Raw genomic sequence first — 56,266 nt, forward strand, 5'->3', positions numbered from 1 at the left:
CCGCAACTTCAAGTGAGGCGAAAAGCGGCGTGAGATTCCTGAAACGCCGCCCCCTTCCCCTTGCCCTTTCCCGCTATATGTTGCACCACGATCAGCGCGCCCATTCGGGGCGCGTTTTTACATGCTGAAGGACAATTCGAGATGGCGGACGGCGCGATGGACATCAATGCAAAACCAACCGAGGACATCTCGGTCCGCGAAGTGTTCGGCATCGACACGGACATGGTGGTCAAAGGCTTTGCTGATCGGTCCGACCGCGTGCCCGAGTTGGACAGCACCTACAAATTCGACCCCGACACGACGCTGGCGATTTTGGCGGGGTTCTCCCACAACCGCCGTGTGATGATCCAGGGCTACCACGGGACGGGCAAGTCGACCCACATCGAACAGGTCGCGTCACGCCTGAATTGGCCTGCGGTGCGTGTGAACCTTGACAGCCACATCTCGCGGATCGACCTGATCGGCAAGGACGCGATCAAGTTGAAGGACGGCAAGCAAGTCACTGATTTCCAAGAGGGTATCCTACCCTGGGCCTTGCGTAACCCGACCGCAATCGTCTTCGACGAATACGATGCCGGCCGCGCCGACGTGATGTTCGTGATCCAGCGTGTGCTTGAGGTCGACGGCAAGCTGACGCTGCTGGACCAGAACCAGGTCATCAACCCGCACCCCTATTTCCGCATCTTTGCGACGGCCAACACGGTTGGTCTGGGCGACACGACGGGGCTGTATCACGGGACGCAGCAGATCAACCAGGGCCAGATGGACCGGTGGAGCCTCGTGGCGACGCTAAACTATCTGTCGATTGATGCCGAGACAGCGATCGTGCTGGCGAAGAACCCGCATTACAACACGGCCGAGGGTCGCAAAACCGTCAAGCAGATGGTAACGGTGGCGGACCTGACCCGCACGGCCTTTATGAACGGTGACCTGTCGACCGTCATGTCGCCGCGGACGGTGATTGCCTGGGCGCAAAATGCCGAGATTTTCCGCAACGTGGGCTATGCCTTCCGCCTGTCCTTCCTGAATAAGTGTGACGAGTTGGAGCGGCAGACGGTGGCCGAGTTCTATCAGCGCTTGTTCGACGAAGAACTGCCCGAGAGTGCGGCGAGTGTGAGCCTGGGGTGAGCCAGCGTTTTCAAACCAATCCGCAACGCTGTGAAATTACAAAATTTGGTTGTCGACTCACTACTATCCGTTAGAGTGGAGACAATTCGTAATTTGTGAGATCAGACAATGCTTCGCTCCTGTTTAATAACATGCCTTCTTACGTTGGCTTTTCCGCATATGCTAATTGCACAACAGGGTAAATCTGTTGCGGATTGTGGCGCTTTGCTGACGGCCGAGTTTGATTATATGGACAAAACGACTGGCCATTACGCTTTGGATCCGAACATGGTTCGGAAATATGAAGAGCGCATGACCATTTTGAAATCATATGCGGCAGAACACGGTATGACTCCCGCAGCTTTTGATGCTCATCTGAAAAAACGTCGGCTCAAATTCACCGAGCTCGTCTGGAATGCCAGAAGCTACAGCACGACGTTCGAGCGGCATTTGCGGGTTACCAGGCGCAAGTGTGACCAAGTTAGAAAACAGCTTTCCCTCCAAGAACTTAGATTCTGACGGCGGATCACTTTTCCCAAATAGGAAACTGGTAGCAACAAAGGCAAATCAAATGAAGTTGGTTAACATCGCCGCAGCTATCGCCGTCGCCCTAAGTCTTTCAACAGGGCAAGTCGAGGCAAAGCGCGCATCAGACGCAGCCAAGTGTGCCACCTATTCCTATGCCAACCTTGACTATGAACGAAATCGCGCCGGGATTCGGCAAATTGATCCGGGGCGTATTCAGGCTTGGGAAAATCAAGCAAACGCATTCATAAATCTTGCTGTTGCGCGCGGCATGTCTCAATCAGAGGTGATAGCATTTATTGCTAAGTACCGCAGCAAGTATGAGACGTATGTTCACGAATTCAAGAACGACGGTCATTACGATTTGAAGGCTAGCCAAAGGCTGTTTTCTTCCTGTCGACAGCTGGCGCGGCGCACGGAAAGCGTTCCGGAAGTGAAGTAACCTACCTCAAAGCGCCTTCATCCCCCGCAAATCGATGAAAGCGTCTGATACTTGCGGGTGACGAAATATTCGTTGAACACCCGGTTTCAGCAATACACGGGTCTGACCACGTATCGGCGCTGGCAACTTCTTTGCAAAGGCCCTAATTTGACTGCGAAAAATGCATGACAGGTCCATCCATGGCACAGCAAAACGACAACCCTGCTGACCCGTTCAAAAAGGCCCTCGCTGAGGCCACCAAGGTCATGGCGAATGATCCTGAGTTGAACGTCTCTTACTCCGTCGATCCGGCGGGTGTGTCGGGCGACTCTATGCGGTTGCCGCAGGTGTCCCGACGTATGACGCGCGAAGAGGTATTGCTGGCCCGTGGCACCGCCGATGCGCTGGCCCTTCATCGTCGCTATCACAATGGGCAGACCCATGCGCGCTACTCTCCCCAGGGCGAGATGGCGCGGGACCTTTACGAAGCGATGGAAACGGCCCGCTGCGAGGCGATGGGTGCGCGGGACATGCCTGGCACGGCTGGCAACATCGACGCCAAGATCGCCAATGAGGCGATGCGCAAGGGCTATGACCAGTGCAAACAAGCCTCGGACGTGCCGCTGGCGGCGGCCGCCGGGTACCTGGTGCGGCATCTGGCAACGGGGCGTGATCTGCCATCTGGCGCTGAAAACGCCATGGAGTTATGGCGGGGCTTTATTGAAGATCAGGCGGGTGGGACACTCGAAAACCTGGATGATATTCTGGATGATCAGGCGGCCTTTGCAAAATTCGCCCGGCAGGTGATTACCGATCTCGGCTATGGCGATCAGTTGGGCGACGACCCCGACCAACTGGACGAAGACATGGAAGACGAAGCCGAGGAAGGCCAGGAAGAGGATCAGGAACCCGACAGCACCGGACAGGACGATCAGGACGAAGAAAACGCCGAAGGCACGCCGGAATCGTCGCAGGACGAGACGCAGGATGCGTCCGAGGCCCAGGTGTCCATGGATGACATGGCCGATCAGGAATTGGGTGAAGAGGCGGAAATGCCCGAAGGCGAGGCGCCGCTGGAACCGCCTGCCCCGCAACCTGTGTCCGAAGCAGATCCGGACTATCAGGTCTATCTGGACGCCCATGACGAGGAAATCGGCGCCGAGGATCTGGCCGAACCGGTCGAACTGGAGCGGCTGCGCGCCTATCTGGATCAGCAGTTGGAGCCCTTGAAAGGCGCCGTGTCGCGACTGGCCAACAAGTTGCAGCGCCGGTTGCAGGCACAGCAGAACCGGTCATGGGAGTTTGACCGCGAAGAGGGCATGCTGGATGCCGGGCGCCTGGCCCGCGTGGTGGCCAATCCAACGACGCCGCTGTCGTTCAAGGTTGAAAAGGATACCGAGTTTCGTGACACGGTTGTGACCTTGCTGCTGGACAATTCCGGGTCCATGCGGGGCCGTCCGATTTCCATCGCTGCCATTTGCGCCGATGTTCTGGCCCGCACGCTGGAACGCTGCAACGTGAAGGTCGAGATCCTTGGCTTTACCACCCGCGCCTGGAAAGGGGGGCTGGCCCGCGAGGCGTGGCTGAACGATGGCCGCCCGAGCCAACCGGGGCGCCTGAACGATCTGCGCCACATCATCTACAAATCCGCCGATGCACCCTGGCGTCGGACACGGTCCAATCTGGGGCTGATGATGAAAGAGGGCCTGCTGAAGGAAAACATCGACGGTGAGGCGCTTGAGTGGGCCCACCGCCGCATGGTGGGCCGGCCGGAGGCGCGCAAGATCCTGATGGTCATCTCGGATGGGGCTCCCGTTGATGACAGCACGCTGTCGGTGAATCCTGCCAATTACCTGGAAAAGCACCTGCGTGACGTCATCGCCATGGTCGAGCGTAAACGCGCCGTGGAATTGCTGGCCATCGGGATCGGACACGATGTGACGCGCTATTATGACCGTGCCGTGACAATTACGGATGTCGAACAATTGGCGGGGGCGATGACCGAACAGTTGGCAGCCCTGTTTGACAGCGATCCAAGAGCGAGGGCGCGCATCATGGGGTTGAAGCGCGCGAGTTGAGAACGGCCCTTCGGGGAGAGTTTTTTTGGCAAAGTGAAGGTGGATCATGTTCCAGAGCTTTGAGGTCACCGCCCGTCCCGAGCAAGGTCCACCGCGATTGGCAGCGTTGCGCGCGGAGTTGAAGGCCGAAGGGTTGGACGGCTTTCTTGTACCGCGCGCGGATGCGCATCAGGGGGAATATGTGTCGGCGCGCGACGAGCGGTTGGCATGGTTGACTGGTTTCACCGGATCCGCAGGGTTCTGTGCCGTGCTGCGGGAAGTCGCAGGTGTGTTCGTCGATGGGCGGTATCGTACGCAGGTCAAGGCACAGGTGGCGTCCGACTATACGCCGGTGCCCTGGCCCGAGACCTCGCTGGCGGACTGGCTGACGGAACAGTTGCCCCAGGGCGGCAGGATTGGATTTGACCCCTGGCTGCACACGCCGGGACAGATCGCACAGGCCGAGGACGGTCTGGCAGGCAGTGGTATCGCGTTGGTGCAGTGTGACAATCTGGTAGATCGGGTGTGGAACGACCAACCCGGGCCGGCGGCAGCGCCTGCCAAGGTTCATCCGCTGGAGTTTGCCGGCGAGACCCATGCCGACAAGCGTGCGCGTCTTGCAGAAGCGCTGAGGACAGCCGGGGCGACATCTTCGGTCATCACGCTACCCGATTCTCTATGCTGGCTTTTGAATATCCGTGGGTCGGACATTCCGCGCAATCCTATTGCCCAGGGGTTTGCCGTGTTGCACGCCACTGGGGCGGTTGACCTGTTCATGGATCCCGCGAAGCTGCGGGAGGTGGGCAATCATCTTGGCGATGCGGTGACCTGTCATTCACCAAACGCTTTTCTCGACGCGTTGGACGGGTTGGAAGGCCCCGTGCGCCTCGACAAATCCTCGGTCCCGGTGCGTGTTGCCGATGCGATCGGAGACCGGGTTCAATGGGGCGACGACCCCTGCGCCCTGCCCAAGGCCTGCAAGAATCCCGCCGAGATCGCGGGCAGCGCAGAAGCGCATTTGCGCGACGGGGCGGCTGTGGTTGAACTGTTGGCATGGCTGGATCGCCAAGCGCCGGGCAGCCTGCGCGAGACGCAGGCGGTCACGCAGTTGGAACAGTACCGTCGGCGCGACAATGCATTGCAGGATATCAGTTTCGAGACGATCGCGGGCACGGGGCCCAATGGCGCCATCATGCATTACCGCGTCACGGAAGAGACCGACAGCACCCTCGAAGACGGGCACCTGATTGTCCTGGACAGCGGTGGGCAGTATCTGGACGGCACTACCGACATCACACGCACCATTCCCATTGGCACGCCGCCGGAAGATGCGCGGGCTGCGTTCACGCGTGTACTTCTGGGTATGATCGCAATGTCGCGCCTGATCTGGCCAAAAGGCTTGGCCGGTCGCGATATCGAGGCCATTGGCCGCGCGCCGCTTTGGTATGCGCACCAGGATTTTGACCATGGCCTGGGCCATGGCGTGGGGGCGTATCTGTCGGTTCACGAAGGCCCGCAGCGCCTGAGCCGCGTCAGCACGGTGCCGTTCCAGCCTGGCATGATCCTGTCGAATGAGCCCGGTTACTACCGCGAAGGTGGGTTTGGTATTCGGATCGAGAACCTGATCGTTGCAGAAAAGGCCGAATGCCCTCCCGGCGGCGATGCGCATCGCGAGATGCTGTGCTGGCGCACGTTGACCTTTGCGCCCATTGATCGGCGCCTGATCGTTTTGGACATGCTGGATGCGCCGTCGCGTGCGTGGCTTAATGCCTATCACACTGAAACGCTTGAAAAAATCGGGCCACGCGTCTCGGATGACGCGCGGGCATGGCTTGAAGCGGCCTGCGCGCCGCTCTAGCTCTGGTTCAGGTGTCATTCATCTGTTACACCTGCCCTTCACACGCAAGCGAAGACGCAAGACAGGAGGCTCAGCCATGGCTGATCACATCACGATCCGCAAAGCACCCGGCACGTGGACGGTGCGCGCAGGTGGAGCCGTTCTGGGCGAAAGCAACAACGCGTTGGAGTTGAGCGAAGGTGACTATCCCTTTGTCATCTACTTCCCACGCGACGACATCGCGATGGCGTTTCTGGATCGCACTGACAAGACGACGCATTGTCCGCACAAGGGCGACGCAAACTACTATTCAGTGGTGACAAAGTCGCAGACGCTGGCCAATGCGGTATGGACCTACGAGAGCCCGAAAGACGGAGTTGCACGGATCAAGGACCATCTCGCCTTCTATGCCGGTGACGGGATCACGGTCGAACAGATCTAGCTGTGCTCTTCGGCTGCGGTAGCGGCCAATGCGCGGTTATATGCTTTCAGAGCATCAACATGGAACAAGGCCCCCTGCAATTCAGGGGCTGCATTTTCGCCCGTCAGCGTGACCACCGGGATAAAGGGAACCATCGTGCGATCAAAGATAGGAAGGGCGGCTTCCAGCGTCGCACTCTGATCGACATAGATGCCATCGCCGATCATCTCCCAACAACGGTCCGGGTCCGCCGCGCGCGGGTCATCCAGCTTGCGCATGACGGAACTGACCCGGAACATGGCAAGCAGATAGGCCTGCGGTCCGGCAGCCAGATGTACGCCGCGCCGTTCCAGTTGGGTCAAGAAGAAGGATCTGTCCACCAGGCGCGACGACAGTGCGGTCGACATGGACACGGCCACCATCACTGCAAGACCCGTTTGCCAATCGCCCGTCAGTTCAAACACGATCAGCGTCGTCGATATCGGCGCCCCCAGCACGGCAGCCGCGACCGCCCCCATCCCGGCAAGTGCATAAAGCGTGACAGATCCAGACACATCCGGGAATATGCTTGTGGCCACAAGGCCAAACCCCAACCCCGTCAGCGCCCCGATCATCAGCGATGGGGAAAACACCCCGCCCCCCATGCGCCCGGCCATGGTGATCGCGACGGCAGCAGTTTTCATGACGATGAACACCATCACCTCGTTCAGGGCCAGTTGGCCGGTCAGTGCCATGGAGGTGGTTTCGTAGCCGACCCCGATGATATGGGGATAAAAGATTGCCATTCCGCCCAAGAGCGCGCCCGCAACCGCCGGGCGCAGCCACCGGGGCATGCCGGTACGTCGCTGAAAGCTGGAGCCGATATCATCTGTCCAGAAGATCGCGCGCATCAACACAACAGCCACCAACCCGCACATCAGCCCCAAAAGAAGAAACGCAGGCAGTTCCTGATAGAACACCAGCTCGTTCGTTTCAGGGGCCATGAATTCGGTCACATCCCCAAATTCAAGCCTGTTGATGACCGTGCCCGCGACCGACGCGATGACGATGGGCGCAAAGGCGTGCACCGCAAAATGGCGCAACACCACTTCGAGGGCAAAAAGCGCCCCCGCAATGGGCGCGTTGAAACTGGCCGACACCGCGGCGGCGACTGCACATCCCAGCAGGTCGCGCCCCGTGACCCCATCTGCCTTTATGAACCGACACACCTTGGTAGAGATGACGGCGGCAATGTGAACGACCGGCCCTTCCCGTCCGGTTGAGCCGCCCGTGGACAGGGTGATGAAGCTGGCAAAGGCCGACGCGACGCCCGCGCGCGTACCAACCCGCCCGTCCCGCAGTGCTGCGCCTTCAATCACATCCGCGACGCTGCGTGCGACACCGTCCTTGGTGAAGTGGTGCAGGATCAACCCGGTGCACAGCCCGCCCACGATGGGGATGACAAGGATGTAGTACCATGGCAGCGACGACGCGAAGCTATGCAGGTATTGTACGTCCTCTGTGCCATACAACCACGCCTGCAACGCCTCGATCCCCTTGCGGAAAAACAGGGCGGCAAAGCCGGCGGCGATCCCGATGGCAAGGGCAATGAACCAGAATTGCAGTTGGTTCGGCCCCCGGTGCCGAAGCACATGCCAGCCGTCCTTGCACGCGGTGACCGCGAGGTCGAGTTGCTGGGTCAGGATCGATCGATCGGAGGCGGACATGGGGGCCGGGCTGCAAAAAAATGTGGCCCGTCAATGGGTACGCCCTTTGCTGCGGACGCGAAAGCCCCCGTGTTGTCACAGGCGTGCGACTGTGACCCTAACCGCTCAGAAGCGCGCGCGCAGCACCGCGCGCTTCGTCCGTGATGGTATCACCGGCCAGCATACGGGCAATTTCGTCCACACGGTCGGGCATATCCAGAGGCACCACCTCGGAAGTGGTCATGCCCTTGCTCACTTGCTTTTGCACCCGCCAGTGATGCGCGCCCAAGGCCGCCACCTGTGGCGAGTGTGTGACAACCAGCACTTGGCCCGTCTCTGCAATCTGGCTGAGCCTGCGCCCGACAGCATCGGCTGTCGCCCCGCCGACGCCGCGGTCAATCTCGTCAAAGATCATAGTCAGGCCGGTCTGCTCACGCGTCAGACACACCTTGAGGGCCAGCAGGAACCGGCTGAGTTCACCGCCTGACGCAATCTTGTTCAGCGGCCCTGCTGGCGCGCCGGGGTTTGTCGCAACGGTAAAGGCCACCGCGTCGCGCCCGTCGGGCCCGGGATGATCATCAGTGATCCGGGTTTCAAACACCGCTCGCTCCATCTTGAGAGGGGCAAGTTCGGTCATCACCGCCTTGTCGAGCGCCTTGGCAGACTTTCGACGGGCCGCGCCCAGCTTCTCCGCTGCGCTGTCATAGGCGGTCTCGGCCTCGCTGACCGCAGCGCGCAACCGGCCCAGGTCGGCGTCGCCTGCATCAAGGGCGGACAGTTTGGAACGCAACCCCTCAGCAAAGGAGGTAAGGTCGTCCGGGATGACACCATGTTTGCGCGCCAATCCGCGAATGGCAAAAAGTCGCTCTTCCGTATCTTCCAACTCAGATGGATTGAAGGTCAGGGTATCGAGGGCCGCAACAATGCCATCCGTCGCCTCGTCCAGTTCGACCATGGCACGAGCAAGCGCAGCGAGCGGGACATCCAAGGTCCCTTCGGCGCTTTCTGCCACGCCATCCAACCATCGAATGGCATCGCTCATCGCCCCTTCAGCCCCGTCGTGGCCCAAAATCTGGTGCGCACGCTGTACGTCTTCGCGGATGCGTTCGGCCCCCTGCATCAGCCTGCGCCTGGTATCAAGCTCGGCCTCTTCGCCCGGTTGGGGGTCGAGCGCATCAAGTTCGGCCACCGCATGGCGCAAGAACTCTTCTTCCTCGCGAATGGCAGCCATCGCGGCCTCGGCTTCGGCCAACGCCTTGCGGGCCTGCCCCATGGCCCGCCACGCTTTGCGGGTCTTGTCGCGTGCGCCGTCAAGCCCGGCAAACTCGTCAAGAATGGCGCGATGACCGCGCGGGTTCAAAAGACCCCGATCATCGTGCTGCCCGTGCAGTTCGATCAACGTATCCGACAGGGCACGCAGTACTTCACCCGAACAGCGGCGGTCATTGACCCATGCCGTCTTGCGCCCGTCGGCAGAGTTGACGCGGCGCAGTATCAATTCATCATCGGCGGGCAGACCCGCCTCCTCTAGCACGGCACGGGCCGGATGACCCGCAGGCAAATCGAACCAGGCTGTGACCTCACCCTGTGCCGCGCCCTGTCGGACCAGATCGGCCCGCCCGCGCCAACCCAGCACGAAGCCAAGACTGTCCAGAAGGATGGATTTTCCTGCGCCCGTTTCGCCCGTCAGTACGTTCAGCCCCGGCTGGAAATGCAATTCCAACCGGTCGATGATCAGCATGTCGGAAATGTCCAACCCACGCAGCATCAGCGGCCCCTCGAAAAACGCAACGCGCGCAGCGCCGTGGCGATCAGAGCCACCGGCCCTTGATCATCTGGCGATAGATTTGCGCCAGCCAGTTGTTGCCACGGGCGTTCGGTTGCAGTCCCTGCCCGGTCAGCAAATTGAAACTGTCCTGATACCATTCGGTGGACTGGTAATTGAAACCCAGGATCGCACCGGCAGTCTGTGCTTCGTCCGTCAGTCCCAGGGACAAGTACGCTTCGACAAGACGGTGCAGCGCCTCGGGCGTGTGGCTTGTGGTCTGGAAGTCCTCGACCACGACACGGAACCGGTTTATGGCAGCGCTGAAATTGTCCCGGCGCAGATAGAAGCGCCCGATTTCCATTTCCTTGCCCGCCAGATGGTCAAAGGCGAGGTCGAATTTCAGAATCGCGGACTTGGCATATTCGCTGTCGGGATAGCGCTCGATCACTTGGCGCAACGATTGCAGTGCCTGGAAGGTCAGCCCCTGATCCCGGCCCACTTCGTCAATCTGGTCGTAGTAGCTAAGCGCCAGCAGATACTGCGCATAGGCCGCATCATCATCATCTGGGTAGAAGTCGATGAACCGTTGCGCCGCGGAGCGGCTGTTGGGATAGTCCTTGTCGCGATGATGGGCAAAGGCCTGCATGATCAGCGCCCGGCGGGCCCAGTCGGAATATGGGTAAAGACGCTCGATTTCCGAGAAGTAAAAAGCCGCTTCGGGCAGATCGCCCTGTTCCAATTCGAATTCACCGCGCTCAAAGATCTGCTGGGCCGTAAAGTTCTCAAGCGGCACTTCCTGACGATTGAAGAAACCGCCCGTAGTCGGACGCCCGTTCCCGTTGCCGCAGGCTGCAAGCAACGCCGTGATCGTGACCACGGCCGTCAGTCGCACGATGGATTTTCCGCGGATCATCCCTTGCCACCCCCAAGATGCTTTGGCACCGCCCATTTTGGGCTGTTTGCCCGTCTCTAGCACAAAGTTTTGGCGGGGTGAAATGACGATTTGCCCGGTTCTCGCAGTTCAGGCGACCTGGGGGATTTCATCCCAGACCAGGCCCGCGCCCGGCAGGCGTTCTGCCATGTCTGTATCGCATGTGACCATGCGAACCGCATCGGGTGTCGCAAAGAGCGCGCGCAGCAATTGGTTGGTCAACGTGTGCCCTGCCCGGACGCCGGTATAGTGACCAAAAACAGGCGCGCCAGCCAGCGCCAGATCACCCAGCGCATCCAGCATCTTGTGGCGCACCGGTTCATCTGCGTGGCGCAGGCCGCCCGGGCTGGATACCTTGTCGCCGTCAAACACAACCGCGTTCACACCGGGGGCACCGCCCAGCGCCAGACCATTGGCCTGCATGTTTGTCACGTCATCTTGACGGCAGAACGTGCGACTGTCGCTCAGCTCGCGCGCGAAGCTGCCGTTGGACATGTTCAGGGACTTGGACTGACGACCAATGGCTGCGTCCGCAAAGTCGATGTGGAAATCGATCCGCATCACGTCAGATGGTGCGATGGTTGCGGTCGCGTCCCCTTGGGTGACAGTGACCGACTTGAGCACTTCGAATGCGCGTACACGCGCCGGCAAGCGCCGCAGGCCACGTTGCATGATGCCGCGAACAAACGGCAGGGCCGATCCGTCCACGATCGGCACTTCCGGGCCGTCAATCTCGATCAGCGCATTGTGCACGCCACAACCCGCAACGGCCGCCATGATGTGTTCGACGGTGCCAACGGATACGCCCGCGTCATTCACAAGCGTCGTGCACAGCGGCGATTGACGCACCGCATCAAAGCGGGCGGGGATCAACGCATCGCGGTCGGTGATGTCTGTACGGCGGAACCAGATACCGTGTTCAGCCATGGCAGGGCGAATTGTCAGTCGGGCAGGCTTGCCGGAATGCAGGCCGCATCCGGTAAACACCACAGGTCCTTTGACAGTTGCTTGCACGGGCCCCACCCATCACAGTTTTGTAACATCTTGAGAGCTAAGGGGCTGGGGCCAAACACTCAACTCACTCTTTGCAACGGTCTGAAACATGGTTGTAACAGGTGCGCGGCAAAGCGCCCACACATTGGTAAGATTATGAAAAACAACACAAAAAGGGGCCGCCCCATGGCAGCCCCTGCATTTGTTTGTGACCGAAATTTAGTTCGCTTGACGGCGCAGGAAGGCCGGAATTTCGATCCGTTCCTGGTCCGGATCAGCTGCTTCCGCCGGACGCGGCGCCGGTGCCGGCGCTGGCGCAGCGCCGCGACCTTGCACCGGAGGCTGCTGGCGTGCGGGCCGGTCCGCAGCTGGCGCGCCCTCGGCCGTGCCCGTCATGCGGTTGATCAGCGAATTGATCCCAAAGCGCGGCTTGTCCGCCGGTGTGGCATCTGTGGCCGTGGGCTGCTGCTGCGCTGCGGCGGCGGGTGCTGCCTTTTGTGTCGCGGCGCGCAGGCGGGCCAACGCTTCGGGCGACGGCGTGCCGGGCGCAGGCGCGCGGGGTGCAACGAACTCTTCGGCGGCGGGTTCCGGCGTCGGCTCGAATGCGGCAACCTGTGGCTGGTATGCAGGCGGCGGCAGATCATCCTGCGCGGCGGCCGGTGTGTCGTCCGCAAAAATGTCTTCTGCCATGTCCGCGGCTGCTGCCCGTTCCACATCCAGACCCTGGAACAGCGATGGCTCTTCGGCGGCAGCGGCCACCGGGGCCGGTGCAGGCTCGGGCATTTGTGCAGGGGCCGGAGGGGTTTCGTCCATCGCGACCGGCGGCGTCAACGGTGCCGCCATCGACCGGCGCGGCACCGGGATTTCGGAATTTACGTCGCTTGCGTCTATGCCAGTCGCCACAACGCTCACACGCATCATGCCTTCCATCGCCGTGTCGAGGGTCGAACCCACAATGATGTTGGCGTCCGGGTCCACCTCTTCGCGGATTCGGTTGGCCGCTTCGTCCAGTTCGAACAGGGTCAGGTCGTGGGCGCCGGTGATGTTGATCAGAACACCTTTGGCACCGCGCAGCGAAATCTCGTCCAGCAGCGGGTTGGCGATGGCTTTTTCTGCGGCCTGGATGGCGCGATCTTCGCCATCGGCCTCGCCCGTGCCCATCATCGCCTTGCCCATTTCGTCCATCACGGCACGCACGTCCGCGAAATCGAGGTTGATCAGGCCGGGACGCACCATCAGGTCAGTCACGCCCTTCACGCCCTGATACAGGACATCGTCAGCCATACTGAACGCTTCGGTAAAGGTCGTCTTTTCATTGGCCAGGCGGAACAGGTTCTGGTTCGGGATGATGATCAGCGTGTCGACCATCTTTTGCAGCGCATCCACGCCGTCCTCGGCCTGGCGCATACGCTTTGCGCCTTCGAACTGGAAGGGCTTGGTCACGACACCGACGGTCAAAACCCCCAGCTCGCGTGCGGCTTGCGCGATGATCGGCGCAGCGCCTGTGCCCGTTCCGCCGCCCATACCAGCGGTGATAAAGCACATGTGGGCACCTGCAAGGTGGTCCACGATCTGTTCAATTGATTCTTCGGCAGCGGCGGCGCCGACTGAGGCGCGTGCCCCGGCCCCCAAACCTTCGGTGACCTTGATCCCCAGCTGGACCCGATTTGTCGCAGCGGACTGTTGCAGCGCCTGCGCGTCGGTGTTGGCGACAACGAAATCAACGCCATCCAGTTGTTTTTCAATCATGTTGTTGACGGCGTTGCCACCTGCGCCACCGACACCGAATACGGTGATGCGCGGTTTCAGCTCGTCATGGCCGGGCATGGAGAGGTTCAGGGTCATGGGTCAGGTCCGCCTGTCTGGTTTGCCGCATTCGCGGGTGTTTTTGTGCCTAAATCCCCGCAATCTTAGCGTTTCAACGCCCCAACGTCACCCACAAATCGCAGATTTACCGCAAAATATGGCCATATTTGGTCGGCCAGTCGCAAAATTTCGCCGAAGTGCGGACATCTTGGGGGTCAGCGCCACGATGACACAAGCAAGCGCAATGTGCCCGCAGCAAGCGCGAGCGAAACAAATGGTCTGGTGCAAACTGCTCGGTCTGCCATGTGATGCGGTCTGCCTTGTGCCGCGCGCCTCTTTCGGGCGTTGGTCGCAGCATGATCAATAACGCCCTGACAATCAAGCGATTCTCTAGCTCAATGGCACCTCGGGACAGCCCAAATCCTGGCCATCGAACTGCGCAACAAGCACCGATCCGAAGATGCGCCCGACCCCAAGTGACATAAGCGTGCCATCCAGATCGAACACGGACCAGCAAACCGGTTCTGACTGATCAAGGCCCCGGTACAAAAAGCATAGCAAACCGTCAGGTGTCGTGATTTCCCCGTATACGCATTTGTTTTCCGGGCCGCGCCATACGGACAAGCGCGGCGACAAAAACTGCTCGACCCCGACAAGTTCCCCTGTCGTCTGCCTGTAAAAGGACACGGTCTTCCCATTGACCCTTTCCAGAAAGTCTTCAGGCGTGATGCGATCTTGCGCCGCGCAGGGCAGTGCACATGCCAGCCAGCAGGCACTTATTTTCAGGAACCGCTTCACCAGTTGTCGCGGAACCACTTGACCGCGCGGCGCAGGCTTCGCGCGGGATAGCGATCCGCCGGGATGTCGAAATCCCACCACTCATCCTGCGGATGTGCCGCAAACAGGGCCAGCCCCACCGCAGAGGCAAAACCTGGCCCGGTCGCCGCCTGCGGCAGCCCGTGCACGCGCAGCGGACGCCCCAGGCGCACCTGCTGCCCCAGAATTTTGGAGGCCAGCCCATCAAGGCCCGGAATCTGGCTGCCCCCGCCCGTCAGCACGATCTGTTGACTGGGCAAATGGTCAAAGCCTGCGGCATCCAGACGGGCGCGTACTTCTTCCAGTATTTCCTCCACACGGGGGCGCATGATACCGATCAGTTCCGCGCGGCTGGCCGTGCGGCGGTCATGCTCGTAATCGCCCGTATCACCGCCAATCTCGATCATCTCGCGGTCGTCCATGCCGGTCGCGTGCACGCCTCCGTAAAACGTCTTGATCCGCTCGGCGTTGGTGGTCGGCACCTGCAGGCCCATGGAAATGTCGCTGGTGACATGATCGCCGCCCATACGCACCGCATCACCGTAAATCATGTGCTTTTTGATGAAGATCGATACGCCGGTCGATCCACCTCCCAAGTCGATGCAAGCGGCGCCCAGTTCCTGTTCATCCTCGACAAGGGCCGCAATACCCGACGCATAGGCAGACGACGCGATACCCGCTAGTTCCAGGTCACAGCGCTTGATGCAATGCGCCAGGTGCTGCACGGCAGACGCCTCGACCGTCAGCATATGCAGGTCCACGGCCAATTCGTTGCCCAATTGGCCGCGCGGATCCGACAGGCCCGACCGGTGATCAAGCGCAAAATTCACAGGCTGCGCGTGTAGCACCTCGCGCCCGTCACCATAATCCGGCACATCACAGCGCGACAGCACACGCGCCACATCCTGTTCGGTGACCACGTCGCCATCCAGGTCAAGGCGGGCGTCCAGCCCATAGCTGCGCGGTTCGGCCCCGGCAAAACACGCGATGACGTGATCCACGCGGATGCCGGCCATTTTCTGTGCGGCCTGCAGCGCCGTGCGAATGGCGCGTTCGGTTTCCTGCATGGCGCAAATCTCGCCAAAGCGGACACCGCGCGACCGCGTGGTTGCGGCCCCGATAACGCGAAACCCCGACTGACCGGCCAGCGATCCGATCTCGCCCTCTTCACCCAATTTGGTAGTGCCGTCAAAACGCAGGACAAGGCAGGCGATCTTGGAACTGCCAACGTCAAGAATGGCGACCACCCCACGTTGCATCGCGATCTTGCGCATGTTCCGCATGCTGCGCTGGCTGGCGTAAAGGTCAGTCATAATTGTCACTCGGTCCCGGAATTCAACTGTCTGATGCGCCACCATTCTTCGGTGGAGTGGTCTGTCATGCGTACGGTGGGGCGGTCAGGCAGACGCAGGTCGATGCGCGCAATGTCGCGTTTCAACACCTCGTCCACACCATCAAGGGCGATCACCCGGTCCAGCGCCTGCACGGCATTTTCGGTGGGCAGCATGATGCGCTGGCTGCGATCCAGCACCACATCCCAACGCCGGTCACCCAGACGGACGAGGCCACGCAGACGCTTGCCCAATGGCGCACCGGCGGCAATAAGGTCCAACGCCTCGCCCACATGGCTGGCGGCCCCTTCCCCGGCGATTACCGGTAGATCAGGACGCAGGCTGCGCCGTGCAATCGTGCGCACATGGGCACCCTCGGCATCAATCAGGGTCAGACCATCGGGGCGGCGCCAAATCGCGACGGGGATCCGCGGCGTGATATCGACCTGCAACACACCACCCGGACGGATACGTACGGACACCTCTTTGACCGGAGGCATTTCCAGCACCGTGGCCCGGATCGCCGCCGGGTCCAGATCAAAAGATGAAATCGGAAAATCAAGCGGGACGGCCACGCGCACCGCTTCGGACAGTTCAGTGTCCGCGCCGTCTATCGCCATCAGGTTAACCATGAATTCCGGGCGCTGTTCGATGCTGGCGCGGGCCTCGGCCACGGTGGCCTGGATTGCGGCCTGCGTGTCGGGATCCGACAACCACCAGCTCGCCCCGCCAAAGCAAAGGGCAAAGGGGATACCAGCCCGCAGCATCAGCCGGATGCCCGGTGTCAGCATCATGCGCTGCAAGCGCCATGACCAGCGCGACGGTGCGGGATCGGAACGCTTCACCGCTGGCATGATGCGTCCTCAACCATCCAGGCGCACAATTCGCCAAAGGAGACACCCGCCGCCTGCGCCTGTTCCGGCGTCAGCGACGTCGCCGTCATGCCCGGCTGGGTATTTGTCTCCAGCAGGATCAAACCGTCGGCACCCTTGGTTTCGTCCCAGCGAAAGTCGGTCCGACTGACACCCCGGCACCCCAGCGCATTATGGGCCCGTATGGCATAGTCGAGGCACAGCTCAGTGATTTCGGTTGGCACATCGGCTGGGATCACGTGGCGCGAGCCGCCCGGCTTGTACTTGGCGTCGTAATCATACCAGCCATCGGTGATGATGTCCGTCACCCCCAAGGCCTGGTTCCCCATCACGGTCGTGGTCAATTCGCGGCCATGAGCGAAGGCTTCGACCATGACGAAGTCGGGCATATCCGCATCCAGCACGGGCGGGCTGTTGGCGCCCTCATCCACAAGATAGACACCGACACTCGACCCTTCGTTGTTCGGCTTCACGACATAGGGCGGTAGCATCGCATGGGCTTGCATCACCTCGGCCTTGGACCGGATCACGCTGTCGACCACCGGCAACCCGGCCGCCCGGTACACGTCCTTGGTACGCTGCTTGTCCATCGCCAGCGCCGAGGACAGCACGCCAGAGTGCGAATAGGGAATGCGTAGCCACTCCAGAATGCCCTGCACACAACCATCTTCGCCCCAGCGGCCATGCAGGCAATTGAGAACGGCGTCCGGCGCGATGTCCTGAAGAACAGCACTCAGGTCGGGGCCCGCGTCGACCTCGATCACCTCGTACCCCATATCCCTCAGCGCGGCTGCGCAGGCCTGTCCTGTTGACAACGACACCTCGCGCTCAGCCGAGGGGCCACCCAATAACACCGCAACTTTGGAACGTCTGCCCGACTGTTCCGCCATGTGCCTCTAAGTCCCGGAGCCCTTTTCCGGGCCCTCGAATTATCGCCGATTTTCGGCCTGTTCCGCGGCGCGTTCCCTAATCCGGTTCGCCGATCCGCATAATTTCCCATTCTAGCGTGATGCCGCTGGAATCGTAAACCTTTTTTCGCACCTCTTCGCCCAACCCTTCAAGGTCAGCGGCAGTTGCGTCCCCGGTATTGATCAAAAAGTTCGAGTGCTTCTCGCTCATTTGTGCGCCGCCGCGGCGGGCACCGCGCAGACCAGCATCGTCAATGACCTTCCAGGCCTTCAGGTCATGCACGTCATCCGCCTTACCGGTAGACGAGAACCCCGCCGGATTGCGGAACGTGGACCCCGCGCTCCGGTCCTTGGTGGGTTGCGTCGCATCCCGCTTGGCCAGCTGGTCGGTCATCCGCGCGTGCAGCGCCTCGGGGTCGCCCTTGGGCCCGCGCAGGGTCACATGGGTCAGCACCGCGCCTTCGGGCACATCGCTTTGGCGGTAGCGGAAATTCAGATCGTCTGCCTTTAACGTCGCAGGCGTGCCATCACGCAGGATGACATGCGCCGCAACGAACACATCTGCTGTGTAACTGCCGTAGCAGCCCGCATTCATTCGAACTGCGCCGCCGACCGCACCGGGAATGGTCCGCAAAAAGGTCAGGTCCACACCTGCATCGGCCGCCTTGCGCGCCACATGCGCGTCCAGCGCCGCAGCGCCTGCGGTCACGGTATCGCCGTCAATCTCGATCGCATTGAACCCGCGCCCCAGTCGGATGACAACCGCGCGCAGCCCCCCATCCCGGACAATCAGGTTGCTGCCCACGCCCATGGGAAAGACCGGCACGGCCGCATCAAGGGCGGACAGAAACGCGCTCAGATCGTCCACATCCGCAGGCTGGAACAGCCAATCCGCCGGACCGCCCACACGCAGCCAGGTCAGGGCAGACAGGTCCTTGTTCGCGGTCAGGGTTCCGCGCACGGGGGGCAGGTCAAAGCTCATGACGTCGCAATGCCGCCCTGTGCGGCAGAGGTCAAGCCGCGGTGTCGCGTTTGCGGAACAGCCATCGCAAGACAGCGCCGCCCAAAAGCCCCGACGCCATCGGCACGGCGACCAGATAGGTCGCCACGATGGTCGCAAAGCCGTCGCCGGGCAACATGTCTGGTGCCAATCCCACCCAGATCACTGCGGCCACAAGCACAAGGAAAAGGCCCACAAGGCTGCGCAGCATAAAGCGCGACGCCAACGACCAACCCGCAACAATGCCCAAGCCCAATGCGGTCAGTGCGATCACATACATCATCGGATCATCCTCCCCTTGATCCAGCGGCTCAGGTAGATCACCGGCCAGCGCAGAACGCTCATACCTGCCACCATGACCAGAATGCCGGCCCACGGCCCGTGTTGCCAGGTGACATAGCCGATGATCGGAATGCCAATGGCGATCAGGATGTAAGCATTTGTCCAGTGGCTGTCTTTGCTGGGCATCATCGCCAGCACGTTCGCCACAATGCCCCAAAGGCAGGCAAGGATAAGGGACGGGCTCATGAGCGCAGCTCCGGTGGAAGTTGTGGGTTCTGGCCACGGGCCTTGGCCCACAGGTAACGCAGCGGGTTGCGGAACATCGACACGAAGGCGGCCAGGGCCAAAAGGCCCGCCCACCACGCGACGCTGATCCCGACCCAAAGGATCAGAAGCGGGGCTGCAATCAGCAGCGCGATGCCCGGAAAATATTGTTGCCGCATGGGCAACATCGCAACGATGGTTGCAGCAAAAACCCAGGCGATACAGGCCCAAAGCAACATCATCCGCGCCCTCCGACCCATTTGCCGGCGGTCCAGCCCAGCATAAGCGCAAGCGCCATGGGCCCTGCAAAGAACAGCGGTGATCCCGGGCTGCCTGCAAAAAGGTTGTACAGGCTGAGAACAACGCAGATCAGTACCAGCACACCCAGCACCATCGAAAGGTTGCGCATCCGCAGGATGATACCCAACGGCAGCATCAACAGGATGAAGATGATGACAAGTGTGGTCATGCGGCCCCCTTGTGCAACCGCGCGGGCAACCCATTGGCCCAGGCGCTGATCGACCCGGCCCCAAGGCAGACAACCATATCGCCGGGACGTGCCTGTTCGCGCACCAGACGCTCCAGATCGTTCTCGTCCACCACCGCGCGAGCGTGACGGTGGCCATGACGGATCAGGCCCGCCACCAGATCATCGCGGCTGGCGCCTTCGATCGGGTCCTCTCCGGCGGCAAAGACATCGCCAATACCCACGACATCCGCGTCGTTGAAACATGAACAAAAGTCTTCAAAATGATGATGCAGTCGCGTGTAGCGGTGCGGCTGGTGGACGGCGATAACGCGGCCTGACGTGGCTTGGCGCGCAGCTTTCAACACGGCGGCAATCTCGGTTGGATGGTGGCCGTAGTCGTCGATGATCGTAATACCCTCAACCTCGCCCACACGGGTAAACCTGCGGTTAACGCCGCCGAAATTGGCCAGAGCGGTGCGGATCTCATCCGCCTTCATCCCCAGATGACGCGCCACAGCGACCGCGCTCAGCGCGTTCGACACATTGTGGTCCCCGGGCATCGGCAGGCTGCAGTCCTCGATCACCTGATCTTCGGCCTGTAGCGCGATGTCGAAATGTGCCACACCGTTTTCATAGGTCAGGTTCATGGCGCGCACATCGGCCTGGGCGTTGAATCCATAGGTCGTTACGCGCCGGTCGGTGATCTTGCCCACCAACGCCTGCACATCCGGATCATCGGTGCAGCACACGGCCAGACCGTAGAACGGGATGTTCGACACAAAGTCATAAAACCCCTGATGCAGTGCCTCCTCAGTCCCCCAATGCTCCATATGCTCCGGGTCGATATTGGTGACGATGGCAATGGTCGCGGGCAGCCGATTGAAGGTGCCGTCGCTCTCGTCCGCCTCAACCACCATCCACTCGCCGTCACCCTTGCGCGCGTTGGAGCCATAGGCATGGATGATGCCACCATTCACGACCGTCGGGTCGAACTTGCCCTCATCCAGCAGGGCGGCAACCATGGTGGTTGTCGTTGTCTTCCCGTGTGTCCCCGCCACGGCAATGTTTGACCGCAGGCGCATCAGCTCGGCCAACATCTCGGCCCGGCGCACGATGGGCAGGCCCCGCGCGCGGGCGGCGTCCAGTTCGGCGTTGCCCGGCTTGATCGCGGAGGAAATCACGACAACCTCTGCGCCTTCCACGTTCTTGGCGTTCTGGCCCACGAAAATATGTGCGCCCAACTCCTGCAACCGGTCCGTTATGGCCGTGCGCTTCAGGTCAGACCCCTGCACAACATAGCCGTGGTTCAACAATACCTCGGCAATACCGGACATCCCGATCCCGCCGATACCGACGAAATGAATGGGGCCCACGTCTCCGGGCAGTTTGGTTGCAGCATTCATGGGGCAGTCCCTTTCTGTGCGAGGGTTTCGACCATATGGACAAGGTGTTCGGTGGCGTCTGGCTTGCCGACGCTCAGCGCGGCCTGCGCCATCTGCAATGCGCCATCCGGATTGTCCAGCACAGCGTTGATCTGGGCCGTGACGTTTTCCGGCGTCATCTGGCTTTCCGGGATCAGTATAGCGGCGCCCGCATCCACAAGGCCGCGTGCATTCGCAGTCTGATGATCTCCGGTCGCCGCAGCGTACGGGATCAGGATTGAAGGTCGACCAATCACCGAAATGTCCGCGACCGAAGACGCGCCAGACCGCGATATGATCAATTGCGCCTCGGACATGCGGCGCGGCACGTCATGGAAAAAGGGCTGCACATCGGCATTGATACCGCATTCGGCGTAAAAAGCGCGCACGCGGTCTTCATCCTCGCCCCGGGCCTGATGGCTGACACGGACATTCCGAAGGCGGTCCATCGACAGGCTGGCAATGGCGGGCGGGATCACATCCGACAGGATGCGCGCGCCCTGACTGCCGCCAATGACCAAAATCTCCATCGGATAGTCGCCGGGCTGAATATATCCTGCCCCTGCCCGTTCCAGCACTGCACCGCGCACCGGATTGCCGACATGGGCACTCTCGACACCTTCGGGCAAATCCGTCGGCCATGTGCCACAGGCCACCGCATCGACCCGTTTGGCCAGCATCTGGTTCACGCGCCCCAACACACCGTTCTGTTCATGGATCATGCGGGGCAGGCGCAGAACCGTTGCAGCAGCCATGGCTGGAATGGTGGGATACCCGCCAAAGCCCACAACGACCACGGGCTTGTCACGCATCAGTTTCAAGGTCGCGCCGACAACGCCCGCCGCAATGCGAAACGGCACCGCAGCTTTCGCCAGCAGGCCGCCCCGGGCAAAGGTTGCGGACGATACCTGCTCGATTTCGGTGGTGTGGGGAAAGCCGCCGGTATAGCGCGCGCCACGGGCGTCAGTGCTCAGCTTCACCCGCCAGCCGCGCGCCAGCATCGCCTCGGCCAGCGCCTGGGCCGGAAACATGTGCCCGCCCGTGCCGCCCGCCGCAATAAGGAGAAGCGGTCGGCTCATCTGCGGCGCCCCAGGAGATCGGAAATCTCGCCTTGTGGGCGGCTGCGGGTGAAGGCCAGCAACATTCCGACGGCAATGCCCGAGGCAATGACGGAGGAGCCACCATAGCTGACAAATGGCAGCGTCATGCCCTTGGCGGGCAAAAGGCGCACAGCCACGCCCATATTGATCATCGCCTGCACGCCGAACATGCAGGCCAGACCCGTACCTGCGAGGCGAATAAAGGGGTCACGTTCGCGCACCAGACGCAGCAGCGATCGCACCACGATGCCAGTGTACAGCGCGATGATGCACAGCACGAGGATCAGGCCATATTCTTCGGCCGCAACCGCAATGATGAAATCCGTGTGCGCGTCCGGCAACGACCACTTCACCTGCCCTTCGCCCACGCCGACACCAAACAGTCCGCCCTCTTGGATCGCGTTGGTGGCATAGCCCAGCTGTGTACGTGGATCGACGTCCGGGCTTAGAAACCCGTCGATGCGGCGGGCAAAGTGTTCGGAATTGGAATACGCAATTGTGCCGCCAAACACGACCAACCCGGCCATGCCCACCAGCAAGATCATCGGCGCGCCGGCCACGAAATACATGACGCCCCAGCCAAAGAGCACCAGACAGGCCTGACCAAAGTCCGGCTGCAAGGCCAGCATCAACACGATGGAAATGCACAAGGCAAAGGACCACGTGCGTCCGGGAGGGCCGTTCAAATCCTGACTGGCCGCCAACATCCACGCCGCAGCCACGACAAAGCCGGGCTTCAAAAACTCGGACGGCTGAACAGACGCAAATCCAAGCGAATACCAGCGCACAGCCCCCTTGCCAAAGTCGGTGCCGAAGAAGGGCAACATCGCAAGCGCCACGAACGACACCAGAAAGCCCAGCACCGCCAGACGGCGCACAACGACAGGCGACATCATCGACGTGATGATCATGACGATCAGTGCCAGCACGCCAAAAAACGCCTGACGCGTCACATAGTGAAACGGGGGAAAGCCGTTCTTTTCGGCCAGAGGCACCGACGCTGCAAAGCCAAGCAAGAGGCCGATGGCAAACAGGAACAACACACAGCTCAACGACCACTTGTCGACTGTGCGCCACCACTTTGGAAGAATGGGTTCGCCGTCCCGCACCGGGACCGCGCCATAGACCATTTCAGTCATGATCTGCCGCCTTGCTGCCTGTCTCTGCCTCATGCCGCCGGTTGATCCGAACGTGCATGGGACGCAGCATAGCGCCAAATAGATGCGCGGGCCAGCCTTAGTTTACTGGCCCGCAGGCAACGTTACGCCGCCTTGTGTGTACCCCGGATCGGGTAGTCATTGGCGCGAATGAACTTGATGCCGTTCAGCACCCCCTGCAAGTCCGGACGCAGGAAAGGCGCGTTCGACACGTCCACCATCTGGATGGCCCCGTCCCCGTTCACCACGAACAGGCCAGGCTCCGGGAACGGACGGTCGGTTTCCTGCGGGCTGCGCGGGTCCGACACGTATACACCCAGCGCTTCCATCTGCGCCACGGACAGGTCATAGCCCATCGCCAAACGCAGCCCCTTCTCGTCGGCCATGGCCTTTGCCTTGGCTTCGGGGTCTCCCGACACCACGACGACATCGACACCGGCCTCGCTAAAGTCGCCTTCCATCTCCTGCAGCTGCGCCAGGTACTTTTTGCACAGCGGGCAATGCAGGCCGCGATAAACGATGACAAGCTGCCAGTCGTGCCCGCCCTGCGGTGCCCCCAGTGTCAGCGTTCCGCCACCAAGTTTGGCAACATCCAGTTTCGGAAAAGCAGAGCCAGCGGCCAAAGCAGTCATGTCCAGTATCCTGTAATTGGGTTCGTTACGTGCGAGGTAAGCGCGAGGTCGTCGCGCACAACCCCACCGGGTTGACCCTTTCTGTGCGATGCTGCACGGGGACGTCATGGATTTCGATACGCTTGTCATAGGGGCCGGGGCCGCCGGAATGATGTGCGCCGCCCACGCGGGCGGCCGCGTCCTGCTGGTCGATCACGCCAAATCCCCGGGCGAGAAGATCCGCATCTCCGGCGGCGGCCGGTGCAATTTCACCAACCTGCATTGCGACGCACATGCCTTCATCAGCGAGAACCCGCATTTCGCCAAGTCCGCCCTCGCCCGCTATACCCAATGGGATTTCATTGCGCTGGTGGACCAGCACGGCATCCCGTGGCACGAAAAAACACTGGGACAGCTGTTCTGCAATACATCTGCCAAGGACATCATCGCGATGCTGCGCAGTCTCATGCAGGCCGCGGGGGTCGAGCTGCATTTGCAAACAGAGGTGACCGCATTTGCAAAGCGTAACGAAGGGTTCACCTTCACACTCAACGGCACCCGCACCCTGACTGCGCGCAACGCCGTGATCGCCACGGGGGGCAAGTCCATCCCCAAGATGGGTGCCACCGGCTTTGCCTACGACATCGCGCGCCAGTTCGGCCACCGGGTCACATCCACGGAACCGGCCCTTGTGCCCTTCACCTTCCCCGATCGCCGCTTCGCCGATATTTCCGGCGTGGCCTGCCCGGCCCGCGTGACGGCAAGCGGCCCCGCGTTTGACGAAGCGCTGCTTTTCACCCACCGGGGCCTGTCGGGCCCCGCGATCCTGCAAGCCTCAAGCTATTGGGAGGCGGGAGAAGCGATCACCGTACACCTCGTCCCGGACACAGACCTGGCAACCATCCTGCGCGACAAACGTACCAGTGACGGCAAAAAGGCCCTTACCACCGAACTGTCCCGCCACCTGCCCGCCCGGCTTGTCGATCACCTGAGCACCCAGTTGGACCTATCGGGTCGATTGGGCGATCTCTCGGACACGCGCATCGACGCGCTCACCCACGACCTCAGCCACTGGCACCTCATCCCCGGCGGCACGGAAGGTTACCGTACCGCCGAGGTGACACGCGGCGGCGTTGCCACGGACGGGATCAGTTCAAAATCCATGGAATCCCAAACCATTCCCGGCCTCTACTTTATCGGCGAAGCACTTGACGTCACCGGCTGGCTCGGCGGCTACAACTTTCAATGGGCCTGGTCCTCGGCCATGGCCGCCGCCCGGCATCTCGGCAATTGATCTCTGGCACGACGTCGCACTTGCAGAAGACAAACCGCAATTTGGGCGTGCCGCGCCTGACGTGAACCTCAGGCGACGGCGCACCTGAACACCTCACCCAGCGGTTGCCCGGACAGCCGCAACCATCCCGTCTTGGTCAGTGTGAAGCGGCAATGCAAAAAATGTCGTGCGCCGTCAGGCGCGCAATTGGATCACAGCCGGACGGTCACCTGCGCGACGAAATCCTCGCCGCGCCGCTCGAAACTGTCATACTGGTCAAAACTGGCGGCCGCCGGAGCCAACAGGACCACATCGCCCGCCTCGGCATCGGCCATCGCGGCGGCAACGGCATCCGCCATGGTGCCACATACCTGTGCGTCGACATGCAACTGCATGGCGATTTGTGCAGCTTCACGGCCGATGACGTAAGCTTTTTTCACCCCGCCCATCGCCGCATTCAGTGGCTCCAAGCCGCCTTCCTTCTGTAACCCACCGCAAATCCAGCGAATGTTGTCAAAAGCGGCCAGCGCTTTGGCTGCGCTGTCCACATTTGTGGCCTTACTGTCGTTCACGTATCGCACGCCCGCAGCTTCGGCGATGGTCTGGCTGCGATGCGGCAAACCATCAAAACTGTGGAAGGCCTGTTCAATAACCTTGGGGTCGATCCCGACCGCACGGGCTGCCGCATAGGCACAACAGGCATTTTGGTGATTGTGCGCGCCTGGCAGGCCCGCAACATTCCGCAAGTCGATGGAAGCCACCTGGCGCCCCTTGCGCTGCTCGGACAGAAACCCTTTTCTTGCAAAGACCTGCCACCCCGGACCGGTCAGCTTTTGATCGGCGGACACACGGATCACGCGGTCATCTGTTGGCCCTTCCGACAATTGACCGGCCAGAAACCGCCCTTCGTCCTCATCCACACCGATCACGGCCCGGTCCGGTCCGCCTTCTGCGAACAGGCGCCGCTTGGCGGCAAAGTACCCCCCCATACCCGCATGCCGGTCCAGATGATCCGGCGTCAGGTTGGTGAACACGGCCACATCCGGCGTCAAGCTGCGCGCCAGATCGGTCTGGTAACTTGACAGTTCCAGCACCACGACCTCGCCGTCATGGGGCGGGTCGATGTCAAGGACACCACGCCCGATATTGCCCGCCAATTGGCTGGGCCGCCCCGCCACTTCCATGATGTGATGGATCAGGGCGCATGTGGTGGATTTGCCGTTTGACCCGGTCACCGCGATCACCCGCGGCGCCGTGTCGAAACGGTGCCAGTCCGACGTTGCAAAGGACTGGAAGAAGAGGCCAATGTCATTGTCGACGGGCACACCCGCTGCCCAGGCCGCCGCTATGACCGGGTTCGGTACGGGATAAAGATGCGGAATGCCGGGGCTGACGATCAGGCGTGCGATGTCATCGAAGGCGCCCTGTTTCCTCAGGTTGAGGCAGGTGAACCCCTCCTCGGCGGCGCGCGCCTGCGCGTCCGGATTGTCGTCCCAGCACACCGGCGTCGCACCGCCTGCGGCCAGCGCGCGTGCAGCGGACAGGCCCGAACGGCCCAGCCCCAGCACGGCCACGCGCGCGCCGGTCAGACCCAGGACCGGGATCATAGCATTGCGCCCTGGGGGCTCTGCCCCCAGACCCCCGAAGTATTTCCGGCCAGAAGAAGCATCACCACGCCTTTTCCTGGCGATCGCGGAAAAACCTGCCGGTCACCTCGCCCGGCGCATCAAGGGCAAGCCAGATGGCCGTGTCGGCCCCCTGTTCGGGTGTACGCGGCGCAGCGCTGCCCCCCATCCGGGTGTGTACCCAACCGGGGCACATCGCGTTGATGCTGACATTCTTGGGCAAGTCGCGCGGGAGCGCATAGCTCAGCGCATTCAGCGCCGCCTTGGCCACCCCATAGCCGCCCGGACCTTCCATGCCTTCATCATACGCCCCCCAGCCGGAGCTGACATTTATGATCCGCCCCTGCCCGGTCTGCGCCATGTGCGGCAGGCACAGCAGGATCAATTCGAAAGGCGCGTGGAACATCACCTGCATGGACCGGCGCACTCCGTCGGGATGCGCGATCATGCTGTCTTCGATCAGGATGCCCGCATTGTTGATCAGAACATCGACGCCGCCCGCAGCCTTGACCGCCGGGGCAAAGGTGTTCGGTACTTCAAGATCCAGATGGACCCAGTCGCACCCGAGCGCTAGCGCGGCTTTGGCCCCTGCCTCCGCATCGCGTGCCCCGATCACGACGTCGCTGCCGCGGGCCAGCAGCCCCTGTGCCATGGCATAGCCAATCCCGCGATTGCCACCCGTGACCAGAACGCGCGGCATCACCGCACCTTCAACGTGGCAAGGCCGATCATCGCCAGGATCAGCGAGATGATCCAGAACCGGATCACGATCTGCGGCTCTGCCCACCCCTTCTTCTCATAATGGTGGTGGATCGGTGCCATCAGGAACACGCGCTTGCCTGTCCGTTTGAAATAGAGCACCTGAATGATGACCGACAGCGCCTCGACCACAAACAGGCCGCCCACGATGGCAAGCACCAGTTCGTGCTTGGTCACCACCGCAATCGCACCCAGCGCACCGCCCAGGGCCAGCGACCCGGTATCACCCATGAAAACCGCCGCAGGTGGCGCATTGTACCACAGGAACCCCAATCCCCCGCCAAACAGAGCAGAGGTGAAGATCAACAATTCGCCCGTGCCCGGCACGTAATGCACATCCAGATATTCGGTAAAGTCGACCCGTCCCACGGCATAGGCAATGATGCCCAGCGTGCCGCCCGCGATCATCACCGGCATGATCGCCAGACCGTCCAGCCCGTCTGTCAGGTTGACCGCATTGGCCGATCCGACAATCACGATGATCGAGAACGGGATAAACAGAAAGCCAAGGTTGATCAGCAGGTCCTTGAACACTGGGACTGCCAGCTGGTTCTGCAACGCGTCGGGGTGACTGAGCGTCGCGAAATACGCCGCAAGCGCGGCAATGACGAAGCCCAGGAGAAGCCGTACCTTGCCCGGCACGCCCGCCGTGGTCTGCTTGGACACCTTGGCATAGTCATCCGCAAAGCCGATCAGCGCGAAGGCCAGCGTCACCCCCAGCACGATCCACATGAACGGATTGTCCCAGCGGGCCCACAGCAATGTCGATGTCGCCAGCGCACCTACAATCAGCAGCCCGCCCATGGTGGGCGTTCCTGCCTTGGCAAAGTGGCCTTCGGGACCATCATCGCGGATCGGTTGGCCCTTGCCCTGCGTGCGCCGCAACACCGCAATCAACGGTCGACCAAACAGAAAACCAAAGATCAGGGCGGTCAGAAATGCGCCCCCGGCGCGGAACGTGATGTAGCGGAACAGGTTGAAAAAGTCCCCGCCATCCGAAAGTGCCGTCAACCAATAGAGCATGCCTGCCTGTCCCTACGCTTTATCTTGTGGGTCTTCGCCCTTATCCACCGGATGGCCCATTTTGCGGATCGCGTCAACGATCACGGCCAGTTTCATACTGAGCGATCCCTTGGCCAGCACCACATCCCCGCTGTCCAGACGGCGCGGCACCTGTGCCGCCATCTCGTCCGAGGTTTCGGTCCAGAGCCCCTGTTTCTCGGACGGCAGCGCATCGTGCAGGTGCTTCATCAGGGGGCCAATGCAATGCACCACGTCCAGCGCGTTCACCGCGTTCAGCCCGGCCAGCTCTGCATGCATGGCGGGGCCATCCGCACCCAATTCCTTCATGTCGCCGACAAAGGCGATGCGCCGCCCCTTGCTGACCCGCCCGATGTCATGGGTCACCTCGGCCGCCGCAAGGACGGTCAACGCCGCTGCCATGGATGTGGGATTGGCGTTATAGCTGTCGTCGATCAGTTCAAGGGTCATATGCGTTTCAACAGGGTCCAGCGTGATCACCTCGCGTGCGCCCCGGCCCTGATAGGGCGACCATCGGCCAAGCGATTGCGCTGCCAGCGCAAGATCGGCCCCCAAGGCCTCGGCAGCGGCCAGCGCCCCCAGCCCGTTCATCGCATAGTGCTTGCCCACCGCCCGGATCTTGAACAGCAGCGGCGCTTCGTGCGCCTCGGCCTGGACCACGGTGGTGTCACGCAGCAGATCCACGGATTTCAGTTTGAAATCAAACCCATGCTCACCAAAGCCGATGTCGCGTCGTTTCACGTCATGCGCCTTGGCCTGGAGGATGGCGGCAGTGGAACAATCGTTGTTCAGGACAGCTGTGCCGCCAAATTCCAATCCCTCCAGGATCGACGCTTTTTCAACGGCGATCCCTTCAATGTTCTCGAACGCCTCAAGGTGCGCCGCTGCAACGGTCGTGATCATTGCCACATGCGGGCGGGTCATCTTCGCCAGCGGCGCAATCTCTCCGGGGTGATTCATCCCGATCTCGATCACCGCGTATTTCGTATCGGCAGGCATCCGGGCCAATGTCAGTGGCACCCCCCAGTGATTGTTGTAGCTGGCGACACTGGCATGCGTGCGGCCCTGATCCGACAAGACAGCGCGCAACATTTCCTTGGTCGAGGTTTTGCCGACAGACCCGGTGATCGCCACAACGCGCGCCATCGTCCGGGCGCGGGCCGCCATGCCCAAGGCTTCCAAACCGCGCAATACGTCATCGACGATCAAGAGCGGTGCGTCCTCGGCGACACCGTCGGGCACATGTGTGACCAGCGCGGCCGCCGCCCCCTGTTCCAGTGCCTGCGCAACAAAATCATGCCCGTCCCGGGCCGCTTTGAGTGCAACAAAAAGATCACCGCGCTGCAATGTCCGCGTGTCGATGGACACACCGGTCGCCGCCCATTCTGTTGTGGCGGTCCCGCCTGTGGCGGCCACAGCGTCCGCCGCGCTCCAAAGTGTCATGTCAATCGTCCTTCAAGTGCGGCCACGGCCACGCTGGCCTGCTCCACATCGTCAAACGGCAACACGTCGTCGCCAACGATCTGCCCCGTCTCGTGCCCTTTGCCCGCGATCAGCAGGGCGTCCCCGGGTCCCAGCGCGTCTACGGCCCGCAAGATCGCTTCGGCCCGGTCGCCCACCTCGGTGGCCTCCGGGCAGCCTTCCATCACCGCCGCACGGATCAGCGCAGGGTCTTCGGAGCGGGGATTGTCATCGGTGACAAAGACGATGTCAGCGTTCTGCGCCGCCGCCTGCCCCATCAACGGGCGCTTGCCTGCGTCCCGGTCACCGCCCGCCCCCACAACCGCAATCAGGCGGCCCATCACATGCGGGCGCATCGCCTTGAGCGCGGTCGCCACGGCGTCAGGGGTATGGGAATAGTCGACAAAGACAGCCGCACCATTCTCGCGCGTGGCGGCCAGCTGCATACGGCCCCGCACGGTGCCCATATGAGACAGGGTCTCGAACACGCGCGCTGGTTCGGCCCCGCACGCAATCACCAGACCACAGGCCAGCATGACATTGTCAGCCTGAAATCCACCGATCAGCGCCAAACGGGCGGTATGGGCCTTGCCGGCATACTCGAACCGCACGTCCTGTCCTGTCGCATCAAAGCGCTGCGCGGTCAGGCGCAAATCGCCCCCATCGCGGCCCACGGCAAGAACGGTCTGGCCCCGCGCCCGCGCAATGGCCGCCATGTCGACACCGCGCGCGTCGTCCATATTGATCACGGCGATCCCATCGTCGGGCAGCACGCGCGCGAACAGGCCCGCCTTGGCGTCGAAATACGCCTCGAACGTCTTGTGATAATCCAGATGATCCTGGGTAAAATTCGTAAACCCGGCCGCTTTCAGCGTAACGCCATCCAGGCGACGTTGATCAAGCCCATGAGACGACGCTTCCATCGCCGCGTGGGTGATGCCGTTGGCTTTCGCCTCGGCCAAGGTCCGGTGCAATGTGATCGGCTCGGGCGTGGTGTGGGCCAAGGGTGCCGTCCACGCGCCCTCGACACCGGTTGTCCCAAGGTTCACCGCAGGGAGGCCCATCTCGATCCAGATCTGCCGGACAAAGGTGGACACCGATGTCTTGCCGTTTGTACCGGTCACCGCAACCACGTTTTCGGGTTGTCCACCAAACCAAAGGGCGGCTGTCCGGCTCAGAACCTCGCGCGGGGCATCCGTCACGACCACGGCCACATCGGTCAGCCAGTCCGTGGCCAGTGCCGCCCCTTCGGCATCGGTCAACACGGCAGTGGCGCCCATCCGGACGGCGTATTGAATGAACTCCGCCCCATGTACCCGGCTGCCGGGCATCGCGGCGAATAGAAACCCGTCCTTCACCTCGCGGCTGTCGACGGCAATGCCGGTGATGTCCGGGTTGGCCCCACCCCGGGCCGTCAGGCCCAGCGATGAAAGTGATCGTGCCTGCCCGCCCATGTCGTCGCCTTACGGTTCGGGTGCGATACGCACCTCAGTTGCTGCTGGTCAGCGTTATATCAGCGAGGGTGGCAGGTTCAACGCTTGGGCGCAGGCCAAGCAGCGGTGCAATACGGCCAATCATCTCGGCGGCCACGGGCACAGCGGTCCAGCCCGCAGTGCGGCGCGGCTTGTCGCCCGAGGTTTCGACCGGTTCGTCCAGCGTCACAACCAACACATATTTCGGATCGTGGGCGGGGAACATCGTGGCAAAGGTCGCGATGACCTTGTCGTCGTAATACCCGCCCCGCGGCTTTGGCTTGTCGGCCGTCCCCGTCTTGCCGCCCACGGCATAGCCCGGCACCTCGGCCATACTGGCCGTGCCCTCGGTCACCACCTTGCGCAACATCTCGCGGGCGGCTCGGGCCGCGCCCTCGCTCATCACCCGGTCGCCCAAACGAGGGCCATGTTGCTTGAGGATCGTGGGCGCGACCAGCCGCCCGCCATTGGCGATGGCCGCATAACCCGCCGCCAGATGCATGGGCGAGGAAGACAGCCCGTGACCATAGCTGACCGTAACAGCACTCAGCTCGGTCCAGCGCTTAGGCAACAGCGGCTTGCCGGTGCGCGCCTCGACAATCTCGAAACCCGTCGGCTCGAAAAACCCCAGCTTTTTCAGGAATTCCTGCTGACGCTCTACCCCGATCTGCAACGCCATGCGCCCGGTGCCGCGGTTCGAGGATTTGACGATGATGTCAGCCACACTCAGCTTGCCGTAGTTCTTGTTGCGGAATTCACCGATGCGGAACCCGCCCACTTTCATGGGTCCCGATGTGTCGATGATGGTCGACGGCGACACCAGACCCAGATCAACGGCCTGCGCGGCGGTAAAGATCTTGAAGGCCGAGCCCAGCTCGTACACCCCTTGCACCGACCGATTGAACAGCGGGCTGTCGCTCTGGTCACCTTGGGTGGCGGGACGCGGGCGATTGTTCGGATCAAAATGCGGCAGCGACACGACCGAGATCACCTCGCCCGTATGCACATCCATCAGAACCGATGTCGCCCCCTTGGCGTTCATCAGCTTCATACCGCCATACAGCACCCGCTCGGACGCGGCCTGGACCGTCAGGTCCAGTGACAGTTGCAACGGCGTCTGCCCATTGGCCGGGTCACGCAGGTACTCATCGAACTGCTTTTCGACACCCGCCACACCGATCACTTCGGCAGCGCTGACGCCTTCCTTGCCGAAACTGGCACCGCCCAATACGTGGGCCGCCAGCGATCCGTTGGGATATAGGCGCATATCGCGTGGACCAAACAGCAAGCCCGGGTCGCCGATCTCGTGCACCGCCTGCATCTGCTCGGGGCTGATTTTCTTGCGGATCCACAAGAACTTGCGCGTGCCGGTGAAATCCTCCAGCAGGTCCTTTTCCTTCAGGTCGGGGAAAATCGCGACCAGCCCCTTGGCCGCCGCCACCGGGTCCACCATCTGGGGCGGCTGCGCATAGAGGGCATGGGTCTCGAAATTGGTCGCCAAAAGTCGTCCCTTCCGGTCCACGATATCCGCACGGGCCGCCGAAATGGCGGCACCCTGCACGCTCGCGCGCGGCTCGACAGGCTCGGAGGTCGCAAGCATTCCCATGCGCACCGCAACCGTGACAAAGGCACAGAAAAAGAATAGGCCCAAGACCAGCAAACGCCCTTCGGCCCGTTGCCTGGCACGGTCACGCATCTCCTCGTGCCGGGCGCGCAGGTTCTCGCGTTCGATGGCTTCGGTGCTTTCTCCGGCCGCACGGGCTGGCAGGATTCGGGCCAATGGGCGCAAAGGTGTGCGGGTCATGGCTGTTGCTCCAAAGCGCCCGACACGTCGACGGCATTGTCGATCACCAGCGGTTCGGGTGCGGGATAGGCCACCTCGTCCACATGTCCGAACTGATCGGGCCGGAAGGGCAGAAGGCCCAACCGGTCAAAGTTGATGTCAGCCAGGTCGCGCAAACGGTCGGGGCGGTTCAAGTAGGCCCATTCGGCCTTGAGTACGGCCAGACGGGCATGCGCCTCGCGAATGTCGCGGTGCAACTGATCCGTTTCGGCCAGCACCTCTTGCGTCGCGTAATTCTCGCGGTAGGCCCAAAAGGCAAGGCCAATCACCGCCATCGTCGTCAAGATATACAAAACGGTGCGCATCAGATGGCCCCCCTGACCTGCGGCATTCCAATACTCTTTGCATCGATCGTTCCGGGCGCTGCATCCGTGCGCACGGCCACCCGCAATTTCGCCGACCGGCTGCGCGGGTTTGCCGCCAATTCGTCCTTGTCAGGACCAATCGCCTTGCGGGTCCGCAATTCGAACTGAGCCGGGGCTGTTTCGACCTCGGGCGCATAGCGGTTGGCATTGGCCTGCCGCCCCCCACGCGCAGTCAGAAAGCGTTTGACCATGCGGTCCTCAACCGAATGAAAGGTGACGACGGCCAACTGCCCACCCGGCTTCAACGCGCGTTCCGCCGCCATAAGCCCCTGATACAGCTCGTCATATTCGTTGTTCACCGCAATGCGCAGCGCCTGAAAACTGCGGGTTGCGGGATGCGATTGGCCGGGCTTGGGCCGGGGCAGGCATTTCTCGATAATACCCACCAGCTCAAGCGTCGTGATGATGGGGCGCGCGGTGATGATGGCCCGCGCAATGCGCCGACTGGCGCGCTCCTCCCCATATTGAAACAGAATATCGGCCAACACACTCTCGTCCGCCGCATTCACGATGTCCGCAGCCGAAGGCCCGTCTTGCGACATGCGCATGTCCAGTGGCCCGTCCTGCATAAAGGAAAAGCCGCGCTCGGCCTGATCAAGCTGCATCGACGACACGCCCAGATCCAGAACCACGCCGTCCAGGCCCCGCCCGTAATCATCCAGTTTCGAAAACACACCCTGCTGCATCACGATCCGGTCGCCATAGGCGGCGGCCCATGCGCCCGCCAGTTCGAAGGCCAGCGGATCGCGGTCCACCGCAATCACCTGTTCTGCTCCAGCCTCCAGCAAGGCGCGGGTGTATCCGCCCGCTCCAAAGGTTCCGTCCAACCAAACGCCCGCGATGGGCGCGCATTCCTTCAGGATCGCGTTGATCAGAACCGGAATATGTGGCCCCCCAGCCGACATCTTATTCCATGTCCCCGTCCAGATAGGCAGACGGGTCAAGGTCCGGGTCGAACCCCTCGTCATCGAGCACCGCAATACTTTCGTCATAGGCGTCGGGCTGCCAGATTTCGAATGTGTCACCGGAAGAGACAAAGCGCGCCATGCCATCAAGGCCGATCTTTTCCCGCAACTTGGCCGGCAGCACGATGCGGCCTGTGTCATCCACAACCGTTTCGATGGACTGTGCGCTATACAGCCGCTCCATCGCCTTCCGCTTGGCGGAACCGCGTGGGAATTTTGCAATCTTGTCGTCCACCTCGTCCATGGCCTCGATCGTGAAACCTTCGAGGTAGTCACGGGTCGCCCCGCCATAGACGATGATGATGCGGGGCGGCAGGCCTTCCGTCCACTCGGGATCGCAGGCCTCGATCACACGACGAAACGAGGCCGGGATAGACACCCGCCCCTTTGCGTCCACCTTGTGGTCGCTTTCGCCTCTGAACCTGCGTGCCACCTGTTGGCCCGTCCCTTGTTTTTCCGTCGCGCCCCCGCGCCTTTTCCGTCCCCAGTCACCGCGGCCCTCTTGCGGGACCTGTTGGCTGCCCTTCGAAGGGCTGAAATGGAAACGGCGGGTTGATCTGCTGCCACTGATCAACCCGCCGCCCTCGTCCCGCCTTGCGGGATGTCCAGCTGCGCGCGCCACCTGGGGGGATGTCTGCTCGCTCGCGCGCCGGATCTCTGGTCTGATGAAAGCGAGGTGCCTGTATGAAACCTGCTAGAGTTTTGTTTTTTGCTTGGGGTCGTTTGCTGCCCCGTGCTCGTTCTCATCCGATGCATAAGGGATGACATGGGATTTGATGGGAAACAATAGTTTTTTACGGACAACAGCGCCTAAACCTTGTGATCAAGGGGCTTGGAAAACAAGATGTAGTGGCTGAAATGAGGAATTGTGGCGCTTATTATGCGATACATCTGTCGCCTCATACCATATGTAGTGTTGTTACTGCATCCAGCACACGCGCCCACAAAATCCCAAAAAATGCGCATCACTTGACGGCCGGAAAGGCATGTTCTTTTTATGTTCTACTGTTTGACACTGAATTCAACCAGTTTCCAAAGGAAATTGATTCGAATCATTTGGGTTTGGCGGATAAATCCCACGCTTTCCCACGCACAGGCCCATGGCATCCCAGGCACGGGACGCGGTCTGTACGCTAATCGGCCAATGCGTAGATAAAGGCCACCACGGTCCCGGCATCCGTTTCGATCGGCACAGCGACACGTGCATAGCCCGGCCCCTCGAACGCATCCAGTCGGGACCAATGATCCGGCAAGTCTTTCGAATGGAGCAGGTGGACCTCAACCTCGGGTCCGTTTGGGTCAAGGATCAAGCCGGGAAACCCCATCTGAGCGCCCCACCCGGCTGCCTTGAGATGACCGCGGACGCGACCGAGCGACCATTTGCCCTGTATTCCCTCAAGCTGATCCGCATTGGCACGACCCGGCGCCAATGTGCCATAGGTCGCCAAACGGTGCCCGGGATCGGATGAGGTCAAGCCATACCACCTTTGATCAACCCGTCGGCAATACGTGCGTAGGCTTGCGCCATCGGGCCGTCACCCGCAGCAATCGGGGTACCGCCATCCCCAGCCAGTCGGGTTTCAAGATCGATTGGGAGCGCGCCCAAGAGAGGCACACCCATCTTTTCGGCCTCCGCCGCCACACCGCCCTGACCAAAGATCTGATGCTCCGCCCCGCAATCGGGGCAGACAAACATCGACATGTTCTCGATCAGCCCCAGCACCGGGGTCTTCAGCGTGGCAAACATATCCAGCGCCTTACGGGCGTCGATCAGAGCCACATCCTGCGGCGTGCTGACGACAATAGCGCCGGTCAGTTCGGACTTCGTACACAGCGTCAGTTGCACATCGCCCGTCCCCGGCGGCAGGTCGACCAGCAACACGTCCAACTCGCCCCACTCAACCTGCCCCAGCATCTGCTGCAAGGCGCCCATCAGCATCGGGCCCCGCCAGACCACGGCCTTGCCCTCTTCCAGCATGAAACCGATGGACATCAAAGTGACCCCATGGGCTTGCAGCGGAATGATGGTCTTGCCATCAGGTGATGCGGGGCGCTTGTTGACACCCATCATCCGGGGCTGGGACGGTCCATAGATATCTGCATCCAGCAAACCCACCTTGCGGCCCTGCTTGGCCAGCGCCACGGCCAGGTTGGACGATACGGTCGACTTGCCCACGCCCCCCTTGCCGGACCCGATGGCCAGGATGCGCTGGACACCCGACGGCTTGGTTGGCCCCTCTTGCGGCTTGGGATGACCACCGATCTTCAGGCTGGGCGGCGCCGCGGGCTTTGGCGCAGGCCCATGGGCCGTCAACGCCACGCGCGCCTCCGCCACCCCTTCCATATCGCGCACCATCTTTTCGGCGGCTGCACGAATGGGCTCCATCCGCGCGGCCATCTCGGGCGTTGGCGCTTCGATCACAAAGTGCACGGCATCGCCCTGCACCTGAACCGCCCGAATCAAATCGCGGCTGATCAGGTCCCCCCCGTCCGGCATTCCGATGCTGGCCAGTGCGTCCATGACATTTTGTTTCGTGACGGCCATGCTCGAATTCTCCGCGTTATGGCGCAAGAAATGGCACATTCCACGTCAGAGGCAAGGGCCCGCCGACTGCCCCGGCGTAAACGCCGCATCCTTGTGCGACTTGCCCAGCAATTCAACCGCAGGCCTATGCAAATGCTGCATGGCAGCATTGAATTGGTGTGCATTGTGCACCCGCAGCATTGGCTTATATTTGGGTCAACGAAATGAGCATGAGGCAAAAAAACATGGCCTATTACAATGATGTAGCACAGCGCAGCGATCTGGTGGAACGTATCCTCGGCTCCGCTGCACGTGTTTTCCAAGCCGCTGCAGAGCGTCACGCGAAACAGCGTATCTTCCGCAGCACCTTTACCGAGCTGAACGCTTTGTCGAACCGCGAACTGGCCGATCTGGGCCTGCACCGGTCCGAACTCAAGCGCGTGGCCTGGGAATCTGCAAACGGCGAAACCGCCTGACACGAAACACACGAGATCAGATGGCCCTCTCCTCCTCCCTGGGGCATCTGAAATTGGCGGCGGCGCCTTCCTCCTCCCTGGCGTCGCCGCACCTTTAACACCGCGATACATCGCTGCACCGGTCCTCCTCCTCCCTGACCAGCGCGATGTTGCAAGGGCGGCGGCATTCACCTCCTCCCGAATGTCGCCGCACGAATACCGCACCACACCGGTGCGTCAGATTGCCTGACACGGTCTTCCTCCTCCCTGACCGCGGGCATGAAGAAGGCGGCGGTTCCCTCCTCCGGGGGATCGCCGCTTTTTCTTTGTGGCACTCCAAAAAATCGCACCAAACCTGTCACAGCACGGTCCCCCGGCACGTCACTTCCCATGACACCGGCAAGGAAGGGACGACATGCTGTGCATTCCGTGGAAAATACGGGGCCCGTTTCATCGAACAGGTGGCAGGACATGCGTCCTGCCCATGGCGCGGCAGCGCCTCCCCCAGTGTCTGCGCGGCATACCTCGCCCGCGTCCGTACTGGACAAGCCCTGCCATCGCATTCTCAATACCCCTCAAGGAGCCTACGCCATGATCCGCGCATTCCTGCATTCCGGCACCCGCCGCTTTGCCAAGCAATTCGGGTACAACGCCCGGTACCAGCATGACATCATCGATACCGACTGGGGCGCCGGGGCCCGGTTGGCATTGTTCCAGGTGATCAGCAATTACGCCGGACCCAGATCCGCGCATCACATCCGCATGGGCGCACTTGTAGGTTCGGCCGTCGAAGGCGATTGCGGGCCATGCGCGCAACTGACGGTGGACATGGCATTGGCCTACGGCGCACGCGCCGCCGATATCCAGATTGCCCTGAACGGCGCCCCGGAGGCGGCGGGCGATTTCGGCCTTGGCTACCAATTTGCATGGGCCGCCATTCGCGGCGATGACACGCTGGATGACCTGCGCGCGCGGATCGAAGCAGTCCACGGTCCCCGCGCGGTGATCGCGGCGTCGTTCGCGGCCGCCTTTGCGCGCACCTACCCGGTGATCAAGCGTGGCACGGGCCATGGCAAGCTGTGTCAGCGGCTGGACGTGAACGGCACCTCGATCACGCTGACCCACCCCACAGCCGCATGACCGCCTGGGTCGATCAGTTCGAAGCACAGCGGCCGATGTTGATGGCCCTGTGCTACCGCATGCTTGGCGAACGCGCCGCGGCCGAGGATGCGGTACAGGACACCTGGTTGAAGTGGTCCACAGCAGATCACGCCCGCATCCAAACACCGGCCGCGTGGCTGCGCACCGCCGCGACACGCGTGGCCATCGACAGCCTGCGCCGCGCCAAGACCCGGCGCGAAACCTATGTCGGCCCCTGGCTGCCCGAGCCACTGATCGTCGACGACACCACCGCCGAAGACGACTTTGCGCACGCGCAGGACTGCGAACTGGCGCTGCTTTGGATCATGGACACGCTCCCCACAAGCGAACGCGCCGCTTTTGTGCTGCGCGAGGCGTTTGACGCCTCCTATGACGAAATCGCGCAGACGCTTGGCAAATCGGAAGCCGCCTGCCGGCAATTGGTCAGTCGTGCCCACCGACGCGTGGCGCAGGCAACGCCCGACCTGTCGCAACCTGCTGGCAAGCGGGCGGCCCAGATCAGCGGCTTCCTGGCCGCCATCGCCAACAATGATCTGGACGCGGCCAAGACCTATCTGGCACCGGATGCGGTTTCGATCTCGGATGGCGGGGCCAAGGCGCGCGCGGCGCGACGCCCCCTGGTTGGCCCCGACGACATCATCGCCGTCTCGCATGCTGTCACGCAAAAGCTGGGCACCACATTGACCCCGACCCCGGTCACGGCCAACGGCCATCCGGCATTGATGCTGATGGAAGGCACGCGTGTCCATGCGCTGGTGTCGGCCGCGTTGAACGCCGCCGGGCAGATCTGCTGGATGTACACGATGCGCAACCCCGACAAGCTGGCCTTGCCGCGCGGACTTCAAGCCGCGCTGCCCTAGAACGGAATGTCGTCCGTCCCCGAAACGAACCGGGACACGACTTTCTTCACCCCGGCCTTTTCAAACGCGACCTCCAGCTTGTCGCCTTCGATCCCGACAATCGCGCCATAGCCGAACTTCTGGTGGAACACCCGTTCGCCCACGGTAAAGGCGGACACCGCGTTCAGGTCGATGACCGTGTTGCGGCTTTCCTGCGGTTGGCTCAGGGGGCGCTCGCCCGCCCGCGCCTGCAACCGCTTCCAGCCCGGCGAGTTGTAGACATTCGCCTCTGCCGCGGCCTGGTGCAGGCGCGATTCCCCGCCCATGGACGGCGCCGCCGCCCCAAAGCCACCGCCATAGAGACCGGGCGGGGTCAGCACATCCACATGATCCTCGGGCAACTCGTCCACAAACCGCGACGGCAGCGACGACTGCCACTGCCCGAACACCCGCCGGTTCGACGCAAAGGAAATGGTGCACACCTCTTCCGCCCGCGTGATGCCCACATAGGCCAGCCGCCGTTCCTCCTCGAGGCCCTTGACCCCGCTTTCGTCCATCGACCGCTGCGACGGGAAAAGCCCGTCTTCCCAGCCCGGCAGGAACACGCACGGAAACTCCAGCCCCTTGGCCGCGTGCAACGTCATGATGCTGACCTTGGCCTCAGCATCCTCGCTGGCGTTGTCCATCACCAGCGACACATGCTCCAGAAAGCCTTGCAAGTTCTCAAAGGATTCAAGGGCTTTCACCAGTTCCTTCAAGTTCTCCAACCGCCCCGGCGCCTCGGGCGTCTTGTCATTCTGCCAATGCGCGGTATAGCCGCTCTCGTCCAGGATGATCTCGGCCAACTCGATATGGCTGACGGGCGGCGGGCCGTAGTCAACGCGCAAGGGCGCCACGCCCTCGTCCAGCACGGCATCGTCCTGCGCCACCTCGATCCGGGGGCCACGCAGCTTGGAATTCCACCGCGCAATCCCGTCAACAAGGGTCCGCAACTCATTGCCGCCCTTGCCTTTTATCAATCCCTGCTCAACGGCCAGCCGCGCCCCTTCGACCAGTGACACACCATTGGCGCGGGCCGTGATCTGAATGGTCTGCTGCGCCTTGTCGCCCAGGCCGCGCTTGGGCGTGTTCACGATCCGCTCGAACGCCAGATCATCGTCCGGGCTGACAACCACCCGGAAATAGGCCATCGCATCCCGGATCTCCATCCGCTCGTAAAACCGCGGCCCGCCAATCACGCGATAGGGCAAACCGATGGTCAGAAACCGGTCTTCAAAAGCGCGCATCTGGTGGCTGGCGCGAACCAGAATTGCCATCTCTTCCAATGACATGGCGCGCACACCTCGTGTGCCCGACTGCGCCGCCTCGATCTCCTCCCCGATCCAGCGGGCTTCTTCCTCTCCGTCCCAATGACCGATCAGGCGCACCTTCTCGCCCTCGTTCTTGTCGGTCCACAGCGTCTTGCCCAGACGGTTCTCGTTGCCGTCAATGACGCCCGAGGCAGCCCCGAGGATATGCGGTGTCGACCGGTAATTCTGCTCCAGCCGCACCACATGCGCGCCGGGAAAATCCTTTTCGAACCGCAGGATGTTGCCCACCTCGGCCCCGCGCCAGCCATAGATCGACTGGTCGTCGTCGCCCACGCAACAGATGTTCTTGTGCCCCTGCGCAAGCAGCCGCAGCCACAGGTATTGGGCCACGTTCGTGTCCTGATACTCGTCCACAAGGATAAACGCGAACCAGCGCTGATACTGTGCCAGCACATCCTGATGCGTCTGAAAGATGGTGACCATGTGCAACAGCAGATCACCAAAATCGCAGGCGTTCAGCTCCTTCAGACGTGCCTGATATAGCGCGTACAATTCTACGCCCTTGTGGTTGTAAGCGCCTGCATCGGCGGCAGGCACTTTGTCCGGCGTCAGCGCCCGGTTCTTCCAGCCGTCGATGATCGACGCCAACTGCCGCGCAGGCCACCGCTTGTCGTCGATGTTCGCCGCGGACACCAATTGCTTCAGCAACCTGATCTGATCATCCGTATCCAGAATGGTAAAGTTCGATTTCAACCCCACCAGTTCCGCATGCCGCCGCAACAGCTTCACACAGATCGCGTGAAACGTGCCCAGCCAAGGCATGCCTTCGATCTGCTGGCCCAGCATCTGGCCCACGCGGTTCTTCATCTCGCGCGCGGCCTTGTTGGTAAAGGTGACTGCCAAAATCTCGTTCGGACGCGCGCGCCCCGTGTTCAGCAGATGCACGATGCGCGCCGTCAGCGCCCGGGTCTTGCCTGTGCCCGCCCCCGCCAGCATCAGGACAGGCCCATCCAGCTTTTCCACCGCCTCGCGTTGCGCGGGGTTCAGCCCGTCCAGATAGGGTTGCGGCCGCGCCGCCATGGCCCGCGCCGACAGGGATGCGCCCTCGAAGGCGTCGAATTCGTCATAACTGCTCATGTCCCCAATGTACTCTGCACGCGGCCGAAGGAAAACCCTGATGTTCGCGCGATGTTCCACCCCTTCGCTGTTTCGAAAAATTTCCCCGGCAGGGCCAAGGGCCAAGGGCAGAGCCCAAGAAAACTCAATGACTTGCGAGCACGCGCCGCGCTCGCCATAAACGCGCCCATGGATCTCAACAGCCGCTATCCCGCCCTCAGCGACCTGCGCGCCCGCGCCCAAAGGCGAATCCCGAAATTCGTCTGGGAATACCTGGACAGCGGCACCGGGGTCGAAGCCACGCGGCGCCGCAACCGGTCGGCGCTGGACCAGATCGGTCTGATGCCGTCGATCCTGCACGGCGAATTCGACCCGGATCTGTCAACCAACCTGCTGGGGGTGCACCGCCCCCTGCCCTTCGGCATCGCGCCCGTGGGCATGTCCGGCCTCATGTGGCCCGACGCGGAACGTCATCTAGCCCAGGGGGCCGCGCGCCTTGGCATCCCCTATGCCCTGTCGACCGTCGCTGCCGCGTCGCCCGAAGATGTTGCGCCCCACCTGGGGGATGACGCGTGGTTCCAGATGTACCCGCCGCGCGACGAAGGCATTCGCCGCGACATGCTGGACCGGGCCAGGGCCGCGGGGTTCAGCACATTGATCCTGACGGTCGACGTGCCCGTGGCCTCGCGCCGGGAACGCCAGACCCGATCGGGCCTCACAAACCCGCCCCGCCTGACGCCGCGCCTGATGGCGCAGGTCGCCATGCGCCCGGCCTGGGCGATGGCGATGGCGCGCAAGGGGATGCCACATATGCGGATGCTGGATGCCTACACCACATCCGCCACCGAAAACCTGCCCGTGACGGCGCATGTTGGCTACCTGCTGCGCACCTCGCCCGATTGGGATTACGTGTCGTGGCTGCGCGATGCGTGGGACGGCCCGTTTGTCGTCAAAGGTGTCATGCGCGGCACCGATGCCGAGCGGCTGGAGACGCTGGGCGTCGACGCGATCTGGGTGTCCAACCATGCAGGCCGCCAGTTTGACGCCGCCCCGGGCACAATCGAAGTGCTGCCTGCCATCCGCCGCGCCACCCAATTGCCGATCATCTTCGACAGTGGCGTCGAAGGGGGCCTCGACATCCTGCGGGCGATGGCGTCCGGCGCTGATTTCGTGATGCTGGGGCGTGGCTGGCACTACGCCCTTGCGGCCCTTGGCCCGGACGGGATCGACCACCTTGCCCACATCCTGGCCGAAGATCTCAAGGCCAACATGGGCCAGCTGGGCGCGCGCACGCTCAACGATCTTCCACAGCCGATTTTGCGCACCGACTGATACCGCCCGCCAAAGCAGGCGCGCGACGCATCTCAGGCCGGTGGGACAAGCTTTGTCGCACCTACGCTTAACAAAAAGCTGCGCAAGATCGCATCCAGCCGCGCGTCAGGCACCGCGCCATTGGCCGACACCTCGACAAGGCGCGTCAGGGCAAAGACACTTTCCCGCGCCTCCGGTGACAGCTCCTTGATATCGCAGAACCCCATCCGCCAGCGCGTGAACAGGCGCTCTGTCACCTGTTCGCTGAGCAGTGGGCGCATCCGCCTGTGCCGTTCGTCCACTTCGATCCGGCGCAGACAGTCCTCGACCGCCGCGTCAGGTCCTTCCAGCACCTGCAAGAACCGGTCGTTGTGGTAGATCAGCATGCCCGTCAAACCGTCGCGCGCGTTGTTGCGCCGCGCCGTGTTCAGGATGTCCGACAGCGCGGATGGATTTAAGGGGCCCAGAGACAAACTTGTGTACACGTGCCGGATCATCAAACGCTCCTTGCCGTAAATCACGACCTATATTCGGCAATCCCTTCAACGTGGTTAAAGCGACGGGTCCGGCATACCCACAACCACGTATTGTTTGCGTTGCACAAACGTCATAAAGGATGCTGCGACTGCAAAATACGGCCCCGGGGGGAGCTTACATGCCCGACTTCCAGAAAATCCTGATTGCCAACCGGGGCGAGATCGCCATCCGCATCATGCGTGCCGCGAACGAGATGGGCAAGAGAACGGTCGCCGTCTTCGCCGAGGAGGACAAGCTGGGCCTGCACCGGTTCAAGGCGGACGAAGCCTACCGCATCGGCGAGGGGCTGGGCCCGGTGGCCGCCTACCTGAGCATTGACGAAATGATCCGTGTGGCGCGCGAAAGCGGCGCCGACGCCATCCACCCCGGCTATGGTCTGTTGTCCGAAAACCCTGACTTCGTGGATGCCTGCGAGAAAAACGGCATCACCTTCATCGGCCCCAAATCCGAAACCATGCGCGCGCTCGGCGACAAGGCCAGCGCCCGCCGGGTCGCGATCGAAGCGGGTGTGCCCGTCATCCCCGCGACCGAAGTGCTGGGCGACGACATGGACGCTATCCGGAAAGCGGCGAAAGAGGTCGGGTACCCCCTGATGCTCAAGGCGTCCTGGGGCGGCGGCGGTCGCGGCATGCGCCCGATCCTTGCCGAAGACGAGGTCGAGGAAAAAGTGCTCGAAGGCCGCCGCGAGGCCGAAGCCGCCTTTGGCAACGGCGAAGGGTATCTTGAAAAGATGATCACCCGCGCCCGCCATGTCGAGGTGCAGATCCTGGGCGACAAGCACGGCGGCATGTACCACCTGTTTGAGCGCGATTGTTCCGTCCAGCGCCGCAACCAAAAAGTGGTCGAGCGCGCCCCCGCCCCCTACCTGACCGACGCCAAGCGCACCGAAATCTGCGAGCTTGGCTACAAGATCTGCAAACACGTGAACTACGAATGCGCAGGCACGGTCGAATTCCTGATGGATATGGAAACCTCCAAGTTCTACTTCATCGAGGTAAACCCCCGCGTGCAGGTCGAACACACCGTCACAGAGGAAGTGACCGGCATCGACATCGTGCGCGCCCAGATCCTGATTGCCGAAGGCAAGCCGATTGACGAAGCGACGGGCAAGGCCAGCCAGAAGGACATCGTCCTGACCGGGCACGCCCTGCAAACCCGCGTCACCACCGAAGACCCGCAAAACAACTTCATCCCCGACTACGGCCGCATCACCGCCTACCGCTCGGCCACGGGCATGGGCATCCGTCTGGATGGCGGCACCGCCTATGCGGGCGGCGTCATCACCCGCTACTATGACAGCCTGCTGACCAAGGTGACGTCCAAGGGCCCGACACCCGAAATCGCCATCGCCCGCATGGACCGTGCCCTGCGCGAATTCCGTATTCGCGGCGTGTCGACCAACATCGCGTTTGTCGAAAACCTGCTCAAACACCCGACCTTCCTGTCGAACGAATACACCACCAAGTTCATCGACGAGACGCCGGAGCTGTTCCAGTTCCCCAAACGGCGCGACCGCGGCACCAAGGTGCTGACCTATATCGCCGACATCACCGTGAACGGGCACCCCGAGGTCAAGGACCGCCCCCGCCCCCGCGCCGATATCAAGAACCCCAAACCGCCCACCTTGCAGGCCGACCCGTCGCACCAGATGGGCACACGCAACCTGCTGGAACAGAAGGGCCCGCAGGCGGTCGCCGACTGGATGAAACAGCAACAGCAATTGCTGATCACCGACACGACCATGCGCGACGGACACCAGTCGCTGCTTGCCACCCGCATGCGCAGCTACGACATGATCAAGGTGGCGCCGGCCTATTCGGCCAACCTGCCACAGCTGTTCTCGATGGAATGCTGGGGCGGGGCCACGTTCGATGTCGCCTACCGCTTTTTGCAGGAATGCCCCTGGCAGCGCCTGCGCGACCTGCGCGAGCGTATGCCCAACCTGATGACGCAAATGCTGCTGCGCGGGGCCAACGGCGTTGGCTACACCAACTACCCCGACAACGTGGTGCAGGAATTCGTGCGCGTGGCGGCGACCAGCGGGGTGGACGTGTTCCGCGTCTTCGACAGCCTCAACTGGGTCGAAAACATGCGCGTCGCCATGGACGCGGTGCAGGACCAGAACAAGATCTGCGAAGGCACGGTGTGCTACACCGGCGACATCATGGACCCCGACCGGGCCAAGTATGACCTGAAATACTATGTCGACATGGGCAACCAGCTGAAAGCGGCAGGCGCCCACATCCTTGGCCTCAAGGACATGGCGGGCCTTCTGAAACCCGCTGCCGCCACGCAACTGATCCGCGCGCTCAAACAAGAGGTGGGCCTGCCGATCCACTTCCATACCCACGACACCGCAGGCTCTGCCGTCGCCACCATCCTCGCTGCGTCCGAGGCAGGCGTGGACGCCGTCGATTGCGCCATGGACGCGCTGTCGGGCAACACGTCACAGGCCACGCTCGGCACCGTGGTACAGGCGCTGCAGCACACCGACCGCGACACCGGGCTCGACATCGATGCGGTGCGCGACATCTCGGATTACTGGGATGCGGTCCGCGCCCACTACGCCGCGTTTGAAAGCGGCATGCAGGCCCCAAGTTCCGAAGTCTATCTGCACGAAATGCCCGGTGGCCAGTTCACCAACCTCAAAGCGCAGGCGCGCAGCCTCGGCCTTGAAGAACGCTGGCCCGAGGTCGCGCGCACCTATGCGGACGTGAACCAGATGTTCGGCGACATCGTGAAGGTTACGCCGTCGTCCAAGGTGGTGGGCGACATGGCCCTGATGATGGTGTCCCAGGGGCTGACACGGGAAGAGGTCGAAGACCCCGCAAAGGACGTCGCCTTTCCCGACAGTGTCGTCGACATGATGCGTGGCAATCTGGGCCGGCCTCCGGGCGGTTTCCCGCAGGGCATCCAGCAAAAGGTGCTCAAGGGAGAACAGCCAAACACCGCCCGCCCCGGCGCGGACGTGCCCCCCGTTGATCTGGAAGACACCCGTGCCGACCTCTCCAAACAGCTTGAAGGCAAGGCCGTCGATGACGAGGACCTGTCGGGCTACCTGATGTATCCCAAGGTCTTTCTGGATTACATGGGCCGCCACCGGATTTACGGCCCGGTCCGGGCGTTGCCGACCAACACCTTCTTCTATGGCATGAAACCCGGCGACCAGATCACGGCAGAGATCGACCCGGGCAAGACCCTCGAAATCCGCCTGCAAGCGGTGGGTGAAACCAACGAAGACGGCGAAGTGCGCGTGTTCTTCGAGTTGAACGGCCAGCCCCGCACCATCCGCGTGCCGAACCGCCTGGTGAAATCGCAAACCGTCTCGCGGCCCAAGGCCGAAGACGGCAACGCCTCACATGTCGGCGCGCCCATGCCGGGCGTTGTCGCCAGCGTGGGCGTCACAGCAGGCCAGGAGGTCTGCGAAGGCGATCTGCTGCTGACCATCGAGGCCATGAAGATGGAAACCGGCATCCACGCCGAACGCGACGCGGTGGTCAAGGCGGTGCACGTCGCGGCGGGCGGTCAGATCGACGCCAAGGACCTGCTGGTCGAACTGGAATGACGCGCCCGTCAGCCCGGTAGACACGCCCGGACCGACCATGCCAGACTTCGGGCATGGTCCCGGATAGTGTCTTGTCCAATGCGCTCCCGATGGCGCAACTGTCTGCCTCCGTTTATCGGCTCAAGGGCTGCGTGAACGTCAAGGGCGTCTTTCCCGACGCGCTGGACAGCAGGACATTCGAATTTGCGCGGTTTCGCGTTCGGTTCGTCTTTGTCGAACTCGAAGACAGGTACGTCGTGTGTTTCCGAGGCTCGATCCTGCGCAGGGCAAGCTGGAAACTGAACGTCAGCACGAAGCTTGCAAAGATACCTTTCGGCATCGGCTCTCGCATGCACTCAGGCTATATGCGTCAGGCGTTGCGGGCCTATCACGCTTTGAAAGGGCGCCTTGGACGGGACAAGCCCGTCATTCTCGCAGGCCACAGCCAAGGGGGCGCGCTGGCCCTGTGCCTGGCAACGCATCTGGTACGCTATCAGCATCGCACAGACATTGCCGTGATGTCGTTCGGTCAACCAAAGGTCGGTGACGCGGGCTATTGCCGATATCTCGACCTCTACCGCCCGATCGAGGTCCAGAGGTTCGTAAATCTGGGCGATGGCGTCGCGTTGTGCCCACCCGTGGCGTTTGGGTACCAACACTGTGAAATGCCCCGGTATTTGCTGGGCAACCGCACCGCCACGGACAGCGCGCGGTTCCGGTTTGGCGCCATGCGAACGCTGAGGAAGCATCCCGTTGCCCTCTATGTTCAAAACCTCGAAGCGCCAACGCCTTAGGGATCGGGCAAAGCGTTTTGACCGTGCAACCGCCACCACTCTCCGCTTGGGCGCTTGATGCCACGCCCCTCCCCCTGCCCGGCGGACACCGCAACACTGTGCTGCGCGTGGGCGACCACGTTCTGAAGACAACGCGCCGGTCCGAGGCCGGCATCTCGTGGCTCCTGCCGGTCTTTGATCTGCTGCAACAGCACGGCCTCCGTGCCCCGCGCCCGCTCCGCAGCGCCCATGGCACGCTGATCGTGGACGGCTGGACATGCGAGCCCTTCGTCACGGGCACCCCGTGCGACCCGGCCCATGTGCGCGCAATCTGGCCACACGTCAGCCGCTCCACGCGGCAGATCCGGCAACGGCCCGGTTTCTCTGCCGCACGGGCGCTGTGTCATGTGCCGCGCGGCGGTGACATCGACCTGACCCGCCTGCCTGCCCCGCTGGCGCGCGCGATCCGCCAAGCATGGCACGCGCTGCCACCCGAACCGTCCGGCGCCGTGCATGGCGACCTCACCCCATCCAACCTGATCCGATCGGGTAACCGGATCGCCGTCATCGACTGGGACGAGGCGCGGATGGATCACCCCGCCTTTGACCGCGTGGCACTGGGCACCGGAACGGAAACCGAACGGCACGCGGCAGCGGCTTGGGAAATCGCCTGCTCGTGGCACATCGAACCGGATCACGCCCGCGCATTGGTCAAACCGTTTCTCGCACACCACAGGCGCATCAGAAAACCGGCCCGCCCCTCTTGTTGAACGGCACAGGCTCGCGCACAACACCGACATGTTAAGCAAAACCCTCGGCACCAGCCGCTTCATGATCGTTCTGGCCGTCCTCGGCTCGCTGCTCGCGGCAGCGACCCTGCTGATCTACGGCCTTCTCGAAACCGGCCAACTGATCTGGGCCACCATCGAAAGCGGCGAGGTGTCGCGCAAGGGGGCCAAGGCGCTGGCGCTCGAGTTCATCGAGATCGTGGACCTGTTCCTTTTGGGCACCGTGTTCTACATCATCGCGCTGGGTCTGTACGAATTGTTCATCAGCGCCGAGATCGACGTGCCCGGCTGGCTGTCGATCAAAACGCTCGATGACCTGAAGAACAAGCTGATCGCCGTGGTCATCGTCGTGCTGGGTGTGCTGTTTCTGGGCCAGGTCGTCGGCTGGGACGGCGAAACGGACCTGTTGGGCTATGGCGCCTCCTGTGCGCTGGTGATTGCGGCGCTCACCTACTTCCTGTCGACCAAGACGGGGTCCAAATAAGCCGCCACGCACAAGTGTTTGCAGACTGAAACAACCGGTCTCACCGCCCTTGCAAAGCTCACATGCTGCGGAAAGGGTGCGCGCATGACCACCCTTCCCTCCAGCCGCGCCACATGGTTGGCCGTTTCCGCCATGTTCGTGCTGAACGGCGCGCTCTACGGCATGTGGGCCTCGCGTATCCCCGCCGCGGCCCGGCTGCACGCGCTGGACGAGGCCGATCTGGGGCTTCTCCTGCTGCTGCTTGCAGGCGGGGCCATCGCCGCGTTTCCGCTGGCCGGGCGCTGTGCCGACAGGTTCGGCGCGGCCCCCGTCACGCTGGCCATCGCCGTGGCCTATGCGGGCGCGCTCTGCCTCATCGGACTTGCGCCTACGGTTCTGCTGCTCGCCCTTGCGCTGTTTTTCTTCGGGGCCACCCACGGGGCCATGGACGTTGCCATGAACACCTGGGCGGGCGAGGCTGAAACACATATCGCGCGGCCGGTCATGTCGTCCTTCCATGCCATGTTCAGCCTGGGCGCAGGGCTCGGGGCCGCCTCGGGCTACGGGGCCGAGCGGCTCGGCATCGGCATCGCGCCGCATTTCCTTGTCGGATCGCTGGGCATCCTGGTGATCACCGTCGCGCTTGCCCGTATCCCGTGGTCCGCGCCAGACCGGACATCGGTCGACGGCACACCGCTGTTTCCGATCCCACGCGGCCCGCTGATTGCCGTGGGCCTGATCGCGTTCTGCTCGTCCATGGGCGAAGGGGCCATGGTGGATTGGAGCGCGCTGTACCTCGTTGACATCGCGCAGGTGGATGCCGCCAACGCCGCACTCGGCTATACCGTCTTTTCCATTGCCATGGTGATCACCCGCCTTCTGGGGGACCAGGTCACACACAGGGTGGGACCGGTGCGCACCGCGCGGATCGCCGGCGGTTTCGCGACGGCCGGCACTCTGTGCGCCGTGGTCTTTGCCAGCTACGGCATGGCGCTTCTGGGCTTTGCGCTCATGGGCGTGGGCTATGCCGTGATCATGCCGCTGGCATTCTCGCGGGCGGCCCGCGACCCGCACCTGCCGCCCGGCACCGCCATCGCAAGCGTGGCGACGCTGGGCTATGGCGGTCTTTTGCTGGGGCCACCGATCATCGGGTTTGTCGCCCATGCCACGTCACTGCGGCTGGGCTTTGGCGTGCTGGCGGCGCTGGCCGCATTGATCGTCGTGCTGGCCTACGCCGTGCGCCGCCCTCACCCCTTGTTATAGTAGAAGACCTCGCGGACGACCTTGCCGTCCTTCCACGTCTGAAAGGCGACCTGACGCTGGATGAACCGCGGACCACCTTTCGGCTCCATGTCGAATTCCCACTCGACAGCGGCCTCATCGCCATCCACCGCGACACGGCCCACCCTGGCGCCGTGAAAGGTGACATTGGCGACGAACTGCTCTTCGAAGGCGCGGTTGGCGTCCTTGCCAACGCGGTCCTCGACCCCGTTCTCGCTCATCACCACATCATCGGCATAATAGGCCTCGAAGGTTTCGAGGATCTCACCCCGCAGGGTGCCGTCAATCACGGCTTGTACGTCGTCACGAATGGACATCTGGTGTCTCCTTGGTTAGCTGAGCGTCAGATAGGGCGCGCCCGTAACGCACACATCAGCAATAAATCCGCATGAAAGGTGCAAATTTGCACATACAATGCTTCTCCATCCTCGTGCCGGACTATGACCAGGGTCTTTCATATTTCTGTGGTGTCCTTGGGTTCGAACGGGTTGCGGATATCGACCAGGGACGCAAGCGCTGGGTCGAAGTGCGCGCGCCCGGCGCGCAGACCTCCATCGTTCTGGCCCGCGCCGACACGCCCGAACAGGTCGCTGCCATCGGTGCACAAGGCGGCGGCCGGGTCTGGCTGTTCCTGCATACCGATGATTTCGCGGCAGACCACGCCCGGCTCACAGCCAACGGTGTGACATTCGAAGAGGCACCGCGCACGGAACCCTACGGCACTGTCGCGGTGTTTCGCGATCCGTTCGGAAACCGCTGGGACCTGATCCAGCGGACCTAGCGACGCTTGGCGAACCCCCGGCCCACGGCACCTTTCAGGCAACGCGGGATCACCGGATAGGTGTCCGTCAGAATGTAGGCATAGGTGCCCTGTCGAAATTCTGCCGTCGTGATACGTGCCCCGTTGCAGACGTCCAGCATGCCCGCCCCCGCCACAAACGCATAGTCCTGCATGAACGCGCCATCATACCGGCCGCCCGGTTGTGCCCCGCCCGGGCGCTGACCCGGCTTCAACCGATACGAAGACGTCATGCGGACAACCTTGCCATCCACCTCTGCCGTCAGGGCGTAAATGGGAAACCCGTCCGCCGCAAAACCGATCAGGGGCGACGCTTCGTTTGCCGACCAGCCCAGTTGCTGCATCAGACCCACGGGCAGGCCATGATAGTGATAGGCGCCAGACGGCTGAACATGGGCGTAATTGGCATCCAGACCCAGCGGCACCGCCCCGCCCAGCGCGTTATAGGTCCAGCCCGAGCGCGGATCGCCCTGCCAGAACTCGGCGGCGTTGGGATCAAAGGGTACACCGTTCACGGCCACGCCAAAGGACGCGCCGCGCGGCAGATCGCGGACCTGCCCGGCAGTTGGCCGCGCGGGCATTTCGAACCGGTAGGACTGCGCCGACACGCGGTGCGGGTTGCCGCGATTGGGAAAGGTCCCGATGGCGTGACCGGGCATCCCGTTCGAGGTGATGATGCGTGTGCCTCCGCGCACCTGCATGGACACCTGTGCCCCGCGCACGAACTGCCTTGCTGAACCCGGCGACACGGGCGCGGCATCGGTGGCGGTGTGCGCCCGCAATCGGGGCTGCGCGTCGCCGGATGCAACGCACCCGACAACGATGGACCCGGCCAGAACGAAAGACTTGATGGTTGAAACGGTAATGGGCATGACACTTCTCCTTGTTGCCAGGCCGTTCAAAACCCGGGGATGACGGTCACCGCCCCCTGCCCGGCCACCCCGAAATCCAGCATCAGCGTGAAGATCGACGGCGGCCCACCGGCAAAGGTCAACCGGGCGGACACCGCCACATCCTGCGCAAATCCGATAGACACCGGACCGTCAAAGCGGACATCCGCGCCCGGCGCCCACACATCGCTCAGCACCAGCGGCGCACCCAGCCCCGTGACAACCAGATCGACCTCAAGGGCGCGCCCCGCCCCTGCGGCTCGTTCAACCCGGGCGATCATGTCCGGGCCGTGGGGCCCGTCATGGGCCGCACCGGGCCATGCCACCAGACAGGCACAGACACCGGCCAGCGCAGCGCAGAATGGACGTATGAAACGGCTCATGATCCTGTAACGGAACAGGCCCGGGTTTCTGTCGCGATCCTCCAAATTTTTTGCAATCACGCCGTTTTTCCTCTTGCAGGGCACGCCCGGTATAAGTATCTCACGCCTCACCCAAGGAAGCGGGCGTAGCTCAGGGGTAGAGCATAACCTTGCCAAGGTTAGGGTCGGGCGTTCGAATCGCCTCGCCCGCTCCAACATTCTCCCACACGGGAGCACGAAAAAAAGACCGCCAGCGCTGGCGGTCTTTTTTTGTTTCTTCTCAAACACTCGCAGCAATTGACAAAACAGACGCAGGATTGTGAAAGATCGGGATCGGCGCCGTGTCTAGCCTGATTGACAGTTACCAACCTCACCGCGTCCCCCCCGAGGCTTGGATAACGCACTCAGATGTCCGGAAGGTCGAAATGCTGCTTGAACCCCAAATGTCGCACCCGGTGTCCCGCCGAAGCTTTGGCTTCGGACTTGGCGCGACAGCCTTGGCACTGACTGTCCCCCAAGGCGCCAGTTCGGCATCTCCAAACCGCCTTCGTATCGGCGACATCTCCGTGACCGCTCTGTCCGACGGTCACTTCGACCTGCCTCCGGCTGCATTCTCCCCGCAGCCGGAGGCGACCTCACCCCAGATGCAATATGTCGGGGCCAACGCGTGGCTGATCGAAACCGGAACCCGGCGCATGCTGGTTGACACCGGGTCGGGCAGCACCCTGCGCGGCAAGTATCCCGACACCGGCCACCTGCCCATGGCGCTGGCCCGGGCAGGCGTGATGCCGGACCAGATCACCGATATCCTGATCACCCACATGCACGCCGATCACATCGGTGGCCTGATGCACGGGGGGGCCGCGCGCTACCCCAACGCGATGCTGCATGTGTGCGAGGTCGAGTGGCGCTATTGGGCCGCCCCCGAACGGGCGCAACGGGTGGCCCCGGCCCAGCGCCCGCTGGCAAACCTGATTGCAGGGCTGATGGACCAGATGGCCTACCGGATCGCCGTGCACAATCCCAACGGCGACATCGGCCAGGGCATCTGGCTCGAGGCCGCCCCCGGGCACACGCCCGGACACCAGATCGTGCATGTGTCGTCCGGCACCGACAGCCTGCTGTTGCTGGGCGACGTGCTGATCTCGGGCCCGCTCCAATTTGCGCAGCCCGACATCCACTATGTGCTGGACAGCGACCCGGCACAGGCGGCCGCCACGCGCAGCGCGCTGTTTGACCGGATCGCGACAGATGATCTGGCCTTTGCGGCGACACACCTCCTCCATGGCGGGCCACACCGGCTGACGGCGCGCGCCGGCACGGGCTACCGCGCCGAAGAAATGCACGCGATCTGACCGCTGGCAGAAACAGTGCAAAATCCTGAAAGATAGTGTAAACAAAGGTTGACATATTGTTGGCTAACGGTTGCCCCACGCCCCGCTCGGACCAACCTTCACAACGAGGCCTCTGTCTTGCACGCGCATTCCTGTCTCCCCCAATCGACGACCGATCATGCCTACGACCGCATGTACGGGTCGCTCTACGCGAACTTCCCCCAGGTGGCGCGGCCCATCGGGACGCCCAGGTTCTCCATGATCAAGGTGCACCAGGATGCCCACGCCACGACGGACCCGGCGGTGCCGCAACTGGTGCTGCGGTCGCTGTCGCGCAGCGCGATGACGCACAACACGGTCGATTGCGGCGAAGGTGTCAAATCCCTCTCGACCGTGCCGGGCGGCTTTTACGTGGCCCCCGCCAATGCGATCGCGGATTGGCAAAGCGACGGCGCCCACGACATCTCCCTGTTGGCCATCCCCGAGGATTACGTGTCCAAACTCCTGCCTGCCCCCCCCTCTGCCACATCGACAAACCCACTCACGCCCATGCTGAACACACAACTCGTGGACCCCGCCCTCGACCACCTGATGGAACAGATCTGGGAGGCCAGCGTCGAAGACAACCGCGGCAACGCGCTCCAGGTCGACGGCATGCTGCTCTGCATCATCGGACGGCTCGTGGCGCACGCCGATGCCCGGTCAAAGGCCCAGAACAAGGCAACAGCGGCCAAGCCGCTGGACCCCGCGCGGCTGAAGCGGGTGATCGACTATATCGACGCGCGCCTGGACGAGGTGATCGCTATGCCGGATCTGGCGCGCGTGGCGTGCCTCTCGCAACACCACTTCGCCCGCGTGTTCCGGGCCGCCACGAACATGTCGCCGCACGCCTATGTCACGCACCGGCGCATCGAACGGGCACAGCACCTGCTGATCCGCACCGACACGCCACTGGTCCAGGTCGCGCTGATGTGTGGCTTTGGCACGCAGGCGCATTTTTCGACCGTGTTCAAAAAACATATCGGCGTCCCGCCCAAACGGTTCCGGATAGAACACAGTGGTCAGCGCAGGCTTGCGGCCGCGGCGGGCTAGAACACCTTGAACGTCATGGTGGTCAGCGACCGCTCGATCCCGTCGATGTCCAGCAGTTCGTCATTGATGTATTTGCCCACGTCCTGCCCCTCGGGGATATAGACCTTCATCATCAGGTCATAGTCACCCGAGGTCGAATACAGCTCGGAATGGATTTCGCGCAGCGCGATCTCTTCGGCGACCTTGTAGGTCGATCCGGGACGACAGCGGATCTGGATAAAGACGCAGGTGGTCATGGCGTGGCCTTTGCACAGCAGGAAGCGTGCCTCCGTAGTGGCACGTCTGCACAGGTCCCTGCAAGCGCTGCGGCACGCCCCTTGGCGCGGCGTACCCACCCGCCTATAGAGGCGCTCAACCACCCCTTTGCAGGAGGCGCGGCATGCGCAGCAGCACCCTCACCCGCACCACGGCGGAAACCGACATCTCGGTCACGCTCGACCTGGACGGCACCGGTCAATACGACAATGACACCGGCGTGGGCTTTTTCGACCACATGCTGGACCAGCTGGCACGCCACGCCCTGATCGACATGAAGGTGCGCTGCAAGGGCGACCTGCACATTGACGACCACCACACGGTCGAGGACGTGGGCATCGCCATCGGCCAGGCCCTGACCAGGGCGGTGGGCGACAAGACGGGCATCCGGCGCTACGGCGCGTGCCTGTTGCCCATGGACGACGCGCTGGTGCGCACGGCGCTTGACCTGTCGGGCCGCCCGTTCCTCGTGTGGAACGTGGACCTGCCCACACCCAAGATCGGCACATTCGATACGGAACTCGTGCGCGAGTTTTTCCAGGCCCTGTCGACCCATGGCGGCATCACGTTGCACGTGGACATGCTGCACGGGCTCAACAGCCACCACATTGCCGAGGCGGTGTTCAAATCCGTGGCACGGGCCCTGCGCACGGCACTCGAGGTTGATCCCCGCACAGCGGACGCCATCCCCTCGACCAAGGGCAGCCTATGAGCCTGACGGTTCTGATCGACTACGAAAGCGGCAACCTGCATTCGGCGGAAAAGGCGTTCGAACGCATGGCGCGCGAGGCGGACGCGGGCACCGTGGTGGTGACCTCGGACGCCGATGTCGTGGCGCGGGCCGAC

56 protein-coding genes and 1 tRNA gene (2 of these 57 running past the window's edge) are annotated in these 56,266 nt (G+C 62.5%); 23 read left to right on the forward strand and 34 right to left on the reverse strand.

The genetic code is table 11. The annotated features are described in order from the left end of the window. The 7 genes from Q0844_RS04880 to Q0844_RS04910 form a co-directional block, all read left to right on the forward strand. On the forward strand, positions 1-16 hold the final stretch of the coding sequence (locus tag Q0844_RS04880; protein WP_299042701.1) for a J domain-containing protein. The gene continues 611 nt to the left of window position 1, outside the view; only the last 16 of its 627 coding nucleotides appear in the window; the start codon falls outside the window, past its left edge; it ends in the stop codon at positions 14-16. 125 nt (positions 17-141) lie between these two features. Beyond that, positions 142-1,128, forward strand: coding sequence for a cobaltochelatase subunit CobS (gene cobS, locus Q0844_RS04885; protein WP_299042703.1), 987 nt, complete (start codon positions 142-144; stop codon positions 1,126-1,128). A 159-nt stretch (positions 1,129-1,287) separates the two neighbouring features. Then, positions 1,288-1,626 (forward strand): hypothetical protein, encoded by a 339-nt coding sequence (locus tag Q0844_RS04890; protein ID WP_299042705.1) that lies wholly within the window; start codon positions 1,288-1,290, stop codon positions 1,624-1,626. Further along, positions 1,580-2,074, forward strand: coding sequence for a hypothetical protein (locus Q0844_RS04895; protein ID WP_299042707.1), 495 nt, complete (start codon positions 1,580-1,582; stop codon positions 2,072-2,074). Before Q0844_RS04890 ends, Q0844_RS04895 begins: the two co-directional genes overlap by 47 nt. A 179-nt stretch (positions 2,075-2,253) precedes the next feature. Then, positions 2,254-4,131, forward strand: coding sequence for a cobaltochelatase subunit CobT (gene cobT, locus Q0844_RS04900; RefSeq protein ID WP_299042709.1), 1,878 nt, complete (start codon positions 2,254-2,256; stop codon positions 4,129-4,131). Between the two features lie 46 nt (positions 4,132-4,177). Further along, complete coding sequence (locus Q0844_RS04905) at positions 4,178-5,968, forward strand: aminopeptidase P family protein (RefSeq protein ID WP_299042711.1); 1,791 nt, start codon at positions 4,178-4,180, stop codon at positions 5,966-5,968. Between the two features lie 76 nt (positions 5,969-6,044). After that, positions 6,045-6,389 (forward strand): DUF427 domain-containing protein, encoded by a 345-nt coding sequence (locus tag Q0844_RS04910; RefSeq protein ID WP_299042712.1) that lies wholly within the window; start codon positions 6,045-6,047, stop codon positions 6,387-6,389. Here Q0844_RS04910 and Q0844_RS04915 read toward each other — a convergent pair. The 17 genes from Q0844_RS04915 to Q0844_RS04995 form a co-directional block, all read right to left on the reverse strand. After that, complete coding sequence (locus Q0844_RS04915; protein ID WP_299042714.1) at positions 6,386-8,074, reverse strand: chloride channel protein; 1,689 nt, start codon at positions 8,072-8,074, stop codon at positions 6,386-6,388. The genes Q0844_RS04910 and Q0844_RS04915 overlap by 4 nt on opposite strands. A gap of 97 nt (positions 8,075-8,171) precedes the next feature. Beyond that, a complete protein-coding gene (recN, locus tag Q0844_RS04920) occupies positions 8,172-9,821 on the reverse strand; it encodes a DNA repair protein RecN (protein WP_299042715.1) in 1,650 nt (549 codons plus the stop codon). Between the two features lie 43 nt (positions 9,822-9,864). Next, a complete protein-coding gene (locus Q0844_RS04925; RefSeq protein WP_299042717.1) occupies positions 9,865-10,734 on the reverse strand; it encodes an outer membrane protein assembly factor BamD in 870 nt (289 codons plus the stop codon). A 108-nt stretch (positions 10,735-10,842) separates the two neighbouring features. Then, positions 10,843-11,766, reverse strand: coding sequence for a UDP-3-O-acyl-N-acetylglucosamine deacetylase (gene lpxC / locus Q0844_RS04930; RefSeq protein WP_299042719.1), 924 nt, complete (start codon positions 11,764-11,766; stop codon positions 10,843-10,845). A gap of 198 nt (positions 11,767-11,964) precedes the next feature. Next, complete coding sequence (ftsZ, locus tag Q0844_RS04935) at positions 11,965-13,590, reverse strand: cell division protein FtsZ (protein WP_299042720.1); 1,626 nt, start codon at positions 13,588-13,590, stop codon at positions 11,965-11,967. Between the two features lie 755 nt (positions 13,591-14,345). Further along, entirely contained in the window at positions 14,346-15,680 is a 1,335-nt protein-coding gene (gene ftsA, locus Q0844_RS04940; RefSeq protein ID WP_299042721.1) for a cell division protein FtsA, read from the reverse strand. Between the two features lie 5 nt (positions 15,681-15,685). After that, positions 15,686-16,552, reverse strand: a complete 867-nt coding sequence (locus Q0844_RS04945) for a cell division protein FtsQ/DivIB (protein ID WP_299042722.1) — start codon at positions 16,550-16,552, stop codon at positions 15,686-15,688. Next, on the reverse strand, positions 16,540-17,460 hold the full coding sequence (locus tag Q0844_RS04950) for a D-alanine--D-alanine ligase (RefSeq protein WP_299042724.1): 921 nt from the start codon (positions 17,458-17,460) through the stop codon (positions 16,540-16,542). Before Q0844_RS04950 ends, Q0844_RS04945 begins: the two co-directional genes overlap by 13 nt. A gap of 76 nt (positions 17,461-17,536) precedes the next feature. Further along, the gene (murB, locus tag Q0844_RS04955) at positions 17,537-18,460 is read right to left on the reverse strand and encodes a UDP-N-acetylmuramate dehydrogenase (protein ID WP_299042725.1); all 924 of its coding nucleotides are present in this window, start codon (positions 18,458-18,460) and stop codon (positions 17,537-17,539) included. Positions 18,461-18,491: 31 nt separating this feature from the next. After that, positions 18,492-18,761 carry a hypothetical protein gene (locus Q0844_RS04960; protein ID WP_299042726.1) on the reverse strand — a complete coding sequence of 90 codons (270 nt, stop codon included), beginning with the start codon at positions 18,759-18,761 and terminating at the stop codon, positions 18,492-18,494. After that, positions 18,758-19,006 carry a DUF2484 family protein gene (locus tag Q0844_RS04965; protein ID WP_299042727.1) on the reverse strand — a complete coding sequence of 83 codons (249 nt, stop codon included), beginning with the start codon at positions 19,004-19,006 and terminating at the stop codon, positions 18,758-18,760. Before Q0844_RS04965 ends, Q0844_RS04960 begins: the two co-directional genes overlap by 4 nt. After that, complete coding sequence (locus tag Q0844_RS04970; protein WP_299042728.1) at positions 19,003-19,266, reverse strand: DUF2484 family protein; 264 nt, start codon at positions 19,264-19,266, stop codon at positions 19,003-19,005. Before Q0844_RS04970 ends, Q0844_RS04965 begins: the two co-directional genes overlap by 4 nt. Continuing rightward, positions 19,263-19,493 (reverse strand): hypothetical protein, encoded by a 231-nt coding sequence (locus Q0844_RS04975; protein ID WP_299042729.1) that lies wholly within the window; start codon positions 19,491-19,493, stop codon positions 19,263-19,265. The genes Q0844_RS04970 and Q0844_RS04975 overlap by 4 nt, the downstream gene beginning before the upstream one ends. Continuing rightward, positions 19,490-20,896: a UDP-N-acetylmuramate--L-alanine ligase gene (murC, locus tag Q0844_RS04980; protein ID WP_299042730.1), complete on the reverse strand. Its 1,407-nt coding sequence runs from the start codon at positions 20,894-20,896 to the stop codon at positions 19,490-19,492. Before murC ends, Q0844_RS04975 begins: the two co-directional genes overlap by 4 nt. Then, positions 20,893-21,993, reverse strand: a complete 1,101-nt coding sequence (locus Q0844_RS04985; RefSeq protein ID WP_299042731.1) for a UDP-N-acetylglucosamine--N-acetylmuramyl-(pentapeptide) pyrophosphoryl-undecaprenol N-acetylglucosamine transferase — start codon at positions 21,991-21,993, stop codon at positions 20,893-20,895. The genes murC and Q0844_RS04985 overlap by 4 nt, the downstream gene beginning before the upstream one ends. Continuing rightward, positions 21,990-23,153, reverse strand: coding sequence for a putative lipid II flippase FtsW (gene ftsW, locus Q0844_RS04990; protein WP_299042732.1), 1,164 nt, complete (start codon positions 23,151-23,153; stop codon positions 21,990-21,992). The genes Q0844_RS04985 and ftsW overlap by 4 nt, the downstream gene beginning before the upstream one ends. A 122-nt stretch (positions 23,154-23,275) precedes the next feature. Then, a complete protein-coding gene (locus Q0844_RS04995; protein ID WP_299042733.1) occupies positions 23,276-23,803 on the reverse strand; it encodes a redoxin domain-containing protein in 528 nt (175 codons plus the stop codon). A gap of 106 nt (positions 23,804-23,909) precedes the next feature. Between Q0844_RS04995 and Q0844_RS05000 the strand changes: the two genes are divergently transcribed. Beyond that, positions 23,910-25,076: an NAD(P)/FAD-dependent oxidoreductase gene (locus tag Q0844_RS05000; protein WP_299042735.1), complete on the forward strand. Its 1,167-nt coding sequence runs from the start codon at positions 23,910-23,912 to the stop codon at positions 25,074-25,076. A gap of 191 nt (positions 25,077-25,267) precedes the next feature. On the opposite strand, the gene murD is transcribed toward Q0844_RS05000, so the two are convergent. The 11 genes from murD to Q0844_RS05055 form a co-directional block, all read right to left on the reverse strand. After that, the gene (gene murD / locus Q0844_RS05005) at positions 25,268-26,662 is read right to left on the reverse strand and encodes a UDP-N-acetylmuramoyl-L-alanine--D-glutamate ligase (RefSeq protein WP_299042737.1); all 1,395 of its coding nucleotides are present in this window, start codon (positions 26,660-26,662) and stop codon (positions 25,268-25,270) included. Between the two features lie 61 nt (positions 26,663-26,723). Further along, positions 26,724-27,380 carry an SDR family NAD(P)-dependent oxidoreductase gene (locus Q0844_RS05010; RefSeq protein WP_299042739.1) on the reverse strand — a complete coding sequence of 219 codons (657 nt, stop codon included), beginning with the start codon at positions 27,378-27,380 and terminating at the stop codon, positions 26,724-26,726. Then, the gene (gene mraY, locus Q0844_RS05015) at positions 27,380-28,462 is read right to left on the reverse strand and encodes a phospho-N-acetylmuramoyl-pentapeptide-transferase (protein WP_299042741.1); all 1,083 of its coding nucleotides are present in this window, start codon (positions 28,460-28,462) and stop codon (positions 27,380-27,382) included. Before mraY ends, Q0844_RS05010 begins: the two co-directional genes overlap by 1 nt. Before the next feature lie 12 nt (positions 28,463-28,474). Beyond that, a complete protein-coding gene (murF, locus tag Q0844_RS05020) occupies positions 28,475-29,923 on the reverse strand; it encodes a UDP-N-acetylmuramoyl-tripeptide--D-alanyl-D-alanine ligase (protein ID WP_299042742.1) in 1,449 nt (482 codons plus the stop codon). Further along, positions 29,920-31,395, reverse strand: a complete 1,476-nt coding sequence (locus tag Q0844_RS05025; RefSeq protein ID WP_299042743.1) for a UDP-N-acetylmuramoyl-L-alanyl-D-glutamate--2,6-diaminopimelate ligase — start codon at positions 31,393-31,395, stop codon at positions 29,920-29,922. The genes murF and Q0844_RS05025 overlap by 4 nt, the downstream gene beginning before the upstream one ends. A 34-nt stretch (positions 31,396-31,429) precedes the next feature. After that, a complete protein-coding gene (locus Q0844_RS05030) occupies positions 31,430-33,217 on the reverse strand; it encodes a penicillin-binding protein 2 (RefSeq protein WP_299042744.1) in 1,788 nt (595 codons plus the stop codon). Further along, positions 33,214-33,561: a cell division protein FtsL gene (locus Q0844_RS05035; RefSeq protein ID WP_299042745.1), complete on the reverse strand. Its 348-nt coding sequence runs from the start codon at positions 33,559-33,561 to the stop codon at positions 33,214-33,216. Before Q0844_RS05035 ends, Q0844_RS05030 begins: the two co-directional genes overlap by 4 nt. Beyond that, on the reverse strand, positions 33,561-34,526 hold the full coding sequence (gene rsmH / locus Q0844_RS05040) for a 16S rRNA (cytosine(1402)-N(4))-methyltransferase RsmH (RefSeq protein ID WP_299042746.1): 966 nt from the start codon (positions 34,524-34,526) through the stop codon (positions 33,561-33,563). The genes Q0844_RS05035 and rsmH overlap by 1 nt, the downstream gene beginning before the upstream one ends. Position 34,527: 1 nt before the next feature. Next, complete coding sequence (mraZ, locus tag Q0844_RS05045) at positions 34,528-35,019, reverse strand: division/cell wall cluster transcriptional repressor MraZ (RefSeq protein ID WP_299042747.1); 492 nt, start codon at positions 35,017-35,019, stop codon at positions 34,528-34,530. Positions 35,020-35,719: 700 nt separating this feature from the next. Then, positions 35,720-36,061 carry a gamma-glutamylcyclotransferase family protein gene (locus Q0844_RS05050; RefSeq protein ID WP_299042748.1) on the reverse strand — a complete coding sequence of 114 codons (342 nt, stop codon included), beginning with the start codon at positions 36,059-36,061 and terminating at the stop codon, positions 35,720-35,722. Further along, complete coding sequence (locus Q0844_RS05055; RefSeq protein ID WP_299042749.1) at positions 36,058-37,131, reverse strand: Mrp/NBP35 family ATP-binding protein; 1,074 nt, start codon at positions 37,129-37,131, stop codon at positions 36,058-36,060. Before Q0844_RS05055 ends, Q0844_RS05050 begins: the two co-directional genes overlap by 4 nt. A 224-nt stretch (positions 37,132-37,355) precedes the next feature. Here Q0844_RS05055 and Q0844_RS05060 point away from each other — a divergent pair, with 224 nt between their 5' ends. The 3 genes from Q0844_RS05060 (at position 37,356) to sigJ (ending at position 39,586) form a co-directional block, all read left to right on the forward strand. Further along, entirely contained in the window at positions 37,356-37,586 is a 231-nt protein-coding gene (locus tag Q0844_RS05060) for a DUF1127 domain-containing protein (protein ID WP_299042750.1), read from the forward strand. Between the two features lie 570 nt (positions 37,587-38,156). Continuing rightward, positions 38,157-38,705, forward strand: a complete 549-nt coding sequence (locus Q0844_RS05065; protein ID WP_299042752.1) for a hypothetical protein — start codon at positions 38,157-38,159, stop codon at positions 38,703-38,705. Next, positions 38,702-39,586: an RNA polymerase sigma factor SigJ gene (gene sigJ / locus Q0844_RS05070; protein WP_299042754.1), complete on the forward strand. Its 885-nt coding sequence runs from the start codon at positions 38,702-38,704 to the stop codon at positions 39,584-39,586. Before Q0844_RS05065 ends, sigJ begins: the two co-directional genes overlap by 4 nt. On the opposite strand, the gene Q0844_RS05075 is transcribed toward sigJ, so the two are convergent. After that, positions 39,583-42,012, reverse strand: coding sequence for a UvrD-helicase domain-containing protein (locus Q0844_RS05075; RefSeq protein WP_299042755.1), 2,430 nt, complete (start codon positions 42,010-42,012; stop codon positions 39,583-39,585). The two genes, sigJ and Q0844_RS05075, sit on opposite strands and share 4 nt — an antisense overlap. A 168-nt stretch (positions 42,013-42,180) precedes the next feature. Between Q0844_RS05075 and Q0844_RS05080 the strand changes: the two genes are divergently transcribed. Next, the gene (locus tag Q0844_RS05080; RefSeq protein ID WP_299042756.1) at positions 42,181-43,323 is read left to right on the forward strand and encodes an alpha-hydroxy acid oxidase; all 1,143 of its coding nucleotides are present in this window, start codon (positions 42,181-42,183) and stop codon (positions 43,321-43,323) included. Positions 43,324-43,355: 32 nt separating this feature from the next. Here Q0844_RS05080 and Q0844_RS05085 read toward each other — a convergent pair whose 3' ends face one another. Then, positions 43,356-43,799, reverse strand: coding sequence for a BLUF domain-containing protein (locus Q0844_RS05085; protein WP_299042758.1), 444 nt, complete (start codon positions 43,797-43,799; stop codon positions 43,356-43,358). 158 nt (positions 43,800-43,957) lie between these two features. On the opposite strand from Q0844_RS05085, the gene Q0844_RS05090 reads away from it, so the two are divergent. The 5 genes from Q0844_RS05090 to Q0844_RS05110 all read left to right on the forward strand — a co-directional run bounded on the left by Q0844_RS05090 (position 43,958) and on the right by Q0844_RS05110 (position 50,670). Then, entirely contained in the window at positions 43,958-47,404 is a 3,447-nt protein-coding gene (locus tag Q0844_RS05090; RefSeq protein WP_299042760.1) for a pyruvate carboxylase, read from the forward strand. An 89-nt stretch (positions 47,405-47,493) separates the two neighbouring features. Next, positions 47,494-48,177: a lipase family protein gene (locus Q0844_RS05095; RefSeq protein WP_299042762.1), complete on the forward strand. Its 684-nt coding sequence runs from the start codon at positions 47,494-47,496 to the stop codon at positions 48,175-48,177. A gap of 23 nt (positions 48,178-48,200) precedes the next feature. Next, on the forward strand, positions 48,201-48,926 hold the full coding sequence (locus tag Q0844_RS05100; RefSeq protein ID WP_299042763.1) for a phosphotransferase: 726 nt from the start codon (positions 48,201-48,203) through the stop codon (positions 48,924-48,926). A gap of 28 nt (positions 48,927-48,954) precedes the next feature. Then, the gene (locus Q0844_RS05105; protein ID WP_299042765.1) at positions 48,955-49,428 is read left to right on the forward strand and encodes a YqhA family protein; all 474 of its coding nucleotides are present in this window, start codon (positions 48,955-48,957) and stop codon (positions 49,426-49,428) included. An 84-nt stretch (positions 49,429-49,512) separates the two neighbouring features. Then, positions 49,513-50,670: an MFS transporter gene (locus tag Q0844_RS05110; RefSeq protein ID WP_299042767.1), complete on the forward strand. Its 1,158-nt coding sequence runs from the start codon at positions 49,513-49,515 to the stop codon at positions 50,668-50,670. Here the strand turns inward: Q0844_RS05110 and Q0844_RS05115 are convergent. After that, a complete protein-coding gene (locus Q0844_RS05115; RefSeq protein WP_299042769.1) occupies positions 50,655-51,005 on the reverse strand; it encodes a nuclear transport factor 2 family protein in 351 nt (116 codons plus the stop codon). The genes Q0844_RS05110 and Q0844_RS05115 overlap by 16 nt on opposite strands. A 71-nt stretch (positions 51,006-51,076) precedes the next feature. Between Q0844_RS05115 and Q0844_RS05120 the strand changes: the two genes are divergently transcribed. Beyond that, entirely contained in the window at positions 51,077-51,469 is a 393-nt protein-coding gene (locus Q0844_RS05120; RefSeq protein ID WP_299042771.1) for a VOC family protein, read from the forward strand. Here the strand turns inward: Q0844_RS05120 and Q0844_RS05125 are convergent. Both Q0844_RS05125 and Q0844_RS05130 read right to left on the reverse strand, forming a co-directional pair. After that, complete coding sequence (locus Q0844_RS05125; RefSeq protein ID WP_299042773.1) at positions 51,466-52,359, reverse strand: YHYH protein; 894 nt, start codon at positions 52,357-52,359, stop codon at positions 51,466-51,468. The genes Q0844_RS05120 and Q0844_RS05125 overlap by 4 nt on opposite strands. Positions 52,360-52,385: 26 nt before the next feature. Beyond that, positions 52,386-52,760, reverse strand: coding sequence for a hypothetical protein (locus Q0844_RS05130; protein WP_299042775.1), 375 nt, complete (start codon positions 52,758-52,760; stop codon positions 52,386-52,388). Positions 52,761-52,879: 119 nt separating this feature from the next. On the opposite strand from Q0844_RS05130, the gene Q0844_RS05135 reads away from it, so the two are divergent. The 3 genes from Q0844_RS05135 to Q0844_RS05145 all read left to right on the forward strand — a co-directional run bounded on the left by Q0844_RS05135 (position 52,880) and on the right by Q0844_RS05145 (position 55,165). Continuing rightward, positions 52,880-52,954 (forward strand) — tRNA-Gly (locus tag Q0844_RS05135). A gap of 351 nt (positions 52,955-53,305) precedes the next feature. Further along, on the forward strand, positions 53,306-54,094 hold the full coding sequence (locus Q0844_RS05140) for an MBL fold metallo-hydrolase (protein ID WP_299042777.1): 789 nt from the start codon (positions 53,306-53,308) through the stop codon (positions 54,092-54,094). Between the two features lie 171 nt (positions 54,095-54,265). Beyond that, positions 54,266-55,165: an AraC family transcriptional regulator gene (locus Q0844_RS05145; RefSeq protein WP_299042779.1), complete on the forward strand. Its 900-nt coding sequence runs from the start codon at positions 54,266-54,268 to the stop codon at positions 55,163-55,165. Here the strand turns inward: Q0844_RS05145 and Q0844_RS05150 are convergent. Continuing rightward, complete coding sequence (locus tag Q0844_RS05150) at positions 55,162-55,401, reverse strand: Lrp/AsnC ligand binding domain-containing protein (protein WP_299042781.1); 240 nt, start codon at positions 55,399-55,401, stop codon at positions 55,162-55,164. The genes Q0844_RS05145 and Q0844_RS05150 overlap by 4 nt on opposite strands. Positions 55,402-55,544: 143 nt before the next feature. On the opposite strand from Q0844_RS05150, the gene hisB reads away from it, so the two are divergent. Next, complete coding sequence (gene hisB, locus Q0844_RS05155; protein WP_299042783.1) at positions 55,545-56,132, forward strand: imidazoleglycerol-phosphate dehydratase HisB; 588 nt, start codon at positions 55,545-55,547, stop codon at positions 56,130-56,132. Continuing rightward, positions 56,129-56,266, forward strand: the beginning of a protein-coding gene (hisH, locus tag Q0844_RS05160; protein WP_299042785.1) for an imidazole glycerol phosphate synthase subunit HisH. The gene runs 501 nt beyond the window's last position; only the first 138 of its 639 coding nucleotides appear in the window; its start codon is at positions 56,129-56,131; the stop codon falls past the right edge of the window. The genes hisB and hisH overlap by 4 nt, the downstream gene beginning before the upstream one ends.

Source organism: uncultured Tateyamaria sp. (assembly GCF_947503465.1).
GTDB lineage: Bacteria > Pseudomonadota > Alphaproteobacteria > Rhodobacterales > Rhodobacteraceae > Tateyamaria.

What these genes read in the sequence shown, in the direction of transcription:
- cobS (WP_299042703.1), top strand. Translation starts at nt 142, where the DNA reads ATGGCGGACGGCGCGATGGACATCAATGCAAAACCAACCGAGGACATC.
- Q0844_RS04890 (WP_299042705.1), top strand. Translation starts at nt 1,288, where the DNA reads ATGCTAATTGCACAACAGGGTAAATCTGTTGCGGATTGTGGCGCTTTG.
- cobT (WP_299042709.1), top strand. Translation starts at nt 2,254, where the DNA reads ATGGCACAGCAAAACGACAACCCTGCTGACCCGTTCAAAAAGGCCCTC.
- Q0844_RS04905 (WP_299042711.1), top strand. Translation starts at nt 4,178, where the DNA reads ATGTTCCAGAGCTTTGAGGTCACCGCCCGTCCCGAGCAAGGTCCACCG.
- Q0844_RS04910 (WP_299042712.1), top strand. Translation starts at nt 6,045, where the DNA reads ATGGCTGATCACATCACGATCCGCAAAGCACCCGGCACGTGGACGGTG.
- Q0844_RS04915 (WP_299042714.1), bottom strand. Translation starts at nt 8,074, where the DNA reads ATGTCCGCCTCCGATCGATCGATCCTGACCCAGCAACTCGACCTCGCG.
- recN (WP_299042715.1), bottom strand. Translation starts at nt 9,821, where the DNA reads ATGCTGCGTGGGTTGGACATTTCCGACATGCTGATCATCGACCGGTTG.
- Q0844_RS04925 (WP_299042717.1), bottom strand. Translation starts at nt 10,734, where the DNA reads ATGATCCGCGGAAAATCCATCGTGCGACTGACGGCCGTGGTCACGATC.
- ftsZ (WP_299042720.1), bottom strand. Translation starts at nt 13,590, where the DNA reads ATGACCCTGAACCTCTCCATGCCCGGCCATGACGAGCTGAAACCGCGC.
- ftsA (WP_299042721.1), bottom strand. Translation starts at nt 15,680, where the DNA reads ATGACTGACCTTTACGCCAGCCAGCGCAGCATGCGGAACATGCGCAAG.
- Q0844_RS04945 (WP_299042722.1), bottom strand. Translation starts at nt 16,552, where the DNA reads ATGCCAGCGGTGAAGCGTTCCGATCCCGCACCGTCGCGCTGGTCATGG.
- Q0844_RS04950 (WP_299042724.1), bottom strand. Translation starts at nt 17,460, where the DNA reads ATGGCGGAACAGTCGGGCAGACGTTCCAAAGTTGCGGTGTTATTGGGT.
- murB (WP_299042725.1), bottom strand. Translation starts at nt 18,460, where the DNA reads ATGAGCTTTGACCTGCCCCCCGTGCGCGGAACCCTGACCGCGAACAAG.
- Q0844_RS04960 (WP_299042726.1), bottom strand. Translation starts at nt 18,761, where the DNA reads ATGATGTATGTGATCGCACTGACCGCATTGGGCTTGGGCATTGTTGCG.
- Q0844_RS04965 (WP_299042727.1), bottom strand. Translation starts at nt 19,006, where the DNA reads ATGAGCCCGTCCCTTATCCTTGCCTGCCTTTGGGGCATTGTGGCGAAC.
- Q0844_RS04970 (WP_299042728.1), bottom strand. Translation starts at nt 19,266, where the DNA reads ATGATGTTGCTTTGGGCCTGTATCGCCTGGGTTTTTGCTGCAACCATC.
- Q0844_RS04975 (WP_299042729.1), bottom strand. Translation starts at nt 19,493, where the DNA reads ATGACCACACTTGTCATCATCTTCATCCTGTTGATGCTGCCGTTGGGT.
- murC (WP_299042730.1), bottom strand. Translation starts at nt 20,896, where the DNA reads ATGAATGCTGCAACCAAACTGCCCGGAGACGTGGGCCCCATTCATTTC.
- Q0844_RS04985 (WP_299042731.1), bottom strand. Translation starts at nt 21,993, where the DNA reads ATGAGCCGACCGCTTCTCCTTATTGCGGCGGGCGGCACGGGCGGGCAC.
- ftsW (WP_299042732.1), bottom strand. Translation starts at nt 23,153, where the DNA reads ATGACTGAAATGGTCTATGGCGCGGTCCCGGTGCGGGACGGCGAACCC.
- Q0844_RS04995 (WP_299042733.1), bottom strand. Translation starts at nt 23,803, where the DNA reads ATGACTGCTTTGGCCGCTGGCTCTGCTTTTCCGAAACTGGATGTTGCC.
- Q0844_RS05000 (WP_299042735.1), top strand. Translation starts at nt 23,910, where the DNA reads ATGGATTTCGATACGCTTGTCATAGGGGCCGGGGCCGCCGGAATGATG.
- murD (WP_299042737.1), bottom strand. Translation starts at nt 26,662, where the DNA reads ATGATCCCGGTCCTGGGTCTGACCGGCGCGCGCGTGGCCGTGCTGGGG.
- Q0844_RS05010 (WP_299042739.1), bottom strand. Translation starts at nt 27,380, where the DNA reads ATGCCGCGCGTTCTGGTCACGGGTGGCAATCGCGGGATTGGCTATGCC.
- mraY (WP_299042741.1), bottom strand. Translation starts at nt 28,462, where the DNA reads ATGCTCTATTGGTTGACGGCACTTTCGGATGGCGGGGACTTTTTCAAC.
- murF (WP_299042742.1), bottom strand. Translation starts at nt 29,923, where the DNA reads ATGACACTTTGGAGCGCGGCGGACGCTGTGGCCGCCACAGGCGGGACC.
- Q0844_RS05025 (WP_299042743.1), bottom strand. Translation starts at nt 31,395, where the DNA reads ATGGGCGGGCAGGCACGATCACTTTCATCGCTGGGCCTGACGGCCCGG.
- Q0844_RS05030 (WP_299042744.1), bottom strand. Translation starts at nt 33,217, where the DNA reads ATGACCCGCACACCTTTGCGCCCATTGGCCCGAATCCTGCCAGCCCGT.
- Q0844_RS05035 (WP_299042745.1), bottom strand. Translation starts at nt 33,561, where the DNA reads ATGCGCACCGTTTTGTATATCTTGACGACGATGGCGGTGATTGGCCTT.
- rsmH (WP_299042746.1), bottom strand. Translation starts at nt 34,526, where the DNA reads ATGTCGGCTGGGGGGCCACATATTCCGGTTCTGATCAACGCGATCCTG.
- Q0844_RS05055 (WP_299042749.1), bottom strand. Translation starts at nt 37,131, where the DNA reads ATGGCCGTCACGAAACAAAATGTCATGGACGCACTGGCCAGCATCGGA.
- Q0844_RS05060 (WP_299042750.1), top strand. Translation starts at nt 37,356, where the DNA reads ATGGCCTATTACAATGATGTAGCACAGCGCAGCGATCTGGTGGAACGT.
- Q0844_RS05065 (WP_299042752.1), top strand. Translation starts at nt 38,157, where the DNA reads ATGATCCGCGCATTCCTGCATTCCGGCACCCGCCGCTTTGCCAAGCAA.
- sigJ (WP_299042754.1), top strand. Translation starts at nt 38,702, where the DNA reads ATGACCGCCTGGGTCGATCAGTTCGAAGCACAGCGGCCGATGTTGATG.
- Q0844_RS05075 (WP_299042755.1), bottom strand. Translation starts at nt 42,012, where the DNA reads ATGAGCAGTTATGACGAATTCGACGCCTTCGAGGGCGCATCCCTGTCG.
- Q0844_RS05080 (WP_299042756.1), top strand. Translation starts at nt 42,181, where the DNA reads ATGGATCTCAACAGCCGCTATCCCGCCCTCAGCGACCTGCGCGCCCGC.
- Q0844_RS05085 (WP_299042758.1), bottom strand. Translation starts at nt 43,799, where the DNA reads ATGATCCGGCACGTGTACACAAGTTTGTCTCTGGGCCCCTTAAATCCA.
- Q0844_RS05090 (WP_299042760.1), top strand. Translation starts at nt 43,958, where the DNA reads ATGCCCGACTTCCAGAAAATCCTGATTGCCAACCGGGGCGAGATCGCC.
- Q0844_RS05095 (WP_299042762.1), top strand. Translation starts at nt 47,494, where the DNA reads ATGGCGCAACTGTCTGCCTCCGTTTATCGGCTCAAGGGCTGCGTGAAC.
- Q0844_RS05105 (WP_299042765.1), top strand. Translation starts at nt 48,955, where the DNA reads ATGTTAAGCAAAACCCTCGGCACCAGCCGCTTCATGATCGTTCTGGCC.
- Q0844_RS05110 (WP_299042767.1), top strand. Translation starts at nt 49,513, where the DNA reads ATGACCACCCTTCCCTCCAGCCGCGCCACATGGTTGGCCGTTTCCGCC.
- Q0844_RS05115 (WP_299042769.1), bottom strand. Translation starts at nt 51,005, where the DNA reads ATGTCCATTCGTGACGACGTACAAGCCGTGATTGACGGCACCCTGCGG.
- Q0844_RS05120 (WP_299042771.1), top strand. Translation starts at nt 51,077, where the DNA reads ATGAAAGGTGCAAATTTGCACATACAATGCTTCTCCATCCTCGTGCCG.
- Q0844_RS05125 (WP_299042773.1), bottom strand. Translation starts at nt 52,359, where the DNA reads ATGCCCATTACCGTTTCAACCATCAAGTCTTTCGTTCTGGCCGGGTCC.
- Q0844_RS05130 (WP_299042775.1), bottom strand. Translation starts at nt 52,760, where the DNA reads ATGAGCCGTTTCATACGTCCATTCTGCGCTGCGCTGGCCGGTGTCTGT.
- Q0844_RS05145 (WP_299042779.1), top strand. Translation starts at nt 54,266, where the DNA reads ATGTACGGGTCGCTCTACGCGAACTTCCCCCAGGTGGCGCGGCCCATC.
- Q0844_RS05150 (WP_299042781.1), bottom strand. Translation starts at nt 55,401, where the DNA reads ATGACCACCTGCGTCTTTATCCAGATCCGCTGTCGTCCCGGATCGACC.
- hisB (WP_299042783.1), top strand. Translation starts at nt 55,545, where the DNA reads ATGCGCAGCAGCACCCTCACCCGCACCACGGCGGAAACCGACATCTCG.